This is a genomic window from Leisingera sp. McT4-56 (genome assembly GCF_020514995.1).
GTDB lineage: Bacteria > Pseudomonadota > Alphaproteobacteria > Rhodobacterales > Rhodobacteraceae > Leisingera > Leisingera aquaemixtae_A.
This window is the reverse complement of sequence record NZ_JAJALF010000015.1, coordinates 1-57,081: the sequence shown is the minus strand read 5'-3', so window position 1 is coordinate 57,081 and position 57,081 is coordinate 1. Positions and strand designations below refer to the sequence as shown.

The 57,081-nt window shown below is 66.6% G+C and carries 48 protein-coding genes; 25 read left to right on the top strand and 23 right to left on the bottom strand.

The genetic code is table 11. The annotated features are described in order from the left end of the window. Positions 1-43 precede the first annotated feature (43 nt). Complete coding sequence (locus LHL23_RS15940; RefSeq protein WP_226430625.1) at positions 44-934, bottom strand: CPBP family intramembrane glutamic endopeptidase; 891 nt, start codon at positions 932-934, stop codon at positions 44-46. Positions 935-1,234: 300 nt separating this feature from the next. Between LHL23_RS15940 and LHL23_RS15935 the strand changes: the two genes are divergently transcribed. The 3 genes from LHL23_RS15935 (at position 1,235) to LHL23_RS15925 (ending at position 3,170) form a co-directional block, all read left to right on the top strand. Beyond that, the gene (locus LHL23_RS15935) at positions 1,235-1,930 is read left to right on the top strand and encodes a hypothetical protein (RefSeq protein ID WP_226430624.1); all 696 of its coding nucleotides are present in this window, start codon (positions 1,235-1,237) and stop codon (positions 1,928-1,930) included. An 89-nt stretch (positions 1,931-2,019) separates the two neighbouring features. Further along, positions 2,020-2,781: a DUF6478 family protein gene (locus LHL23_RS15930; protein ID WP_226430623.1), complete on the top strand. Its 762-nt coding sequence runs from the start codon at positions 2,020-2,022 to the stop codon at positions 2,779-2,781. 11 nt (positions 2,782-2,792) lie between these two features. Then, on the top strand, positions 2,793-3,170 hold the full coding sequence (locus tag LHL23_RS15925) for a hypothetical protein (RefSeq protein WP_222476408.1): 378 nt from the start codon (positions 2,793-2,795) through the stop codon (positions 3,168-3,170). Between the two features lie 7 nt (positions 3,171-3,177). Here the strand turns inward: LHL23_RS15925 and LHL23_RS15920 are convergent, their stop codons facing one another. The 9 genes from LHL23_RS15920 to LHL23_RS15880 form a co-directional block, all read right to left on the bottom strand. After that, on the bottom strand, positions 3,178-3,921 hold the full coding sequence (locus LHL23_RS15920) for an isocitrate lyase/PEP mutase family protein (protein ID WP_226430622.1): 744 nt from the start codon (positions 3,919-3,921) through the stop codon (positions 3,178-3,180). Next, positions 3,918-4,982 (bottom strand): bifunctional transcriptional activator/DNA repair enzyme AdaA, encoded by a 1,065-nt coding sequence (locus LHL23_RS15915; protein ID WP_226430621.1) that lies wholly within the window; start codon positions 4,980-4,982, stop codon positions 3,918-3,920. The genes LHL23_RS15920 and LHL23_RS15915 overlap by 4 nt, the downstream gene beginning before the upstream one ends. A gap of 82 nt (positions 4,983-5,064) precedes the next feature. Then, a complete protein-coding gene (locus tag LHL23_RS15910) occupies positions 5,065-5,706 on the bottom strand; it encodes a LysE family translocator (RefSeq protein ID WP_226430620.1) in 642 nt (213 codons plus the stop codon). 473 nt (positions 5,707-6,179) lie between these two features. Continuing rightward, the gene (locus tag LHL23_RS15905; protein ID WP_222476416.1) at positions 6,180-7,514 is read right to left on the bottom strand and encodes a S41 family peptidase; all 1,335 of its coding nucleotides are present in this window, start codon (positions 7,512-7,514) and stop codon (positions 6,180-6,182) included. Between the two features lie 7 nt (positions 7,515-7,521). Then, the gene (locus LHL23_RS15900; protein ID WP_222476418.1) at positions 7,522-8,652 is read right to left on the bottom strand and encodes a murein hydrolase activator EnvC family protein; all 1,131 of its coding nucleotides are present in this window, start codon (positions 8,650-8,652) and stop codon (positions 7,522-7,524) included. After that, positions 8,649-10,166, bottom strand: coding sequence for a 2,3-bisphosphoglycerate-independent phosphoglycerate mutase (gene gpmI / locus LHL23_RS15895; protein ID WP_222476420.1), 1,518 nt, complete (start codon positions 10,164-10,166; stop codon positions 8,649-8,651). Before gpmI ends, LHL23_RS15900 begins: the two co-directional genes overlap by 4 nt. Before the next feature lie 146 nt (positions 10,167-10,312). Further along, complete coding sequence (locus LHL23_RS15890) at positions 10,313-10,738, bottom strand: hypothetical protein (RefSeq protein ID WP_222476423.1); 426 nt, start codon at positions 10,736-10,738, stop codon at positions 10,313-10,315. Further along, the gene (locus LHL23_RS15885) at positions 10,735-10,983 is read right to left on the bottom strand and encodes a hypothetical protein (RefSeq protein ID WP_222476426.1); all 249 of its coding nucleotides are present in this window, start codon (positions 10,981-10,983) and stop codon (positions 10,735-10,737) included. The genes LHL23_RS15890 and LHL23_RS15885 overlap by 4 nt, the downstream gene beginning before the upstream one ends. A gap of 97 nt (positions 10,984-11,080) precedes the next feature. Next, on the bottom strand, positions 11,081-14,008 hold the full coding sequence (locus tag LHL23_RS15880) for an error-prone DNA polymerase (protein WP_226430665.1): 2,928 nt from the start codon (positions 14,006-14,008) through the stop codon (positions 11,081-11,083). 197 nt (positions 14,009-14,205) lie between these two features. Here LHL23_RS15880 and LHL23_RS15875 point away from each other — a divergent pair, with 197 nt between their 5' ends. Next, on the top strand, positions 14,206-14,670 hold the full coding sequence (locus LHL23_RS15875) for a DUF1203 domain-containing protein (protein WP_226430619.1): 465 nt from the start codon (positions 14,206-14,208) through the stop codon (positions 14,668-14,670). Between the two features lie 266 nt (positions 14,671-14,936). Here the strand turns inward: LHL23_RS15875 and LHL23_RS15870 are convergent, their stop codons facing one another. Then, a complete protein-coding gene (locus LHL23_RS15870) occupies positions 14,937-15,593 on the bottom strand; it encodes a TetR/AcrR family transcriptional regulator (protein ID WP_226430618.1) in 657 nt (218 codons plus the stop codon). A gap of 214 nt (positions 15,594-15,807) precedes the next feature. On the opposite strand from LHL23_RS15870, the gene LHL23_RS15865 reads away from it, so the two are divergent. Continuing rightward, the gene (locus tag LHL23_RS15865) at positions 15,808-16,623 is read left to right on the top strand and encodes an enoyl-CoA hydratase/isomerase family protein (protein ID WP_226430617.1); all 816 of its coding nucleotides are present in this window, start codon (positions 15,808-15,810) and stop codon (positions 16,621-16,623) included. A 109-nt stretch (positions 16,624-16,732) separates the two neighbouring features. On the opposite strand, the gene LHL23_RS15860 is transcribed toward LHL23_RS15865, so the two are convergent. Beyond that, entirely contained in the window at positions 16,733-17,662 is a 930-nt protein-coding gene (locus LHL23_RS15860) for an ABC transporter ATP-binding protein (RefSeq protein WP_226430616.1), read from the bottom strand. Positions 17,663-17,733: 71 nt separating this feature from the next. On the opposite strand from LHL23_RS15860, the gene LHL23_RS15855 reads away from it, so the two are divergent. The 4 genes from LHL23_RS15855 to polA all read left to right on the top strand — a co-directional run bounded on the left by LHL23_RS15855 (position 17,734) and on the right by polA (position 22,317). Continuing rightward, positions 17,734-17,916, top strand: a complete 183-nt coding sequence (locus tag LHL23_RS15855) for a zinc-finger domain-containing protein (protein WP_222476438.1) — start codon at positions 17,734-17,736, stop codon at positions 17,914-17,916. A 43-nt stretch (positions 17,917-17,959) separates the two neighbouring features. After that, positions 17,960-18,445, top strand: coding sequence for a flavodoxin family protein (locus tag LHL23_RS15850; RefSeq protein ID WP_226430615.1), 486 nt, complete (start codon positions 17,960-17,962; stop codon positions 18,443-18,445). 208 nt (positions 18,446-18,653) lie between these two features. Continuing rightward, complete coding sequence (locus tag LHL23_RS15845) at positions 18,654-19,316, top strand: YrbL family protein (RefSeq protein WP_226430614.1); 663 nt, start codon at positions 18,654-18,656, stop codon at positions 19,314-19,316. 193 nt (positions 19,317-19,509) lie between these two features. After that, positions 19,510-22,317 carry a DNA polymerase I gene (gene polA / locus LHL23_RS15840; RefSeq protein ID WP_226430613.1) on the top strand — a complete coding sequence of 936 codons (2,808 nt, stop codon included), beginning with the start codon at positions 19,510-19,512 and terminating at the stop codon, positions 22,315-22,317. Positions 22,318-22,657: 340 nt separating this feature from the next. Here polA and LHL23_RS15835 read toward each other — a convergent pair whose 3' ends face one another. The 4 genes from LHL23_RS15835 to LHL23_RS15820 all read right to left on the bottom strand — a co-directional run bounded on the left by LHL23_RS15835 (position 22,658) and on the right by LHL23_RS15820 (position 24,838). Then, entirely contained in the window at positions 22,658-22,894 is a 237-nt protein-coding gene (locus tag LHL23_RS15835) for a DUF2798 domain-containing protein (RefSeq protein ID WP_226430612.1), read from the bottom strand. A gap of 90 nt (positions 22,895-22,984) precedes the next feature. Then, a complete protein-coding gene (locus tag LHL23_RS15830; RefSeq protein ID WP_222476446.1) occupies positions 22,985-23,221 on the bottom strand; it encodes a DUF2798 domain-containing protein in 237 nt (78 codons plus the stop codon). 102 nt (positions 23,222-23,323) lie between these two features. After that, on the bottom strand, positions 23,324-24,076 hold the full coding sequence (locus LHL23_RS15825; RefSeq protein ID WP_226430611.1) for a hydroxypyruvate isomerase family protein: 753 nt from the start codon (positions 24,074-24,076) through the stop codon (positions 23,324-23,326). Positions 24,077-24,253: 177 nt separating this feature from the next. Next, on the bottom strand, positions 24,254-24,838 hold the full coding sequence (locus LHL23_RS15820; protein ID WP_222476450.1) for a DUF1285 domain-containing protein: 585 nt from the start codon (positions 24,836-24,838) through the stop codon (positions 24,254-24,256). 64 nt (positions 24,839-24,902) lie between these two features. Between LHL23_RS15820 and LHL23_RS15815 the strand changes: the two genes are divergently transcribed. The 4 genes from LHL23_RS15815 to LHL23_RS15800 are packed head-to-tail and all read left to right on the top strand — an operon-like array spanning position 24,903 to position 31,644. Next, on the top strand, positions 24,903-25,910 hold the full coding sequence (locus LHL23_RS15815) for an AAA family ATPase (protein ID WP_226430610.1): 1,008 nt from the start codon (positions 24,903-24,905) through the stop codon (positions 25,908-25,910). Beyond that, on the top strand, positions 25,907-26,800 hold the full coding sequence (locus LHL23_RS15810; protein WP_226430609.1) for a DUF58 domain-containing protein: 894 nt from the start codon (positions 25,907-25,909) through the stop codon (positions 26,798-26,800). The genes LHL23_RS15815 and LHL23_RS15810 overlap by 4 nt, the downstream gene beginning before the upstream one ends. Further along, positions 26,797-29,592, top strand: coding sequence for a DUF4159 domain-containing protein (locus LHL23_RS15805; protein WP_226430608.1), 2,796 nt, complete (start codon positions 26,797-26,799; stop codon positions 29,590-29,592). Before LHL23_RS15810 ends, LHL23_RS15805 begins: the two co-directional genes overlap by 4 nt. Before the next feature lie 9 nt (positions 29,593-29,601). After that, complete coding sequence (locus LHL23_RS15800; RefSeq protein ID WP_226430607.1) at positions 29,602-31,644, top strand: hypothetical protein; 2,043 nt, start codon at positions 29,602-29,604, stop codon at positions 31,642-31,644. Positions 31,645-31,790: 146 nt separating this feature from the next. Here the strand turns inward: LHL23_RS15800 and LHL23_RS15795 are convergent, their stop codons facing one another. The 3 genes from LHL23_RS15795 to LHL23_RS15785 form a co-directional block, all read right to left on the bottom strand. Continuing rightward, a complete protein-coding gene (locus tag LHL23_RS15795; RefSeq protein WP_226430606.1) occupies positions 31,791-32,639 on the bottom strand; it encodes a 2-keto-4-pentenoate hydratase in 849 nt (282 codons plus the stop codon). Positions 32,640-32,666: 27 nt separating this feature from the next. Next, a complete protein-coding gene (pbpC, locus tag LHL23_RS15790; protein WP_226430605.1) occupies positions 32,667-34,685 on the bottom strand; it encodes a penicillin-binding protein 1C in 2,019 nt (672 codons plus the stop codon). Between the two features lie 122 nt (positions 34,686-34,807). Then, the gene (locus tag LHL23_RS15785; RefSeq protein ID WP_226430604.1) at positions 34,808-40,255 is read right to left on the bottom strand and encodes an alpha-2-macroglobulin family protein; all 5,448 of its coding nucleotides are present in this window, start codon (positions 40,253-40,255) and stop codon (positions 34,808-34,810) included. Between the two features lie 150 nt (positions 40,256-40,405). Between LHL23_RS15785 and LHL23_RS15780 the strand changes: the two genes are divergently transcribed. After that, positions 40,406-42,700 (top strand): response regulator, encoded by a 2,295-nt coding sequence (locus tag LHL23_RS15780; RefSeq protein ID WP_226430603.1) that lies wholly within the window; start codon positions 40,406-40,408, stop codon positions 42,698-42,700. A 236-nt stretch (positions 42,701-42,936) separates the two neighbouring features. Here LHL23_RS15780 and yaaA read toward each other — a convergent pair whose 3' ends face one another. The 3 genes from yaaA to LHL23_RS15765 form a co-directional block, all read right to left on the bottom strand. After that, positions 42,937-43,701, bottom strand: coding sequence for a peroxide stress protein YaaA (yaaA, locus tag LHL23_RS15775; protein ID WP_226430602.1), 765 nt, complete (start codon positions 43,699-43,701; stop codon positions 42,937-42,939). Positions 43,702-43,743: 42 nt separating this feature from the next. Next, a complete protein-coding gene (gene recQ / locus LHL23_RS15770; RefSeq protein ID WP_226430601.1) occupies positions 43,744-45,810 on the bottom strand; it encodes a DNA helicase RecQ in 2,067 nt (688 codons plus the stop codon). A 186-nt stretch (positions 45,811-45,996) separates the two neighbouring features. Continuing rightward, entirely contained in the window at positions 45,997-46,284 is a 288-nt protein-coding gene (locus LHL23_RS15765; protein WP_222476462.1) for a YggT family protein, read from the bottom strand. A 133-nt stretch (positions 46,285-46,417) separates the two neighbouring features. Between LHL23_RS15765 and LHL23_RS15760 the strand changes: the two genes are divergently transcribed. The 11 genes from LHL23_RS15760 to LHL23_RS15710 all read left to right on the top strand — a co-directional run bounded on the left by LHL23_RS15760 (position 46,418) and on the right by LHL23_RS15710 (position 56,177). Further along, positions 46,418-46,966 carry an acyl-CoA thioesterase gene (locus tag LHL23_RS15760; protein ID WP_226430664.1) on the top strand — a complete coding sequence of 183 codons (549 nt, stop codon included), beginning with the start codon at positions 46,418-46,420 and terminating at the stop codon, positions 46,964-46,966. Positions 46,967-47,016: 50 nt separating this feature from the next. Further along, positions 47,017-48,381 carry an MFS transporter gene (locus LHL23_RS15755; RefSeq protein ID WP_226430600.1) on the top strand — a complete coding sequence of 455 codons (1,365 nt, stop codon included), beginning with the start codon at positions 47,017-47,019 and terminating at the stop codon, positions 48,379-48,381. Beyond that, entirely contained in the window at positions 48,378-49,247 is an 870-nt protein-coding gene (gene mepA / locus LHL23_RS15750; protein ID WP_413229481.1) for a penicillin-insensitive murein endopeptidase, read from the top strand. Before LHL23_RS15755 ends, mepA begins: the two co-directional genes overlap by 4 nt. After that, complete coding sequence (locus tag LHL23_RS15745) at positions 49,220-50,131, top strand: esterase-like activity of phytase family protein (protein ID WP_226430599.1); 912 nt, start codon at positions 49,220-49,222, stop codon at positions 50,129-50,131. Before mepA ends, LHL23_RS15745 begins: the two co-directional genes overlap by 28 nt. A gap of 185 nt (positions 50,132-50,316) precedes the next feature. After that, positions 50,317-50,952 carry a queuosine precursor transporter gene (locus tag LHL23_RS15740; protein WP_226430598.1) on the top strand — a complete coding sequence of 212 codons (636 nt, stop codon included), beginning with the start codon at positions 50,317-50,319 and terminating at the stop codon, positions 50,950-50,952. A gap of 275 nt (positions 50,953-51,227) precedes the next feature. Continuing rightward, positions 51,228-51,647, top strand: coding sequence for an alternative ribosome rescue aminoacyl-tRNA hydrolase ArfB (gene arfB, locus LHL23_RS15735; RefSeq protein WP_222476475.1), 420 nt, complete (start codon positions 51,228-51,230; stop codon positions 51,645-51,647). A 76-nt stretch (positions 51,648-51,723) separates the two neighbouring features. Then, positions 51,724-52,470 carry an SDR family oxidoreductase gene (locus tag LHL23_RS15730; protein WP_226430597.1) on the top strand — a complete coding sequence of 249 codons (747 nt, stop codon included), beginning with the start codon at positions 51,724-51,726 and terminating at the stop codon, positions 52,468-52,470. An 84-nt stretch (positions 52,471-52,554) separates the two neighbouring features. Further along, entirely contained in the window at positions 52,555-53,577 is a 1,023-nt protein-coding gene (locus LHL23_RS15725) for a P1 family peptidase (protein ID WP_226430596.1), read from the top strand. A gap of 108 nt (positions 53,578-53,685) precedes the next feature. Continuing rightward, on the top strand, positions 53,686-54,147 hold the full coding sequence (locus tag LHL23_RS15720; protein ID WP_226430595.1) for a c-type cytochrome: 462 nt from the start codon (positions 53,686-53,688) through the stop codon (positions 54,145-54,147). Positions 54,148-54,298: 151 nt separating this feature from the next. Further along, complete coding sequence (gene idi / locus LHL23_RS15715) at positions 54,299-54,841, top strand: isopentenyl-diphosphate Delta-isomerase (RefSeq protein ID WP_222476480.1); 543 nt, start codon at positions 54,299-54,301, stop codon at positions 54,839-54,841. Positions 54,842-54,920: 79 nt separating this feature from the next. Next, positions 54,921-56,177, top strand: a complete 1,257-nt coding sequence (locus tag LHL23_RS15710) for a flavin-dependent oxidoreductase (protein ID WP_226430594.1) — start codon at positions 54,921-54,923, stop codon at positions 56,175-56,177. 138 nt (positions 56,178-56,315) lie between these two features. On the opposite strand, the gene LHL23_RS15705 is transcribed toward LHL23_RS15710, so the two are convergent. After that, on the bottom strand, positions 56,316-57,081 hold a 766-nt coding region (locus tag LHL23_RS15705), incomplete at its 5' end, for an FGGY family carbohydrate kinase (RefSeq protein WP_264181257.1).

The following is a 57,081-nucleotide window of genomic DNA, read 5'->3' as shown; positions in this document are numbered from 1 at the left end:
CGCGGTTTGTCCCCCAGATAAGGCGCATTTGCCGCAATTGCAATCAGCGGCGTATGGCAAGCCGCGCGCAAAGCCAGCTGACCAGCATCAGGGCAAAGTCGACAGCCACCCAGGGCCGCAGCGCCTGCACGTCGGCCAGGTCGAAGGGGATCAGGAACAGCGCCAGCCCGTTGAGGCTGGTGGGGGAGCCGAACAGCAGCAGCGCGGTGACGTTGTTGAAGAAATGCACCGCCATCGCCGGGCCGAGGGTTCCGGCCCTCGCAGTCAGATCCGCCATCAGAACCCCGAACACCCCGGCCCAGGCGGTGATCAGCAGCGCGTTGCCGCCGGCTTCGGCGGGCAGGTAGTGGCCCAGTGCGAACAGCCCCGAGGGCGCCAACAGCCAGACCGCGGGGTGGCGGAACCGCGCCGCCAGCGCCTGCTGGATGTAGCCGCGGAACAGGATCTCCTCCGACCCGGTCTGCACCAGCACCGCGGCTATCGACAGCGGCAGGATGCCCAGCCAGGTCCAGAACGGCAGGTTCTGGGTCATCGGCGGCCCCATGTCATAGGGCGGCAAGGCCATCAGCAGCAGGCTGAGGCCCAGCAAATACAGGCTGACCCGCCCGAACTGATGCGCCAAGGGGCGCAGGTGCCCGGTCACGGTGGCAAAGCCGCGCTGGTGGAGCAGCCGCGCCGCCATCGCCACCCCCAGCGGCAGAAAGGCAAAGCTGCCCAACAGCACCAGCATCGCGCCGGGGGTGCTGCCGTCGGCCAGCCCCTGCAGCCAGTCGCCCGGGAACAGCCCGGCCAATGTCACCTGCAGCGCCGCGGTCAGGGAAAAGCTGACAGCCGCCACCAGCACCAGCCCCAGCATCAGCCGCCACAGCGCCGGCTGGATACGGGCAAACCGCACCAATGCCTCATGCGCCCTGTAGCTGTGCCTGTCGTGCATATGTCCTCTCCGGCCCGCGGCGGGCGGCAATCCGGCCTACGTTAGGCATTGCTGCAACGCCAAGGCAAGGGATGCACCGCCGGACGCGGTTCAGGCTTGCCGCAACATGGCCCTCTGCCTAATGAATTTATCAAAAAAACAGAACCGGCAGGACCAGCAGTGACCAGAAAAAGCAGCGGCAGACCCGCACCTTGCCCGCCTGCAGGCGGAAACGCGCTCAGACCGCGCGCGGCGGCGGCGGCCTTGCTGGCCGGCCTGGCCGGACTGGCACTGGCGGGATGCAGCCCGGCGCCCCGGGAAATGGCTTTTGCCGCCAGCAGCGGCGGCAAGGCCCCGCGCGCAGGCGCCCAGGTGATGTCCTTCGCCGGCGGCGACGTGCTGCTGGCGGCGCCGGAGGCTTACTGCTTTGACCGCCGCAGCAGCCAGCCGGACAAGGACGGCGGCTTTGCCCTCCTGGCCCATTGCAGCCGGCTGGGCCGCCAGAACTGGTTCGGCGCCCGCAAATCGGCGGTGCTCACCGCCTCGATCGGCCCCGCCCGGCAGGATGCGGCAGCGCCGCAGGCCGCGGATATCGCCGCCATGTTCCCGGCCGCCAAGGTGCTGGAAACCAGCGAGGACCAGCTGCTGCCGCTGGTCAAGCTCGAGTTCCCCGGCGCCGTGGCCGAAAGCGCCAGCCCGGTGCACTGGCGCGGCGCCTTTGTGCTCGACCGCCACCTGGTGGCGCTGGCGCTCTACGCCCCCGAAGGCAGCCGGGCGCTTGGCAGACACGGTGCTGCGCTCCTGAACGAGCTGACCCACCGCACGCTGGAGGCCTCCACCCTGCCGCCGCTGGAGGCCGCGCCCAGCCCGCGCGCTGCAGCCCCGGCGCTGGCTGCGGCTCCGGGCCTGCGGCCGCAAGCCCGCCCGGTGCAGCTGGCGGCGCAGAAAGCCCCCGCCGACGCAGAGACCGGCAAAAAACGCGGGCTGCGGCAGCGGATTGCCGGTTTATTTCAATAGCCGCGCGCGGTTACACTGCCGGCAGCGCCCGCGCCAGACGCGCCGGGCCAGGGCAAGCGATAAGGCCCGACAGGGCGGAAGAGAGCACGATGGGCAGGATCATGGACCGGTTGCTTCACCTGCGCAGCCTGCGCCGCTGGCGCGCGGCGGCCGAGGACTCCGCCCGCGCGCCGCTGTCCGAACTGCGCCGCCAGCGCAACCAGGCCCGCCAGCTGCGCACCCATCTGGACCGGCTGATCCACACCGCCGACGGCCGCCTGGCACTGCCGCAGATCGGCTCCTCCTTCTTTCCGCGGCCGCATGGCACCGACTGGTCCTGGCGCCCGGAATTGTGGCGCGGCCCGCTGCCGGAACGCGGGCTGTCCTCGGTTCCCACCAAGGCGCGGCTGGGAAATGAGGTGCAGCTGTTCCACGACTGCGCCTTCTCCGAACTGACCCTGCGCCAGCTCAGGAACACCCGGGAGGAGGACCTGGCCCCCTTCGGCCTGCGCATGGACGTGTTCAAATTCGACGGCTCTTTCCTGTCGCTGGTGATCGACCTGCCGCCCGAGGCCGCCGCCGGCATGACCCGTCAGCACCTGCTGCGGATCGACTGCATCATCGAATCCGAAAAGCCGATCGAGATCTTCGCCCGGCTCAACATCCAGCACGGCCCCAACACCGAACAGCTGGTGCGCGAACTGCCGCAGGAGGAAAAGAACATCGTGGTGGAATTCGACCTGGCCTATTCCCGCCTCAACGAAAAGCGGATCGAGAAGATCTGGCTCGACCTGATCTTCGAGGCGCCCGATATGAACCAGGTTGTCCTGCGCGACCTGACCTTCTCGCGCCACCGCCGCGCGGCGATCTGAGGAGCCCGAGCATGAGCAGCCTGACCCTGACCAAAATCCGCTTCCGCAACGGCATCTGGGAGGGCAAGATCAGCAATGCCCCGGCCAGCGGCGCCAAGCCGGACATCACCGTGATGTTCCAGGATCAGCCGGTCGGATCGGTGATCCTGACCGAGGGCCAGACAGAGGGCGACTGGCTGGTCGCCATCCCGGTCCCGGCAGAGGCGCTGGCCGACGGGGTGCAGACCTTCGTGATCTTCGACGCCGCCGACAGCACCCGGCTGGGCGATTTCACCCTGATCGCAGGCGAGGCGGTGTCGGACGACCTGCGCGCCGAGGTGGAGCTGCTGCGCGCCGAGCTGGACATGCTGAAACGCGCCTTCCGCCGCCACTGCCTGGAAACGATGTAACCGCCAGTTATTCCAGCGCCTGGAAATGCTCTGCCAGCACCTGCATCAGTTTCGCGTGCGGGATCGGGCCATAGCTGCAGCGCGCCACGCCTGCCTGCCGCGCCGTTTCCAGCGTGATGCCGCGCATCATCGTGTTGACCGGCAGCGCACAGCCCTCGCAGACCTGTGCAATCAGATCCGGATCCGTCAGCCCCGGCACAAAGAACCCGTTGCCGCCGGCCTCGGCATAGGCCGCCGCGCGCTCCAGCGCTTCCGCCACCAGCCCGGCGTGTTTGGCGGCATCTTTTTCCTTCAGAAACAAATCGGTGCGCGCATTCACAAAGATGTCCGCATGGGCCGCCCGCACCGCGGCCACCCGCCGCGCCTGCTCTTCGATGCCGTACAACCCGTCACCGCCGACCACCTGATCCTCAAAGTTCAGGCCCACCGCGCCGGTCTCTACCAGCCGTTTCACATTGGCGGTCAGCTGCTCCTGCTCGCGCGCATAGCCGCCCTCGAAATCAATCGTCACCGGCAGCTCCGTGGCGGCCACGATGCGCTCCGCATTGCCCAGCACAAACTCCAGCGGCACCTGTTCCCCGTCCGGAAACCCCTGCGCCGCCGCCACCGGGAAACTGCCGGTCGCCAAGGCCGACGCCCCTGCCCCGGCAATCGCCTTGGCGCTGCCCGCGTCCCAGATGTTATACAAAACCACCGGGCTGCCCGGCTGGTGCAGCGCCGCAAAAGCCGCTGCGCGGTCGGAATATGTCATGCTGAAATCCTTTGCCTGTAGCCTGTTTCAATCTCAATGAGCCGCTGCTTGCGCCACAGACCGCCGCCATAGCCGGTCAGCGATCCGTCCGCCGACAGCACCCGGTGGCAGGGCACCACCAGCGCCAGCTGGTTGGAGCCGTTGGCCCGCGCCACCGCCCGCGTCGCCGAGGCCCGCCCCAGCTCCCGCGCGATCTGCGAATAGCTGCGGGTCTCGCCTGCCGGGATGGTCAGCAGGTAGCGCCAGACCTCGCGCTCGAACGCGGTGCCATGCAGCGCCAGCGGGGTTTGAAAATCCGCCCCCTCTCCTGCAAAGAACCGGCGCAGCTCCTCCGCGATCTGCTCGGTCGGCGCCGGGCGGCCAAAGCCCAGGCCGCCGGGCTGCGCCTTCTGCAGCTTTGCCACCTCCCGCGGCAGCGCCTTGCGGTCGGCAAATTCCAGCAGATGCAGCTGATGGGCGCAGCTGATCGCGATCATCGCCCCCAGCGGCGTGTCGATCCAGTCCGCCAGCAACAACGCATCCTTGCGGAACGCGCCCGGCGCAATCCCCACCAGTTTCGCGAATGCCGCGCGGAAGGCGCTGGCGCTTTCGAAGCCGGCGTCGATCTGCGCCGCAATCACCGGCTCGCCGGCCTTCAGCGCAGTAAACCCCTCGCGCAGGCGGCGCTGGCGCGCCATCTCCAGGAAGGTCATGCCGAAATGCCGCTTGAAGGCGCGCCGCACTGTCGAGGCATCCAGCCCCAGCCGCAGCAGATCGCCCTCGCCCCAGCGGTAGGCAGGCCGTTCCTCCAGCCGCGCCAGCAGGTCCTGCACCACCGGGTCGTCACCGGCCGCGGCAGCCAAGGGCTTGCAGCGCTTACAGGCGCGGAACCCCGCCTCGATGCACTCGCCGGGAGTGGCATGGAACCGGCAGTTCTCGAACTTGGGTTTGCGTGCCGGGCAGGTCAAGCGGCAGAAGATGCCGGTGGAGGTCACACCGACATAGGCGCGCCCTTCATAGGCAGCGTCGCGGTCTAGCAGAGCTTGGTAGAGCGTGCGGGAATCAGGCAGGTCAAACATCATGGACGGAGCATAGACCAGCCTGCCCCGTCAGTACGCCGGATATCGGGCGTTGATTTTCAAAACCCGTTGACCTGCCCGGACGTCACGCCCGGCGGGCAAAGGCCGTAGCTGCCTGGCCAAGGATGAAAACCCCGGCACCGCCGATGATGGCACCGGCAAGCCGGTTCAGCTTTTGCAGGGCATCAGCCCGCGTCATCATCGTTCGCGCGCCCGAGGCCAGCAGCGCATAGGGCAGCAGCGTCACAAACAGCACCGCAACGGTCAACACGCTCAGCGCGGCCCATTGCGACAGACCGACAGCCCCCAGGTCAATGACGGTTGGCAGCAGGGCAAGATAGAAGATGATCGTCTTGGGATTGCCCAGCGTCAGCGCAAACCCCGACAGGAACGTCTTCAACCCGCGGCGGCTGCCGGCCTTGCGCACATGGGTGAGCCCGGCCTCGTTGCGCCAGAACTTGCTGGCGAGATAGACCAGGTACAGGCCACCCAGCACCTTGATCGCCAGCAGCGCGCCAGAGAACAGCTGCGCAATTGCGGCCAGGCCCGCAATCGCGATGGTCAGGTAAACCACATCGCCCAGCGCAATGCCCGCCAGAAAGAACAGCGACACCTGCAAGCCATTGCCAAGAGACTGCCCGACCAGACCCGCCACACCCGGCCCGGGAATGACAGCCGCGATGGACAGAGCGACGGAATAGGCGATGAGCGGGGCCAATAGATCCATTGGAGCAATCCTGAATGCAATTTCCGCGCGACACTACCAAGGCCCTTGCCTCTGGCAAGCCGGAAAAAGCATGGCGGCAGAAATGGCTTTCGGCGGACTGCCCCCTGCGGGTGTTGCGCACCCGGCGTACGGTGCCTTCACGCGATCCTCATTCCCCTATGCCAGACTGCCAGACGATCGATCCCCTGCCATGGCCCCGCGCATGGGCCATGATACGAGGCGCAGGCATCTGTGCGGCTGCCTGCGCGACACAAGGAGACCGGCCCTGATAAAAAGGGGGTCGTCCAAGCGAGCTTGTCCGAGCAGGCCCCCGGCGGGGTCTGTCCACCTCCACCCGGCGGCGCCGCCCCCTTAACTGGGACACTGCGCTTAAACGGAACAGCAACCACACCCCGCCAGACCCGGCGGCACTGCAAAAATGAAAAAGGCCGCCCAACCGGACGGCCCCTTCCTGATGCGTGTTTGCCGCGGGCTTACTTCGGCCCCAGCGCCACCATCCCCTTGAGGATGTCGATGGCATAGGCCAGCTGGTAATCCTGCTCGCGCAGCTCCGCGGCTTTCTCGGCCTTTTCGCGCTCTTCCTCGATCTGGCGGATTTCATCCTCGGACAGGCTGTCGTTGTTCAGGCTGCCGCGCAGGTCGGCCTCCGAACGCGAGCGGCGGGCGGGCGAGTCATTCTCTTCCTCAGCCGCGGCGGTCCGGCGGGGCTGCGCCACCACGATGTCGGGGGACACGCCCAGCGCCTGGATCGAGCGGCCCGATGGCGTGTAATAGCGCGCAGTGGTCAGGCGCATCGCGCCCTCGCCCTTCAGCGGCATCACGGTCTGGACCGAGCCCTTGCCGAAGGATTTGGTGCCCACCACGATGGCGCGGCGGTGGTCCTGCAGCGCGCCGGCGACGATTTCCGAGGCCGAGGCCGAGCCGCCGTTGATCAGCACCACAATCGGCTTGCCCTCAGCCAGGTCGCCCGGGGTGGCGTTGAACCGCTCGCCGTCTTCCGGGTCGCGGCCGCGTGTGGAGACGATCTCACCCGACTCCAGGAAGCTGTCGGCCACCTTGATCGCCTGGGTCAGCAGGCCGCCGGGGTTGTTGCGCAGGTCCAGCACGATGCCGTTGACACTCTCCATGCCGCCGGCTTCCTCGATCTGCTTCTTCAGGTTTTCCTCGAGGTTCGGCGTGGTCTGATCGTTGAAAGTGGTGATCCGCATCACCACGGTGTTGCCCTCGGTGCGGCCGCGCACCGCGGTCAGCTTGATGGTGTCGCGGATGATCGACACGTCGAACGGCTCCGGCTCGCCCTCGCGCACCACGGTGATCACGATCTCGGAGCCGACCGGTCCGCGCATCAGCTCCACCGCCTCGTCCAGCGACAGGCCCAGCACGCTTTCGCCGTCCACATGGGTGATGAAATCGCCGGCTTCCATGCCGGCCTCATCAGCCGGGGTGCCGTCGATCGGGGAGACCACCTTGACGAAGCCCTCCTCCTGGGTGACCTCGATCCCGAGGCCGCCGAACTCGCCGCGGGTCTGCACCCGCATGTTGGCCGCGTCATCCGGCGACAGATAGCTGGAATGCGGGTCCAGGGACGCCAGCATGCCGCCGATGGCCGCCTCGATCAGCTCCTTCTCGTCAACCTCCTCGACATACTGCGCCCGGATGCGCTCGAAGATATCGCCGAACAGGTCCAGCTGCTCATAGACGTTTGCCTCGCGCGCGCCTTCCTGCGCCAGCAAGGGGCCTGCGACATAGGTTGTTGCAACGATCCCTGCCAGCGTGCCGCCAACGGCGGCCATCGCAAATTTTTTCATCAAGCCTTCATCCACCTTTTCCAGTGCGGAACCATGTTTCCGGGTCCACCGGGCTGTTGTCCATTCTCACTTCTATATAGAGCGTTTCTGTCCGGTCAGTTCCACCCCCTTCACCGCTTGTTGACAGAATTGCGTCCGGTTTCGGGTTTTCCCCGCTCATCAATCCGACCGGGGTGCCCTCGGGGATCACCTGGCCCGTCTCGCCGAACACCTCGGCCAGGCCCGACAGCACGAACAGCGTGTCCGGCTGCGGTTCCAGAATCACCACGTTGCCCAGATCCAGAAGCGGCCCGCGGTAGCGGATGGTGGCGGCAGCGGGCGCCGTGACCAGCGCCCGCGGGCGGGCGGCGATCAGCAGGCCGGGGCGGGCGATGCCCGCGGCATCGCGCTCGCCGTAGCCGCGCAGCACCAGCCCCTCGACCGGCAGCGGCAGGCTGCCGCGCAGGGCGCTGATGTCCGCCTCGCTGGCGGCGATCTCGCCGCCGGCAATCTCGGCCAGCCCGTCGGCAAAACCCGACAGCGTCTCGGTCGAGGAGATCAGGATGGCGGTGCGCACCGGGTCCTCGGTGAAGCGTTTCGGCAGGGTGGTGCGGTCGGCGATTGCGGTCGACAGCTGCACCCGCGCGCTTTGCACGCCCGACAGCCCCTCCTCCAGCGTCTTGGCCGCATTCTGCTGCAGCAGGCGCAGGCCCTGCACCTCGTCCAGATCCGCCTTCAGGGATTGCGCCTTGGCCTGCAGCGCCGGCGTCACCTCTGCCAGCATCATCGCCGAACGCGCCGCGCCCAGCGGCCCGGAGGGATGCACCATCAGGACCGGCGGCGGCGAGGTTTCAATCGTCTGGATGATGCCCAGAAGGCCCGAGACCTCCTCCTGCCGCGCCGCCAGCTGCGCGCTCAGCTGCCCTTCGCGCCGCGCCACCCGGCGCAAGCCGTCGCGCATCGCGGCCAGCCCCGCCTCATAGGCCTGCACGGTGGAGGTCAGCGCCTTCACCCGGTCGCGGGAGCTGGCGGCCTCCTGCAGCTGGACCGAGGCCAGCTCAAGCTGCTCTGCCGCATCCCGCGCGGCCCCGGCCGGGTCCGCCGCCTGCACGGGCGCAGCCAGCACGGCCAGCAGCATCAGGCCCGCGCGCCGGATCATGACAGCAGGCTCTCCCCGGTCATCTCGGCCGGTTTCTCCAGCCCCATCAGCTGCAGGATCGTGGGCGCCAAGTCGGCCAGACGGCCGTCGCGCAGTGCCGCGCCCTCCGGCCCGCCGACCAGCGCCACCGGCACCAGGTTCAGCGTATGGGCGGTATGGGCGCCGCCGGTTTCCGGATCCACCATCACCTCGCAGTTGCCGTGGTCGGCGGTGACGATCATCGCGCCGCCCGCCTTCTCCAGCGCGGCAACCACCTTGGCCAGCCCCTGGTCCACCGCCTCGCAGGCGCGGATCGCCGCCTTCAGATCGCCGGTGTGGCCGACCATGTCCGGGTTGGCGTAATTGGTCACAATGAGGTCATAGCCCGCCTCAATCGCCTCGACGAATTTCTCCGTCACCTCCGGCGCCGACATCTCCGGCTGCAAATCATAGGTCGCCACGTTGGGCGACTTCGGCATATAGCGGTCCTCGCCCTCCTCCGGCTCTTCCTTGCCGCCATTGAGGAAGAAGGTCACATGCGGGTATTTCTCGGTCTCGGCCAGGCGGAACTGGGTCTTGCCCTGCTTGGCGACCCAGGCGCCCAGCGTGTTGACGATTGCCGCCTTGGGATAGGCGGTGGTCATGTAATCGTTATGGGCATCGGAATATTCCACCATGCCCAACAGCCCTGCCAGCTTGGGCCGCTCGCCGGTGTCAAACTCGGCAAAGCCCGGTTCGCCGATGGCGCGCAGAATCTCCCGCGCGCGGTCGGCGCGGAAGTTGAGGCAGAAGAACCCGTCGCCGTCCTTCACCCCTTCATAGCCCTCTAGCACGGTGGCGCCGATGAACTCATCGGTTTCCGATTGGTTGTAGGCATGGTCCACCGCACCGTGGGCCGTCTGCCCGGGGCGCCCCTTGGCATGGATCATCGCGTCATAGGCCTCAGCCACGCGGCCCCAGCGGTTGTCGCGGTCCATCGCGAAATAGCGCCCGGTGACGGTGGCGATGCGGACGCCTTCGGGCAGCCGCTCCTCCAGCCGGCGGAAATGGCGGAAGGCCGATTTCGGCGCCACGTCGCGGCCGTCGGTGATGGCATGCAGCCAGACGGGGACCCCCGCATCCGTGATCGCCTTGGCCGCCGCCAGGATGTGGTTGATATGGCCGTGCACGCCGCCGTCGGAGACCAGCCCCATCAGATGCGCCGCGCCGCCGCTGTCCTTCAGCTTGGCAATAAACGCCTGCAGCGCTTCGTTTTCAAAGAACGACCCGTCCTCGATCGCCAGGTCGATCTGGCCCAGGTCCATCGCCACCACCCGGCCCGCGCCGATATTGGTGTGCCCCACCTCGGAGTTGCCCATCTGCCCGGTCGGCAGCCCCACATCGGGCCCGTGGGTGATCAGTTTTGCCGCCGGCCCTTTGGCCATGATCGCATCAAAGGTTGGTGTCTGCGCCAGGTAGGGCGCGTTTGCCTTGCCAGGCTCGCCGCTGCCCCAGCCGTCAAGAATGCACAGGACAACGGGTTTGGGTGCGGTCATGGATCATCTCCGGGGCAAGGAAAGCTTCGCAAGCCTTCTAACGCCTTGCCGCGCCGGGGTGAACCGGCTTTCCTGCCACAGTTGGCGTTATCAGGCCGCTTGGCGGCAGCAAGCCCCGGCAAGCGCCTTCATCTTTCCCGAAATACTCAAGCCCCGCCCGGCGCCGCAGCGCTGCCGCCGGCGTTCCGCGGCGCCAGCACCGGCACCCGCCGCGCCAGGTCGCTGGCCAGCGTCTCTGCCGGGAAGTACCGGCGCAGAACACCGGGCTGCAGCAGGTCGGCATTGCTGTCCAGGAAAGCGTCCGTGTCCGGATAATCGCCCTGCGCCATCCGCTCTGCCGTCAGGCTCAGGAACGCGAGCGTCACCGTGGCGTTGAACTTCTCCGGCACCCCGGCAGCCTCGGTCAGCCGGCGCAGGCCGCGGGCGTAGATGGCCATGCCCTCGAACACCTCGTGGCGGCAGAGGATTTCATAGGCCGTCCCCAGATGCGCCCGGTGGCTGAACCCCTGCGGCTGCAAGCTGCCTGCAGCCAGCTCTTCTGCCATCACGGCATAGTCGGTGCGTTCGTTCATTGCGGATCCTCCGTCAGGCTGTGGCTGTCGGCGGCGGTCAGGTCCAGCCCGTAGACGGCCCGCAGCGCCTCGATCTTGCCAAGGGTCTCATCAGAGAATGGCGCCTTGCCTTCAAAAGCGTGCAGCGCCATGCCCTCGACCAGCTCCGCCACCGAGATATCCAGGTATTCCGCCAGCGCCTTCATGGTTTTCAGCAGCCGCGCCTCCAGACGCAGGCCGGTTTGAACACGGGTTACAGATGTCATCGCACCCTCCTTTCAGAGGGTGATATATGAGGAGTCTTATATGTTATCAAGGTACCAAGGTATCAAATAGCATTCCCGCTTCATCTTTTCCAAATACTCACTTCCCCGGCCCGCCCTCTGCGCCGCCGCCGGGGGTCTGCGGCGTCAGCAGATGCCGGATCAGCGCCACCGGATGCGCCCGCAAGGACAGGCGCATGGCGACGTAATCCTCTACCACCTCCTCGCCCAGGCCCATCTGCGGCAGGTCCGCCTCCGGCTCATAAATCCCCTCGCCCTCCAGCTCGCGGGCAAACAGCGGCAGGGGTTTGCGGGCGGTGATCGCCTTGGCGGCCCACAAGGCCTCGCGCCGGTTCAGCCCAAGGGCGGCAAAGGCATCAGCCTCGGCCAGCCGCTCGATCACCGGCGGCGAGATGCCGGCCTTGCGCCAGACATCCTCCACCTCGTGATAGCCGTTGCCGCGCGCGGCGGTCAGCCAGGCGGCGTCCTCGTCGCGCAACCCCTTCACCTGCCGGAACCCCAGCCGCAGCGCCAGCCCGCCGTGGCCGTCAGGCTCCATCACGTTGTCCCAGTAGGAGTTGTTGATGCAGACCGGGCGCACCTCCACCCCGTGTTCGCGGGCATCGCGGACGATCTGGGCGGGCGCGTAGAACCCCATCGGCTGCGAATTCAGCAGCGCGCAGGCAAAGATGCCCGGGTGGTGGCACTTGATCCAGGCCGACGCATAGACCAAGAGCGCGAAACTGGCGGCATGGCTTTCGGGGAAGCCGTAGGAGCCGAAGCCCTCGATCTGGGAAAAGCAGCGCTCGGAAAACTCCTGATCATAGCCGTTCTTGGCCATGCCGCGCAGGAACAGGCTGCGAAACTCGCTGACGTTGCCGTGTTTCTTGAAGGTCGCCAGGGACCGCCGCAGCCGGTCGGCCTGTTCCGGCGTGAAACCGGCGCCGACGATGGCGATCTGCATCGCCTGCTCCTGAAACAGCGGCACGCCGAGGGTCTTGCCCAGCACCTCGCCCAGCGCGTCGGAGGGGAAATGCATCGGCTCCTCGCCGTTCCTGCGGCGGATATAGGGGTGCACCATGTCGCCCTGGATCGGGCCGGGGCGGACGATGGCGACCTCGATCACCAGATCATAGAAGCAGCGCGGCCGCATCCGCGGCAGAAAGTTCATCTGCGCCCGGCTTTCGACCTGGAACACCCCGATGCTGTCGGCGCGGCACAGCATGTTGTAGACCGCCGGGTCCTCCGGCGGCAGGGTGGCGAGGCTGTAGTCCAGCTGGTGGTGCTGCTGCATCAGGCCGAACGCCTTGCGGATGCAGGTGAGCATGCCCAGAGACAGCACATCGACCTTGAGGATGCCCAGCGTGTCGATGTCGTCCTTGTCCCAGCAGATCACCGTGCGCCCCTCCATGGTGGCATTTTCAATGGGCACCAGTTCGTCCAGCCGCCCTTGCGTGATGATGAAGCCGCCCACATGCTGGCTCAGGTGGCGCGGGAAGCCGATGATCTGCTCCACCAGCTCCATCGTCAGCTGCAGGCGGCGGCTCGCGGGGTCCAGCCCGATCTCGCGCATCCGCTCCGCCTCGACGCCCTTGGCGCTGAAGAAGCCCCAAAGCTGCGAGGACATGGCGGAGATGGTGTCCTCCGTGAGGCCCATGGCGCGGCCCACCTCGCGGATCGCGCGCTTGCCGCGGTAGTGGATCACCGTGGCGCAGAGCCCTGCGCGGTGGCGGCCGTAGCGCTCATAGATCCACTGGATCACCTCCTCGCGCCGCTCATGCTCGAAATCCACGTCGATGTCGGGCGGCTCGTCGCGGGCCTCGGAGACGAAGCGCTCGAACACCATGGTGCCCAGTTCCGGGCTGACGGAGGTGACGCCCAGGCAGTAGCAGACCACCGAGTTTGCCGCCGAGCCGCGGCCCTGGCAGAGGATGCCGCGGGAGCGGGCAAAGGCGACGATGTCGCGCACGGTGAGGAAATAGGGGTCGTATTTCAGCTTGGCGATCAGGGCGAGTTCATGCTCCAGCAGGGCGCGCACCCGCTGTGGCGCGCCGCCGGGATAGCGCCAGCTGAGGCCCTCCTCCGCCAGCCGCCGCAGCCGCTGGGGCGGGGTTTCCTGTTCGCTGCCCTCGTCCGGGTAATCATAGCGCAGCTCATCCAGCGAGAAGCTGAGCTGCTCCGCCAGCCGGGCGGCATTGTCCACCGCGTGTTCATAGCCACGGAACAGGCGGCGCATTTCTGCCTCGGACCGCAGGCGCTGCTCGCCATTGGCCATGGCAGCGCGGCCCAGATCCTCCACCTTGCAGCGCAGCCGGATGGCACTCAGCACATCGCCCAGGCGGCGGCGGCTGCCGTGGTGCATCCGCGGCGCGGCGCTGGCCAAGGGGGGCAGGTTCAGACGGGCGGCGAGGTCTGCCATTTGGGCAAAGCGCGCGCGGTCGCCGCCGTCATAGGCGGGCGCCATCATCAGGTGCATGCGGCTGCCAAAGCGGCGCGTCAGCGCGTCCCTATGCGGCGCCCACCCATCCGCGCCGCCGGGCAGATGCTGCGCCTGAGGCAGCAGGAGCAGGTGGAGACCGTCAGCAAATTCCAGGAGGTCCGAGAGATGCAGGGTGCAACTGCCCTTCTGAGCCCTGAGCCGCCCGGTGGACAAAAGCCGGGTCAGGCTGCCCCAGCCCGCGCGGGTCTGCGGCAGGGCAATGACGTCCGGCGCGTCGGTGAACATGAGCCGCGCCGCCGGGATCAGCCGCACGGTTTCATAGACCGGGAAGGAGCGCGGCTGCGGAATACCTTTGGGGCGCGGCGGGCCGATGGGGGAGTTCTGCCGGTCCCAGGCCTGCCGCTCCCGCACCCGGCGGGCAATGTCGCGGCATTCCGCATGGGCGCGCACGATGCCCGCCACCGAGTTCTCGTCCGCAACGGCAAAAGCGCCGAGCCCCAGCTCCAGCGCGCGGGCGGCATATTCCTCCGGGTGGGAGGCCCCGGTGAGGAAGGTGAAGTTCGAAAGGCAGGCGAATTCGGCAAACATGCCCCGCATGATATTCCCCTTTTGTTCTCATGTGGAGTCCTGCTGGACTGCGGCGCCACGCCCAACCGCCGCAGGGCATTTCAATGCCTGCACGGCGGGCGGGAGAGATTTGCTCCGGCTCTCTGCAGGATGCGCAAGATCCGGGTCGATTGCGGCGGGGCGGATCGGGCAGGGTGCTGGCAGCAAAGGAGAAACACATGACCAAGATCACCGCCCTGCCCACCGAGATTGTCCGCGCCCTGCAGGAGGGCGGCCCTGACGCCCATGGCCAGATGCCGGAGCGCACGGTGTCGGACGGCGGTGGCAACCCCTGCCGCCACTGCCTGCAATACATCCCCGAAGGCCAGGAGATGCTGATCCTGGCGCACCGCCCCTTCCCCGAGGCCCAGCCCTATGCCGAGACCGGGCCCATTTTCCTGTGCGCCGATCATTGCGCGCGGCATGAGGGCGAGGCGGTGCCGGAGGTTCTGAAAGGCTCCCCCGATTACCTGATCAAGGGCTACAGCGCCGATCACCGGATCGTTTACGGCACCGGCATTGTCATCCCGCAGGCGGAGATGATGGGGCGGGCCGCGGCGATCTTTGCCGATGAGCGGGTAGACTACATCCACATCCGGTCGTCGCGCAACAACTGCTATCAGGCGCGGATCGACCGGGGGTGAGGAAAGGAGCGCGGGCGGTGGCTGCGGTGTCTCACTCTGTCCGCCAACGGCAGGACTGAGCCCATAGCCGTTATTGCCTAGGTGGTTCGTATCGCTAGCGCAGCAGGTCCTCTGGCGGGCTAATCACCCTAGTCAGGAGATCCTGGTTGCGACTTCGACATGGGTTCCTGGCACAACCCGGACGTCACAAACAATTGCCAAAGAAAGACAGGTTCCACCCGTAACATTGGGTCTTTTTCTGCAGGTCAAAAGGTAGTCGCTGCGCCTTACGCGCTGGCCTCAACAATGACTGGAAGCAACTGTCTCAATTCTCTCTCCAGGTCTTCAACGCCTTTATCATCGCCGGAAAGAACGCGTGCCAGTGCTTCTTGGAAAAGACCATCAATAGCCGCGTAAGTCGCCCGCGATGAGAGGGTTGGAGAACAGTTCTTCAGAAGCGCATAGCGCTCGACAATCCGCCAGATCATGTCCTCCAAGTCACGGTCGATTTGCTGCACATCTTCCTGAAGAACGTCGTCAAACAACGCCTGCGAACGAAGATCGTACCAAAGGCGGTGCAGTTTGGTTTCTTTCAGAAGCGTTTCGGTGAGCTTTTCAATAAAGGCGTCAACAAGACCGTCCGGTGTTTCGGCCTGCTCTGTAGCCAGATCATAGCGGCGCACGCACACTGACTTGTACTGCCGGATGCACTGGATGATCAGGTCATTCTTGTCGCTGAAGTAGTAACGCAGCACCCCATGCGAGAACTCTGTGTTTTCCGCGATATCCCGCAAGGAAGTCCGGGCATATCCCAGTTCAGCAAGCGTTGTCAGCGCAGCATCGGCGAGCTCGGCTTGACGGTTGGCAAACTTGCCGACTTTCGCCTGCGCTCGCTCACTTACATCTGCCAGACGATTCCGGGGCGCCGCCATCAAGAACTCCATGCTTATTATTTTCGGGCAGTTAGCCCGGCTTTTCAGCCGTTTATGCAGATATTCCTCCTACTCTCGAATATCAATATATCACAGTCGTAAAGCAAAAGACTTTACAACTGTATAGATCTACCTATGTGTAAGCACGCCGGACCCGTCAGCCAAGGAGACGCGGCGGAAGCCGGCAACTTAACAAGTCAATAGAAGAACACTCAGGAGCCTCAAAATGAGCAAGCTGCATATCAAGACGCAAGGCGGTGTGGCATCGGTGGTCATCGACAACCCGCCAGCCAATATCTGGTCGGTTGACGTCATCAATGAGATGAATGCATTCATCTTGTCGCTGAAGGATGATCGGGAAACGAAGGCGGTAGTCTTCAAGTCAGCAAACCCGCATTTCTTCGTTGCTCATCTCGACCTGAACACGATCAACGGCACCCCCGGCGGCCAGGCAGGGATCATCGAATTCAGCCATATGATCAACAACATCAAGGCCATGAAGCAGGTGTCCATTGCCGTTGTGGACGGGATCGCACGCGGAGGCGGCAACGAGTTCATCATGGCCTGCGATTTCGCCTACGGCACTGAAAACGCAGCCTTCGCCCAGCCGGAAATTGGCGTCAACATTCCGACTGGCGGGCAAGGGGCCGTGCAGTTCGCCCGTCGTATGGGGAAAAACAAAGCGCTCCAGGCTCTGCTGACAGGTGCAGATCTCACTTCCGAAGAAGCAGAAGCGTTGAATGTCATCACCAAATTTGTGCCCAAGGCAGAGATGGAGACATTCCTCGAAGGAGTACTTGGTGCGGTCCGGAATTTGGAACTGCGAGACATCGTGATGTACAAGGAGATTGTTGCAGTATCCGTCAGGGATGAAGCCGCAGGCGCAGAGCTCGAGCTTCGCCACTTCCTGGAGCGGGCCAGAGAGGACAAAACCCAAGCAATCATCGCGGCGTTTCTCAAGCACGGCGGCCAAACTGAGCGTGAAGCGACCGACTTTGAGGGGGTTTTTGCTGATACTGCCGCTGAGCTGGCCGGTTCTTAAATCTACAATCGGCTGCTTTTTAGGTGCAGACAGGTCATGGGTGGCACAGACATCCATGACCTGCCCTGCGTTATTCCCGCAACTTGTTCACCAGGCAGAGGCCGCCCCCTCACCCCGCCTTGGTCAGCGACAGGAACACATCTTCCAGATCGGCTTCCTCGGTCTTCACGTCGCGGATCGAAATTCCGGCGGCGTGGACCGCGGCCAGCACGTCTTCGGCGCTGGTGGCCTGGCTGCGGTAGCGCAAGCAGACGGCGCCGTCTTCGCGCAGCTCGGCCTCGATGCCGTCGCCCTGCGGCAGCGCCGTCACCGGCACCGCGGGCTGCACCACCATGGTCTTGGCATCAAGCCGGCCCAGCAGGCGCGCCTTGGTATCCCGCGCCACCACCTCGCCCTGGTTGATGATGGCGATCTCGTCGCACATCTCCTCGGCTTCCTCCAGGTAGTGGGTGGTGAGGATGATGGTCATGCCCTGCGCGTTCAGTTTGCGGATGTTCTCCCACAGCATCTGGCGCAGCTCGATGTCGACGCCCGCGGTGGGTTCGTCCAGCACCAGCACCGAGGGGTGATGCACCAGCGCCTTGCCCAGAAGCAGGCGCCGCCGCATGCCGCCTGACAGGGTGCGGGCATAGGCCTCTGCCTTGTCCGTGAGCCCGATCATCCGCAGGATCTCGTCGCTGTGGCGCTCGTGTTTGGGCACGCCGTAGAGGCCGGCCTGCACCTCCAGCGCGCCGCGCGGGGTGAAGAAGGGATCCAGGTTCAGCTCCTGCGGCATCACCCCGATGGCGGCGCGGCTCTGGCGCGGGTTTGCGTCCTGGTCGAAACCCCAGATCGAGACGCTGCCGGAGGTCTTGCGCACCAGCCCCGCCAGGATGTTGATCAGGGTGGATTTGCCCGCGCCGTTCGGACCCAGAAGGCCGAAGACGGAGCCGCGCGGCACCGTCAGGTCAACGCCCTTGAGCGCGTGTTTCTCCGGCTGGCCTTTGCCGCCCCTGTAGATTTTGCGCAAAGCTTTGATCTGGATTGCATCAGCACTCATCGCCGCTCTTGCCCCCGGTTTTTCCTTGGCTCATAAAAGCGCCTAGCCGAAAACCGAAAGGACCGCCAGCCATGAGCACCGAAGCGCCGGAAACCAAGATTGTGAACAGCCGCAAGGTTGCGTGCGACGGCAGCGAAGGCGCGCTGGGGCATCCGCGGGTCTATCTGCAGATCCCCGAGGCCGAAGGCTTTGTGGAATGCCCCTATTGCGACTGCAAATACATCTACGAGGACGCGGCCAAGGCGGCGGAGTGATCCGGGCTTTCCGCCATTGCGCCGGCTGCGTAAGCTGCCGCTGATGGCACAGCTTCTGATCGTCTACCACAGCCGCACCGGCGGCAGCCGCCAGATGGCGGAGGCCGCGCAGGCAGCGGCGCGCAGCGAAATTGAAACCGTCCTGAAACGGGCCGAAGAAGCCGGGCCGGAGGATCTGCTGGCCGCAAGCGGCTATCTGTTCTGCGCCCCGGAAAACCTGGCGGCGCTGTCCGGCCAGATGAAAGACTTCTTTGACCGCTGTTATTACCCGGTGCTGGGAAAGATCGAGGGGCGGCCCTATGCCCAGATGGTCTGCGCCGGGTCGGACGGGGAGAACGCGGCGCGGCAATGCGCCCGGATCGCCACCGGCTGGCGCCTGAAAGAGGTGCAGGCGCCGCTGATCATCTGCACCCATGCGCAGACGCCCGAGGCCATTCTGGCGCAGAAGGTGATCCCCCAGGATCAGCTGGAGGCCTGCCGCGAGCTGGGTCTGGCCCTGGGGGCAGGTCTGGCGATGGGGGTGTTCTGAGCGGCATCATCCGCGGCCTGCCTGGCGCTTCCGGCGCCGGAGCGCGGATCACATGACTTCAAAACACCAGTGCGCTGCTTTGCCGGTGCGGTTCACGCCTTTACAAAACCGTTACAAACGGGTTTGAACAACCCCGGCCCACCGCACCCGGAGGCCTGCTCTATGCGGAGTTGTTCTTGGCCCGCCCGTGTCCACAGGAGAGTTAAAGTTGTTTGCAGCGGAAGTTGTCTCGCTATCAGGTCTGGAGCCGCTGGCCACGGGGCGGGTCCGCAGCGTTTATGCGTTTCCCGGGCAGCCGGACCTGCTGATCAAGGTCGCCACGCTGCAGAATCCCCAGCATGACTATTCGCTGGGCAAGCGGCTTGTCCGGCATCTGTTTCCGGACACCATACACCGCAACACCCTGAAAGAGATCGAATGCGAGCTGATGGCGGCCCTCAAGCTCGGCGAGGATATCCCGGGCTCTCCGCTTGCCAGGTGCCTGGGAGTGGTGCAGACGGACCGCGGCCCGGGTGTTGCCGTCGAGCGCATTTCCGGTCCGGACGGCAATCTCGCCCCGCATCTGCAGCAACTCAGAAAATCTGGCGGGATGAACGATGCGGTGCTGGAGGATCTGAATGTCTTTGCCAGGAAGCTGTTCGATTTGCAGATTGTCGCCCGCGACATCCACAACAAGAACATCGTCTATGGCCACCGCGGCGGGGTTAAGGCGTTTTTCCTGATCGACGGCTACGGTGAAAGGAACGTGGTGCCGCTGCGCTCGCTGTCCCGCTCCCTGAACGACCGGTCCCTGCACAAGCGCCTGGACCTCATCGCCCAGAAGACCCGGCTGGCCTGGCACAGCGACCGGTGCGCATTCAGCCTGCGCTGAACCGGTGCGGCGCACGGCGGCCGCGGTGAAAAAGCCTGGTGCGCAACGGGCCGCCGTGCCCCCTGACTGCTGAGGGAGGCGGCGCGTTGCGCGGTCCTGCCAGCCGTTCGAAACTCCAATTGCCCTTCCTGCCCGGATCACCGATAACCGGGAAACAGAACACGAACGGATTTCCAACGGGAGCGCGGCGCACATGAGCGGGACACAATTCGGCAAGGGCTGCCATCTGCATCTGATCGACGGCTCGGCCTTCATCTTCCGCGCCTATCACGCGCTGCCGCCCCTGACCCGCAAGTCCGACGGGCTGCCGATCGGCGCTGTCGCCGGCTTCTGCAACATGCTGTTCAAGCAGGTGGAGGACAACAAGGGCCCGGATGCGCCGACCCATGTGGCTGTGATTTTCGACTATTCCGGCAAGTCGTTCCGCAACGAGATGTATGATCAGTACAAGGCCAACCGCCCGCCTGCGCCGGAGGATCTGGTGCCGCAGTTCCCGCTGACCCGCGAGGCGACCCGCGCGTTCAACATCGCCTGCAAGGAAATCGAAGGCTTTGAGGCCGACGACATCATCGCAACGTTGGCGCATCAGGCGCGGGATGCCGGCGGCCGGGTGACCATCATCTCCTCGGACAAGGACCTGATGCAGCTGGTCGGCGGCGGTGTCGAGATGCTGGACGCAATGAAGAACAAGCGGATCGACAGCGACGGCGTGGTGGAGAAGTTCGGCGTTGGTCCTGACCGGGTGGTGGATGTGCAGGCTTTGGCCGGCGACAGCGTCGACAACGTGCCGGGCGCGCCGGGCATCGGCATCAAGACCGCGGCGCTGCTGATCAATGAATTCGGTTCGCTGGAGGAACTGCTGGACCGGGCTGAGGAGATCAAGCAGCCCAAGCGCCGCCAGACGCTGATCGAGAAGCGAGACCAGATCGAGCTGTCGAAAAGGCTGGTGCAGCTCGATTGCAACATGGAGCTGGACTTCACCCTGGACGATCTGGAGGTGAAGGAGCCGGACGCGGAAACGCTGCTGACGTTCCTCAGCGAAATGGAGTTCCGCACGCTCTCCAAGCGCATGGCCGATCAGCTGGGCATGGAGGCGCCGGCCATTCCGGAAGCCCCCGCCGCAGCGGCAGCGTCCAGTGCGGCGGCGCCGGCAGTGGTGCCGTTTGACAAGGAAAAATACGAATGCGTCCGCGATGCCGCGGCGCTTCAGGTCTGGGTCGACCGCATCCGCGAGCGCGGCTGGGTGGCGGTAGATACCGAGACCACCGGCCTGGATGAGATGGTGGTGGACCTGGTCGGCATCTCGCTGTGTGTGGAGGCGGGCGAGGCCTGCTATATCCCGCTGGCGCACAAGGCCGGGGGCGATGATCTGTTTGGCGGCGAGGGCCTGTCCGAGGGGCAAATGCCGCTGGAGGACGCGGTCGCGATGCTGAAGCCGGTTCTGGAAGATCCGGCGATCATGAAAATCGGCCAGAACATGAAATACGACGCCAAGATCCTGCACCGCTACGGGGTGGATGTGGCGCCGGTCGACGACACCATGCTGATGTCCTATGCGCTGCACGCAGGCATGCACGGGCATGGCATGGACACGCTGTCGGAACGCTACCTGGATCACACGCCGATCCCGATCAAGCCGCTCCTGGGCTCCGGTAAATCGGCGATCACCTTTGACCGGGTGCCGATTGACGACGCGGTGCCTTATGCCGCCGAGGATGCCGACATCACCCTGCGCCTGTGGCAGCTGTTCAAACCGCAGCTGCATCAGGAACGGGTCACCACGGTCTATGAGACGCTGGAGCGGCCGCTGGTGCCGGTGCTGGCGGATATGGAGCGCAACGGCATCAAGGTGGACCGCGATACGCTCTCGCGCATGTCGAATGCGTTTGCGCAAAAAATGGCGGGGCTGGAAGCCGAGATCCATGAGCTGGCGGGGGAAACGTTCAACGTCGGCTCACCAGCGCAGCTGGGCGAGATCTTGTTCGACAAGATGGGATTGGAAGGCGGCAAGCGCGGCAAAAACGGGAAGTACTCCACCGGCGCCGATATCCTGGAGGATCTGGCGACCGAGCATGACCTGCCGAAGCGGGTGCTGGACTGGCGGCAGCTGTCCAAGCTGAAGTCGACCTATACCGATGCGCTGCAGGACCATATCAATCCCGACACCGGCCGGGTGCACACGTCTTATGCCCAGACCGGGGCCAGCACCGGGCGCATGGCCTCCACCGATCCGAACCTCCAGAACATTCCGGTGCGCACCGAGGAAGGCCGCCGCATCCGCGAGGCCTTTGTGGCGGAAGAGGGCAATGTGCTCTTGTCGCTCGACTACAGCCAGATCGAGCTGCGCATTCTGGCCCACATGGCCGGGATCGACACGCTGAAACAGGCTTTTGCCGAAGGGCAGGACATCCACGCGATGACCGCGTCGGAGATGTTCGAGGTGCCGCTGGAGGAGATGACACCGGAGATCCGCCGCCAGGCCAAGGCAATCAACTTCGGTGTGATCTACGGCATTTCCGGCTTTGGCCTTGCGCGCAACCTGCGCATTCCGCGCAAGGACGCGCAGGGATTCATCGACCGCTATTTCGAGCGCTTCCCGGGAATCCGCAAATACATGGACCGCACCGTGGACTTCGCCAAGGAGCACGGATATGTGCAGACCCTGTTCGGGCGCAAGATCCACACCGCGGAGATCAACGCCAAGGGGCCGAAGGCGGGCTTTGCCAAACGCGCGGCGATCAACGCGCCGATCCAGGGCACCGCTGCCGACGTGATCCGCCGCGCGATGATCCGGATGCCGGAGGCGATTGCCCATCTGCCCGCGCGGATGCTGCTGCAGGTGCACGACGAACTGCTGTTCGAAGTGCCGAAAGCGGCAGTGGAGGAGACCATCGCCGCCGCCCGCCAGGTGATGGAAAACGCCGCCGATCCGGCGGTGCATCTGGACGTGAAGCTGGTGGTGGACGCAGGCCGCGGTTTGAACTGGGCCGAAGCGCACTAAGAGCCGCCCCGCGGAGCCGGCGGGGCGCTCCCGCCCGGCTTCGATCTTGCGATCTCATCCGGTTGGGCTGGGCGCCGCTACCGCGGCGCGGATCTTGCCGCGCCCTCCCCTCACCGGGTCAAGGGAGGCGCAGCCTCCGCGCGTCCCGCGCGGCTTGCCCTTGAAGCGGCCCGACCTGAAAACAATCGGCAGCGCCCCTCAAGGGCAGTCCTGCCCTTAGGGGCTTCTCAGCAAAATCTCTTTGCGCCGCGCCAGCGGCGCCGTGCCCAACGGGCGCTGCTGCATCTTTGATGCAGATTGCGGCGGGCGGGAGAGCCCCCGTGCGCCGGTGCGCCCGGCCTCAGCCTCCGGCGGGCTGCTTGACCAGTTTCGCCACCAGCCTGCGTACCAGCGGTGCTGCGGTGAAGGCGACGGCAAAGGCGATCGGCCAGCTCAAGCTCCAGGCCTGCATCCAGGCACCGCCGAAGCCCGTGCCGAAGCCCAGCGCCTTCCAGGTCGCAACACCGGTCACGATGAAGGACATCAGCCCCGACAGGATCAGGCTGAACAGAACAGGGGCAAATCGGGCGGGCAGCATCGGCGGCATCCTTTCACTGGTCCTGCGCCTTATGCCCCGCCAAGTGTCACATTTCAATTACTGAATGTGTTTGTCTTGCTCCCGCGGGCATCATGCCGCATCCGGTGTGCGGATGGCGGCGGCCACGATGCGGCGCACCAGCGGCGCCACCACCAGGACAACCGGGAAGGCCACCGGCCAGCTGTAGGCCCAGGCGGTCAGCCAGGCGGCGGCAAGGCCATCCTCCGCGCCAACTGCCCGCAGGGTGGAGATGCCCGACACGATCGAGGACATCATCAGCGACATCAGGAAACCGGACAGAAGCGGGGCAAAACGGGCGGGTATCATGGCGGTCTCCTTGGCGGCGGGGTGCTGCAGGAGATATGCGGTGCGCCGAATATGAAACAATCTGCACCGCTGCACAGGTGTCTGCGCAGCCTGGCCGCGCGGTCAGCCCATCCAGCCCAGGCTGTCCTCGGTGCGCCGGGTCGAGGGGGTGTATTCGGCACTGACCCAGCCGTCATAGCCGCTGGCGTCGATGGCGTCGAACAGTCTTTGGAAATCCACCGGCCCGGTGCCCGGCTCGCAGCGGCCCGGCGCGGCGCCGATCTGCACATGCACGGCGCGGGGGCCGAAGGTCTCCCAGACCTTGAGCGCGTCGCCGTGGATCATCTGCGCGTGGTAGGCGTCGTACTGCAGGCCCACATTGGGCCGGTCCACCGCATCCAGCACCTCGATCGCGAGATTGTAGTCGTCGAGGAAATAGCCGGGCTGGTCGCCGCTGTTCAGCGGTTCGATGGTGAACTGCTGCTCCGGCGCGCGGTCGGCGGCCCATTGCAGGTTCTCGACAAAGGTCTGCTGCGCCGCATCGCCCTTGGCGTAGCCCGCCATCACATGGATCTTGCCGGCCTTCAGCGCCTCGGCGTAGCGCAGCACCCGGCGGATGTCGCGCTGGAAGCGGTCGCCCCCTTCCGGAACCGCCGCATAGCCGGGCATGCCGCCGGTGTAATTCGGCGGCGGCGCGTTGATCAGCAGCAGCTGCAGCCCGTTCGCCAGCAGCGCGCGCTGGGTTTCCTTGGCCGCCAGTTCGTAAGGGTAAAGGATCTCCACAGCTTCGAACCCGGCAGCGGCAGCAGCCTGAAACCGGTCGAGATAGGGCAGCTCAGCAAACAGCAGCGAGATATTGGCCGCGAAGCGGGGCATCGGATTCTCCTTCTTGACTGATGATCTACCGCCGCGCAGCGGTGCAGCCAAGGCGTCAAAAGTGCAGCATTTTCCTATTAAACTTTCGTTAACTGCAAGCCGGCCGGTTTCTGCCGGCTGTGGCTGGCGAGTCAGCGGCTGCCCGGCCTGTCGGCCGGGTGGCGCAGGTTCGAAAGCCTACTCCCCGTCCAGCTCAGCAGACGGAATCAGCGGGAAGAACTTGCCGCCGGACCAGACGCCGAACCAGCCGTCATAGTGTTCGCCCAGATCCGCCAGCCGGTAGAAGCTCTTGCGGTCGATCAGCGCCTCCAGCCCGGCGCGGATCATGACATAAGGCGCAGGCTCGCCGCTTTCGGGGTCGCGCTCTGCCCGGATCACGTGGTCCGGGCCGGCTGCGGCGGTGTCGCCGATATTGGTGGTGAAGGTGATGACCTGATCGCGCCCCTGCCCTGCCACGTCGAAATCAACTGCCACAAAGGGCGCGTCCTCGACCGTGATGCCGACCTTTTCGACCGGGGTCACCAGATAGTATTTGCCGTCCTCCAGCTTGAGGATGGAGGCAAACAGCTTGACCAGCTCAAACCGGGTGAAGGGCGTGCCGAGATAATGCCAGGAGCCGTCGCGGGCGATGCGGATGTCCAGGTCGCCGCAAAACGGCGGGTTCCACAGGTGGACAGGCGGCAAACCCCTGCCCTTGCCGGCCGCTTTTGCCGCCGCCGCAATGCCTTCGGCATCGGGGGTCACGGGTTTTTGTCCGCTCATTGCTTTTGCCATTTCCTGTCAGCACGATAGAGTAACAGCATATATCCGGGAAACGAGGAATGTCATGCCTGAAACGGACGATCTGCTGGCCGGTATCGAAGCGCTGGAAACCAAGCTGCAAGAGGCGCGCGCGTCGATCACCAAGCGATTTATCGGGCAGGAGCGGGTGGTGGACCTCACCCTCTCGGTTCTGCTGTGCGGCGGCCACGGGCTGCTGATCGGCCTGCCCGGCCTGGGCAAGACCCGGCTGGTGGAGACGCTGAGCACGGTGATGGGGCTGCACGGCAACCGCATCCAGTTCACCCCGGACCTCATGCCTGCCGACATTCTGGGCTCCGAGGTGCTGGACACCGCCGCCGACGGGCACCGGTCGTTCCGGTTTGTTCCGGGGCCGGTGTTCTGCCAGCTGTTGATGGCGGACGAGATCAACCGCGCAAGCCCCAGGACCCAGTCGGCGCTGCTGCAGGCGATGCAGGAGCGGATGGTGACAGTGGCCGGTGAGGACCGTTCATTGGGCGCGCCGTTCCATGTGCTGGCGACCCAGAACCCGATCGAGCAGGAGGGCACCTATCCGCTGCCGGAGGCGCAGCTGGACCGGTTCCTGCTGCAGATCGACGTGAATTACCCCGACCGCGAAACCGAGCGGGACATCCTGCTGGCCACCACCGGGGTGGAGGAGACGCAGGCCTATCAGGTGTTTACCGCCTCTGAGCTGATCGAAGCGCAGACCCTGCTGCGGCGGATGCCGGTGGGCGAGTCGGTGGTGGAGATGATCCTGGATCTGGTGCGCGCCTTCCGCCCCGAAGAGCCCGGCGTGTCCGACCATGTGGCGCAGACCGTGGCCTGGGGGCCGGGTCCGCGGGCGGCGCAGGCCCTGATGCTGGCGGTGCGGGCGCGGGCGCTTTTGCAGGGGCGGCTGGCGCCCAATGCGGAGGACGTGCTGGACATGGCGAAACCGGTGCTGAGCCACCGGATGCAGCTGAACTTTGCCGCCCGGGCGCGCGGTGAGAGCCTGGCGGCGCTGATCGAGGAAACCGCGAGCGAACTGGCCCGGACCGGGGCCGCCGCGTGACCAGGCCTGCCGCCTCTCAGGCTGCAAGCGGATTGCGGCACCGGGCGGAGGCCGAGGCCAGCGCCCTGCCCCCCTTGCTGGTGCAGGCGCGGCATCTGGCCGGGTCTGTCCTGATGGGCGAGCATGGCCGCCGCCGGGCCGGAACCGGCGATGATTTCTGGCAGTACCGGCCGGCGCAGGCCGGCGACAGCCGCCGGATGATCGACCACCGGCGCTCTGCCATGGGCGACGTGCAGTACGTGCGCGAACGGGAGTGGCAGATCGCCCAGACGGTGCATCTGTGGGTCGATACCGGCGCCTCAATGCGCTTTGCCTCCACGCCCAAGCTGCCGCAGAAGGCAGACCGGGCGCGGCTTTTGGGGCTGGCTGCCGCGGTGCTGATGGTGCAGGGCGGCGAGCGGGTGGGCCTCACCGGCGGCACCCTGCCGCCGCGGCGCGGCAACGTGCAGATCCTGCGGCTGGCAGAGGCGCTATCGGATGACGATGCGGAGGATTACGCCCCGCCCGGCCACCGCGCGCTGATCCCGCATGCGCGCGCCTTGTTCATTTCGGACTTCCTGGGGCCGTTCGAGCCGGTGGAGCAGGCGCTGTCCAAAGCCGCCGCGCGCGGCGTCCGGGGCGTGCTCTTGCAGGTGCTGGACCCGGCGGAGGAGGCCTTTCCCTTTTCCGGGCGCACGCTGTTTGAAAGCATCGCAGGCGGTGTCACACATGAAACACTGAAGGCCTCTGCCCTGCAGGAGCGCTATCTGGACCGGCTGGCGGAACGGCGGGACGCGCTGGAGCGGCTGTGCCGCGAGGCCGGCTGGCGGTTCGGGCAGCATCACACGGGCGACGCAGCGCAGGCGGCGCTGATGTGGCTTTACCACGCTTTGGAGCGGACCGCGCCATGACCATGATTGCAGGCATCGGCTTTACCGCGCCCTGGCTTTTGCTGGGGCTGCTGGCCCTGCCGGTGCTGTGGCTGCTGTTGCGGGCGATCCCGCCAGCGCCGCGGCGCCAGCCGTTTCCGGCGGTGACGCTGCTGTTGGGGCTGAAGGATGACGAGAGCCTGTCGGACCGCACGCCGTGGTGGCTGCTCTTGCTGCGGCTTCTGGCAGTGGCGGCGGCGATCATCGGGCTGGCTGGGCCGGTGCTGAACCCCTCGACCGAGGACGCGGGCGGCAGCGGGCCGCTCTTGATCGTGATGGACGCCAGCTGGGGCGGCGCGGCGGGCTGGAAACAGACCAGCGCCCAGGCCGAAGTGCAGCTGGAGGAAGCCGGGCGGGCAGAGCGCCGGGTGGCGGTGCTGCGCCTGAGCGCGCCGGAACCCTTGCAGTTCCGCGCCGCCAGCGACTGGCAGCGGCAGCTGGCCGGGCTGGCGCCCCTGCCCTGGCAGCCGGGGCCGGAGCAACTGGCGCAAGCTTTGCAGGCGATAGGCAGCGCCGAGGGCAGCTTTGACACCGTGTGGTTCAGCGACGGTCTGGAATACCCGGGCCGCGAAGGGCTGATCGAGGCGCTGAGCCGCCGCGGCGACATCGAGGTTTTTGAACAGCCCCTGCCGGTGCTGGGCCTGATGCCTGCGAGCTATACCGGCGGCACGATCGAACTGACTGTGCAGCGCAGCCGCGGCGGGCCGGCGCAGGAGGTCTCCGTGGTGGCGCAGGGCAAGGATCCGGGCGGCACCGAGCGCAGCCTGGCCGCGCTGCCGGTGCGGTTTGCGGACGGCGCCCGCAGTGCCTCTGCCGGGCTGTCGCTGCCGGCAGAGCTGCGCGCGCGGCTGTCGCGGTTTGAAATCAGCGGCGTGAAATCGGCGGGCGCGGTGGCGCTGACCGATGACAGCTTGCGCCGCCGCGAGGTGGCGCTGGTCTCCTCCGAAAGCGCCGATGAGGGCCTCGCACTCTTGTCGCCGCTGCACTACCTGCGCCAGGCGCTGGCGCCCTCGGCGGAGCTGCTGGAAGGCGCACTGCGGGACCTGCTGCCGGCCAATCCGGATGTGATCGTGCTGGCCGATGTGGCGCGGCTGGCGCCTACGCAGGAAGAGGCGGTTATTGAATGGGTGGAAAACGGCGGCTTGCTGCTGCGCTTTGCCGGGCCGCGGCTGGCGGCCAGCGACACCGCGCGCGCGGGCGAGGAGCCCTTGATGCCGGTGCGCCTGCGCATTGGCGGCCGCAGCATCGGCGGCGCCATGAGCTGGGGCGAGCCGAAAACGCTGGCGCCCTTTGATGAAAGCTCCCCGTTCTACGGGCTGGAGGTGCCGGGCGAGGTCTCGATCAGCTCGCAGGTGGTGGCGCAGCCGGACCCGGAGCTGGCGCAGCGGGTGATTGCGGAACTGGCCGACGGCACCCCGCTGGTGACGCGCAAGACGCTGGGCCAGGGCCAGGTGGTGCTGTTTCACGTGACCGCCAATGCGGAGTGGAGCAGCCTGCCGCTGTCGGGCCTGTTCGTGTCGATGCTGGAGCGGCTGGCAGTCTCCTCCTCTGCTGCACAGCCCAAGGCAGAGGATCTGGAAGGCACCACCTGGACACCGGTGGAGGTGCTGGACGGTTTCGGCCATCTGGAAGCGGCGGAAACGCTGCCCGGTGTGGCGGGCCCGGACCTGGTGGCGGCACCCGCGGGGCCGGAACTGCGGCCCGGGGTCTATGACGGCGGGCGGCGGATGCTGGCGCGCAACGTGCTGCGCCCCGAGGATGAACTGCTGGCGGCGCGCTGGCCAGCCTCGGTGGCGGTGAGCGGCTATGGCGCGCCGCAGGAGCTGCCGCTGGGCGGCGCGCTCCTGACGCTGGCGCTGGTGCTGCTGGCGCTGGATGTGCTGGGCACGCTTCTGGTGTCCGGCCTGCTGGGCCGTTCCCGCACCGCGGCGCTGGCAGCGTCGCTCGGGCTGGCGGCGCTGGCCGCGCCGCACGAACTGCGGGCGCAGGAGGCCCTATCGCGGGAGCAGGCACAGGCCGATCTGCGGGCTGCAGAACTGGCTTCGGAACTGGTGCTGGCACATGTGCTGACAGGGGACGCGCAGGTGGATCGCATCGCCGCCGCGGGCCTGCGCGGGCTGTCGGACACGCTGTTCTTCCGCACCTCGGTGGAGCCGGCCAACCCGGCGGGTGTCGATCTGGAACGCGATGAGCTGGCCTTTTATCCGCTGCTCTACTGGCCCATCACCCGCGATCAGCCGCTGCCCTCATCGGAAGCTTACGGCAAGCTCAACACCTATCTGCGGGCGGGCGGCATGATCCTGTTTGACACCCGCGATGCGGATCTGGCGGCCTCGGGCGCGACCAGCCCGGCGGCGCGGCGGCTGCAGCAGATTGCGCTGCCCTTGGACATTCCGCCGCTGGAGGTGGTGCCGGAGGACCATGTGCTGACCCGTGCGTTCTACCTGCTGCAGGACTTCCCCGGCCGCCACAGCCGCGGCCTGGTCTGGGTCGAGGCGGCGCCGCCGGATGCGGAACAGGCCGAGGGCATCCCCTTCCGCAATCTGAACGACGGGGTGACGCCGGTGGTGATCGGCGGCAACGACTGGGCCGCGGCCTGGGCGGTGGACGGCAACGGCCGGCCCTTGCTGCCGGTCGGGCGCGGCTATGCCGGCGAGCGGCAGCGGGAACTGGCGTTCCGCTTTGGCGTCAACCTGGTGATGCATGTGCTGACCGGCAACTACAAATCCGACCAGGTGCATGTGCCGGCCTTGCTGGACCGGCTGGGGCAGTAGGAGCGCGCGATGACACAGACGATCCTGTTCGACCCGCTGGTGCCCTGGCCCGTGATCTGGGCCGCGGGAGGTGTGACCCTGGCCGCCTTGCTGCTGGGGCTGTGGAAGGGGCTGTCCGGCTGGGCCTTGCGGGCCTTGGCGGCGCTGGTGCTGCTGGCCGCTTTGTCAGGTCCGGTGCATCAGAGCGAGGACCGCGCGGCCCTTAGTGACATCGTGATCGTGGCGGAGGACCAGACCGCCAGCCAGCAGCTGCGGGACCGCCCGGAGCAGATGGCCCGCGCCCGCACCCAATTGAAGGCCGCGCTGGCGGGCCGCCCCGGCACCGATGTGCGCTGGATCACCGTGCCGGATGGCGAGGGCGACGAAGGCACGCGGCTGATGGCGGCCGTCGCGCAGGCGCTGGCGGATGAGCCGCGGGCGCGGGTGGCAGGGATCATTGCCCTGAGTGACGGCCAGGTGCATGACGCTGATCAGCCGGTCAGCCTGCCCGCGCCGATGCATCTGCTGCTGACCGGCCGCGAGGACGACTGGGACCGCCGCCTGATCGTGAAAAACGCCCCCGGCTTTGCCATCATCGGCGAACCGGTCAGGCTGACGCTGAGGATCGAGGATCAGGGCGCGGTGCCGGTGCAGGACGGTTTTGCCGATCTGGACATCTCCGTGGGGGGCGAGGCGCCGCAGCGCTTTGCCCTGCCGGTGGGCGTCGATTTCGAGCTGCCGGTCGTGCTGCAGCACGGCGGCCGCAACGTGATCCAGTTCAGCGTGCCGGAAGAGCCGGGCGAGCTGACTGCGCGCAACAACCAGGCGCTGGTGCAGATCAACGGGGTGCGCGACCGGCTGCGGGTGCTGCTGGTGTCGGGCGAGCCGCATGCGGGCGGGCGCACCTGGCGCAACCTGTTGAAGTCCGACAGCGCGGTGGACCTGGTGCATTTCACCATTCTTCGGCCGCCGGAGAAGCAGGACGGGGTGCCAGTGGAGGAGCTGTCGCTGATCGCCTTCCCCACCCGCGAGCTGTTCCTGGAGAAGATCGAGGACTTCGACCTGATCATCTTTGACCGCTACAAGCGGCGCGGCATCCTGCCTGCGGTCTATCTGGACAACGTGGCCAATTACGCGATGGGCGGCGGTGCGGTGCTGGTGGCGGCCGGCCCTGATTTTGCAAGTGCCGACAGCATCTACCGCTCGCCTCTGTCGCTGATCCTGCCCGCAGAACCCTCGGCGCGGGTGCTGGAGGAGGCCTACCGCCCCGCGGTGACGGATCTGGGCAGGCAGCACCCGGTGACCTCGGGTCTGGAGGGGGCTGCGGACTGGGGCCGCTGGCTGCGCCAGATCGAGCTGCGCGCACCGGAGGGCCATGTGCTGATGAGCGGCGCGGGCGAACGGCCGCTGCTGGTGCTGAACCGGGTGGGCGAGGGCCGGGTGGCGCTGCTGGCCTCTGACCACGCCTGGCTGTGGAGCCGCGGGTACGAGGGCGGCGGGCCGCAGCTGGAACTGCTGCGCCGTCTTGCGCACTGGATGATGAAGGAGCCGGAGCTGGAGGAGGAGGCACTGTGGGCCGAGGCCTCGGGCCAGCGGATGCGCATCCTGCGCCGCACGCTGGCGGAACAGGCGGGGCCGGTGACGGTGACCAACCCCGACGGCTCGACAGCTGAGCTGGAGCTGCGCCAGACCGCGCCGGGGCAGTGGGAAACCCGCTATGAGGGGCCGGAGCCGGGGCTGTACCGGCTGGAGGAAGGCGAAGAGAGCACGGTGGTCGGGCTTGGCCCTGCCGCGCCGAAGGAGTTCGAGGAAACCATTGCCACCGGGTCTGTGCTGGCGCCGGTGCTGGAGCCCCTGCGCGGCGGCGTCTTGCGGCTGACGGACGGGATGCCGTCCTTGCGCAGCGTGCGGCCCGGGCGGCCCGCATCGGGGCGCGGCTGGATCGGCCTGACCCCGCGGGAGGCCTATGAGACGCTTTCGGTCAGCCAAGGCCCGCTGCTGCCCGGCTGGCTGGCGCTGGTGCTGGCGTCCTTCTTCCTCGTCGCGGGATGGCTGCGCGAGGGGCGGCGGTAGGCGGCTTCCGCAACCGGGGCGCTCCCGCCTTTCGCAGGTTTCTTGCGAAAACCCGCGAGAATTGGGCCAGGCGCCGCGCCAAGGACGCGGCGCGGGTCGCTTCGGGCTTTGTCCGAAGCGAAACACCTTATCCAGCGATCTGCGGATTACTCCTTGAACTGTACCTGCACCACCGGGTTGCCCGGCAGCCCGTCATAAGTGACGCTGACCCCGCCCTTTCCCGCGCGCGGCGGGAACAGCGGGCCGAAGGAGCCGACGGAAATCAAATCCCCTGCCTTGAACTCCACCCCTTTGGAGCGCAGCCACAGGGCGGCATTGACCGGGTTGCCCAGCACCGCCTGGCCCGGCGCCTGAACCAGAACGCCGCCCGCCGCATCGCGCATCGTGACCGACATCTCCTCCAGCATCCGGGCCATTGCTGCCGGGTCCTCCACCGCCACCGGCGCGCCGAAGACGCCCAGCCGGGTGCCGACGCCCATCGCGGTGATGGTTTCCGCAGTGAAGGGCTGATCCTTGGCCAGCGTCAGGTCCGGCAGCTCAATGAAGGGGCGGATGGCGGAGATATGGGCCAGCGCCTCCGCTGGCGTTGTGGCGCCGTTGATGCCTGCATCTGCAACCACCAGCACAAGGTCGGCCTCAACCATTGGGATGGCGCCCCAAGGCGCATCCAGGGTAGCGCCGTCCTCAAGCATCATGTTCTGGAACAGCAGGCCCCGCACCGGCTCGGTGGCGCCGAAACGGTCCTGCGCGGGTTTGCTGGTGAGGCCGGCCTTGTAGCCGATCACCGGACCCATATGCGGCTCCAGCGCGGCGGCGAGTTTGGCCTGGGAGCAGAGCGCATCCTGCATGCTGCCGCCGGGTGACAGCGCCTGCGCCGGGGTCTTGGCGAGGTAGCTCTCCACAAATGCTGCGATTTCACCGTCTGTGGCGCAGGCGGCCATGGCTGCCGGCGCTGTGAGGGCAATGGTGCAGGCGGCAAGGAAGGGTCTCAGCATGACGGGGCCTCAGGGAAATTTGCGGGATCAATCAATCCGCAGGTTAACCCGGTCCGAGCGGCCGGCGCCATCGACAATCACCAGCGAGGAGAAGCCGGGGCCGGGGCTGGGCAGGGAGATCTCGCGCCTGCGCTGGCCGGAGATCACCGGCTGGCCGTTTGCTAGCACCAGAAACGGCGCGGTGCCGCCGCGGAGTTTCAGAGTGAGGTCAGCACCCTCCAGCATCAGCCGGGCGCCTTCGGGCGGGAAGATCAGCTCCGGTGCGTCTGCTGGTTCAGAGAAGGCCGCATCGCGCGGGCGGAAGCGCTGCAAGGGCGGCGGCAGGTCTGCTGAGCTGACGATCAGCGTGGCGGGCGGCGGCGGCGGCAAGGGATCAACTGCGGGTTTCAGGCGGCCGAAGGCCTCAAACAGCACCGGCGCGGCGAGGTCGCCGCCGAAGATGCCTGGCACCGGCGTGCCGTCGGCGCGGCCCATCCAGACGCCGATCACATGGCGCCCGTCCCAGCCGATCGCCCAGGCATCGCGGTGGCCGTATGAGGTGCCGGTCTTATAGGCGATGGTGCCTGCCCGCGCGCCTGCGGGCACCGGCAGCCCGCGCAGGATGTCGGCCACCTGCCAGGCGGCCTCCGGCGAGGTCAGGCGGCCTGCGGGCTGCGGCGCCTCGCCCTGCATTACCCGCAGTTTCGGCCCCCGCCCGCCTGCCGCCAGCCCGGCATAAAGCTGCACCATGTCCTTCAGGCTGATGCCGAGCCCGCCAAGCGACAGCGCCAGGCCCGGGGCACCGCCGGGCAGTTGAGGGCCGGCGCCGCTGGCGCGCAAAGACGCCATCACGCGGGCCGGGCCAAGCTCCTGCGTGAGTTTCACCACGGGGATGTTGAGCGACAGTTGCAGCGCCTCGCGCACCGTTATGTCACCGCGGAACTCGCCGTCGAAGTTCTGCGGCGCATAGCCTGCGAAGTTGACCGGGCCGTCGTGGATCAGGGTTTCGGGATGCGCCAGCCCCTGGTCGAAGGCGAGGCCGTAGATCAGCGGTTTCAGGGTGGAGCCTGGCGAGCGGATGGCCTGTGTCATGTCGACAAAGCCGCGGCGTGTGGCGTCGGAGTAGCCGGGCGAGCCAACAAGAGCCGGCACCTCACCCGTTTGGTGGTCAGCGGCAATGAGGGCAGCGGAGAGATGCGGGCTGGTGCGGACGGCCTCTGCCAGAAGTCTCTCCATCCGCGTCTGCACCGCGCCGTCAAGGGTCAGGCGCAGCTGGCGCTGGCCGGGGTGCCGGGCTGCCACGCGGTCCGCCAGATGCGGCGCTAGGCGCGGGAAGGCGGCCATTTGGTGCGGCAGCGGGGTGCGGCGGGCGGCCTCAGCCTGTTCTGCGCTGAGGATGCCTTGGCGCTGCATCCGCGCCAGAACCCGGTCGCGGGCCTTGTTGGCGGCCTCGGGGAAACGGTCGGGGCGGCGGCGCTCGGGGCTTTGCGGCAGGGCGACCAGCAGCGCGGCTTCTGCAGGCGTCAGGCGCTTCGGCTCCTTGCCGAACCAGCTGTAGGTTGCGGCGCGGATACCCTCTGCCGCACCGCCATAGGGAGCGTGGGTCAGGTACAGGGTGAGTATTTCGTCCTTGCTGAGGCGGCGCTCCAGCGCCAGCGCCACCCGCATCTGGCGCAGTTTACCGGACCAGCGCCCGGTGGTGCCGTCCTCCAGGAGGCGCGCGACCTGCATGGTGAGGGTGGAGCCGCCGGAGACTGTTCTGCCGTGCCATAGCGCTTGGCCCGCGGCGCGCAGGAGGGCGATGGGGTCAACGCCGACATGGGCGCGGAAGCGCTTGTCCTCGTAGCGCAGGAGCATGTCGAGGTAGCGCGGGTCGACATCCGCAGGCTGCACGGCGAGGCGCCAGAGGCCGTTGCCCACGGGGTAGGCGCGCAGCAGCTTGCCGTTGCGGTCGAGGACTTCGGTGGAGACCTCAGCGAGGGTAAGCGGCAGGTTTGTGCGGTCAATCCAGGTGTCGAAGGCGCGATAGGCGGCGAACGTTACTGCAATCAGAACTGCTAGAGCCAAAGCGCTCCATTTTTGCCACTTGCCTGGCCGATAGGCCGGACAGCGCCCGTCCGCCCCCCCGGGCGGGCGATACTCGCCCCCCCGCGGACGGGCAATGCCCTTAGGTCTGTTGAACAGGCGTCTCACCTGACTTCCACACGCCCTGCCGCCGTGCGGGCGCGGTAGGCGGGGCGGTACATGTCCTCGACCGAAGCGGCCGGGTGGTGGAACACGCCCGGTGTCACCGCGCGGACCACATAGGCCAGCGTCACCGCCGAAGCGTCGCGCACATTCAACGCCGCCAGGAAGCGGTCGCTGCGGAATTCGGCGTGTTCAGCCTCTGCCGGGTTCAGCCAGTCAAGGTCGCGCAGGTCGCCGGAGCGCAGCAAGTTGGGGTTGTCGATCTCGAACCCCGCAGGCAGCGGGTCGTTGATCATCAGCCGCGCGCCGGTCTTTTCATGCGGCTTCACCTGCAGGACTGCCACGAAGCGCGCGCCTGCGCTGACAGACTGCGCATCCAGAGGCTGGCCCTCCAGCGAGTAATAGCTGCGCTCGATCGTGTAGCCGAAGCCGCCCGCGGCGGGCGGGACCTCTGGCACGCCGAGCGTGGTGAGGGTGATCTCTGCCGTCCGGCCGCTGGCGGCGGTCAGGGCCAGTTCCGGCGTATCCTGACCGTCTGCGGCTTCAACAAACGGGCCCTGCACGGGCTGGCCGTTGACCAGCAGGTCGGAATCTTCGGGATTATGCGTGAGCGCATGGGCAGCCATCAGGGTCCAGGCGGACTCCTGGGTAGAGCGATAACCGCTGGCGTTCGAAAGCCTTGCTGACAGGCTTGCGCGGTCCACGGCCTCCGATCCGGCCTCTGCCGTCAGCGCCAGAACGCCGGCGGTGTCACGCAGCCTCGTGCCGAAATCGGCGCGCCAGAGACGGGCCTCGTCTCGAGCCTCAGAGGTGATCATCTGCGCGGCGCGGGTAAACATCCGGTCGGCGCGGCGCTGATCGCCATAGGCCGCAAGGGCCGCGCCCAGCTGGGCGGCGGCGAGGGGGGTGGCAAAGGCGTCGCCCTTCACGTCCGCATAGTAGCGCAGGTCGCCCATCTGGGCCGCGCCCTCACGGGCCAGCACCAGGAGGGCATAGGCGATCTCCTCGCCGCCGCTGTCGAAGTCGGGGGCATAGTTGATGCGGTTGCGCAGATTGTCCATTGCCTGGGCAAAGGCCTGCTGCGGCACCGCGTAGCCTTGGGCACGGGCGCGGCTGAGGAAATCGCTGGCATAGGCATCCAGCCAGAACTCGCCGCTGTCGGCGCGCCAGAGACCAAAGGCGCCGGAGGGGGCCTGGCGGGTCAGCACCTGGCGGATGGCGGCGTTGATGCGTTTATCCACCGCCGGGCCATCACCCAGCCCTGCGGCCTGGGCGACAGAACTGAGGTAGAGGAGCGGCAGCGCCTTGGAGGTCACCTGCTCGGTGCAGCCGTAGGGGTACTGGTCCAGCTCCGCCAAGAGGCCCGGCACGTCGAACTTTGCGAGCGGGCCGGAGGAGATGGTGGCCCGGGCGGTGCCGGCGCGCAAGCCAGTGAAAACGTCCTTGCTGAACACGAAGGTGTCGCCGCCTGCGAGGGTGAAGCGGCGGGTCTCAGACGTCACCGGATCATTGGCGCGGACCGGCATCGGCAGGGTCTGCCGCAGGTCCTGTCCGTCCGGGGTGGTGAGGGTGAGGGTCAGTTCATGGTCACCGACGGATTCTGCCGTGACCGGCAGCTCCAGCACTGCCTTGCCCTGCTCTGCCAGGGTGACGGAGGCGGGCAGGCTGCCAAGCGTCAGGCCGCCTGCGGTGGTGGCGGTCAGTTTCATGTCACCCGCGGGGCCGTCGGCATGGACGATTTCAATCCTTGCGCCGCTTTCATCGCCCGGCGCCAGGAAGCGCGGCAGGGAGGCGGTGACCACCACCGGGTCGCGCACCAGCATATCGGCCTCTGCCTGGCCCACGGCCTTGCCCGACCACGCGACTGCCATCAGCCGAACGGTGCCGTTGAAGGCGGGGAGCGTCAGGGGGAACTCCGCCTCGCCACTGGCATCAACTTTCAGCGGGCCGGAGAACAGCGCCACAAGGTCCTGAGTCGGGGGTGGCGATTGCATCTTCATGCCGCCGTCTGCGTCGCCGCCGGAACGGATCCGGCCCATCGCGCCGTTGCCGGGGTCGATGAGGCGGCCGTAGACGTCTCGCAGCTCCATCCCAAGGCGGCGCTGGCCGTAGTAATGCGCGCTGGGATCGGGGCTGGTGAAGCCGGTGAGGTTGAGGATGCCGAGGTCGACGGCGGCCACGGTGAGCCAGACCTCCTCGCCCTCAGCCGCACCGTCCACGCGGAGTTTTGCAACTTGGGTGCCGCGCGGGCGGGTGACTTCGGGGACGTCAATCGCGACCTGCAGCAGCAGGTCAGGCTGGGTGACGCTGGCGTGGGCGAGGCCCAGGGCACGCAGCGGGGTGCGGCCACGGTCGCCAGCCACGGGCTGGATCACGGTTGCCGTCACATAGGCGCCGCTGCCCCAGTCCTGCGTCACCTCCAGCGGTATCACGGTTTCGCCTGCGGGCACTTCCACTGCCATGCGGTGGATCAGATGGTTGGAGACCACCGAGACCAGCGCCGTGCCTGCGGCCTGCGGCACGATGCGCAGGCGGGCGGTGTCGCCGGGAGCGTAGCTCTCGCTATCCAGCGACAGGTCCAGCCGGGCGGGCGTCTCGGTGCTGCCTTCGGGCGCATACCAGCCGGCGTAGAAGTCAAAAGCGGCAGAGGCATATTCGCCGTCGAGGCGTTCCACCACCAGCTCATAGCGGCCCCAATCGACGGGCTGGGAGAGCGGCAGCGGGTCGCTGCCCAGCTGCGCCTCGCCGGTGGCAATCCGGGTTCGGCGGGTAATGGGCTCCCAGTTCCAGTTGCCGTAGAGCTGATACCACTGATAGCGGGTTTCGACCCGGTTCAGGGTCCATTTGACCCGCATTGGCATGGGTTGCAGGTCCGGGGTCAGGGCAATCAGTTCGAAACCCGCCTCGCTGCCTTCTGCCGCGACCTCGTCAAACAGCGGCTTGATGCCGAGGACCGGGCCAGCGGGGCGGACGGGCAGCGCCAGGCTGCGCTCCACCGGGCGGGCAGATCCATCCGCGACGCGGGTGGTGAGGGTGGCCAGCAGCGGCTTGCCCTCTGCCGGGGCGGCGGCGGGGAGGCTGACGGTGAAAGTTGCACTCCCGTCAGGGCCGGTTTCCTGGCCGCCGAAATGTTCGGTCTGGGCCGAGGATGCCTCATCGTAGCGGCCAAAGCGGAAGCCGGGCCACTCACTCAGCGTATTGGCGGCGGTGAGGCGGATGCTGCCCTCCACCTTCAGCCCGGCACCCGGTGCGCCGAACAGGTAATCGGCCTGCAGCGCGATCTGCGCCGCGCCGCCGGGCTGGAGGCTGGCGGCATTCGTAACCTCCTGCTCGAAGTCGATGCGCTCGGGCAGGAAATCCTCGACCAGGATCTGGCGGCTGGCGAGCGTCGGGGCCTTGAGGTCGCTCTTGATCTCGATCCGCCAGGTGCCGCGCGGGGCGGCTGGGCCGGTGGCAAGGGCAAAGACATGGCCGCCCTGATGGCCTGCGGCGGAGGTCTGGCGGGTGTATTCCACCCCGTCCGGGCGCAGCAGGATCGCGGTCAGCGGCAGGCCGTCGATGGCCTGCGCCTTGCTGTCACGGGCCAGGGCGGTCACATGCACGGTTTCACCGGCCCGGAAGGCGCCGCGGGTGGTCGCCAGGAACACATCCACCGGCCCCGGTGCGGGGCGGCCCGAAACGCCGCGGTCGGAGAGGTCAAAGGCGGCATCGTTCAGGGGCAGGAAGGTGAAATCGCCCTCCCCTGCCCGCGCGGTGATCAGTGCCGGGGCCGCGCCGCCGGTGCCGCGGGTAAGGCCGGGGGCAAAATGCACATGGCCGCTGGCGTCGCTGGTTGCGCTTGCCAGCACTTCGTTGGCGGCGGAGATCAGGCTGACCTCGGCGCCCTCATGCGGTTTCGCATCCGCCAGTGCCTGCACCTGCACATGGAGGCCATCGCTGCCGGACATGGTGGAAAGGCCGAGGCCGGTCAGCACGAACCACTGGGTGGCGCCGGCATCGTCATAGGGATCAGCGCCCGGCACCCGGGCGGTCAGCGCGTAAAGCCCCGGTTTTTGCCCATTTAGAGCCTGATCCAGCGGCAGTCGGCTGGTCATCACCTGGTTGATGGCGGTGTCCACTTCGGCGCTGCCGGTCCAGATTTCCTCGGCAATATTTTCAGCGAAATGCTCATCCTCCCACTGGGAGAGCGGCTTGGCAAAGTACCCCTCCTGCAGGGTGCGCAGCACGTTGCGGCTGCTGACCCGGCGCAGGCGCAGGTCCAGTTCCGTCAGGTTCACGGTTTCCACCGGCAGCGCCGCCTGGCCGCCTGCGGGCAGCACATAGGCGCGGCCCGGGAAGCGGACCTGCGGGGCGCGGTCGCGGACGTAATGGGTCAGCTCCACGTCCTTATAGAGCTGTTCGCCGCTGGCCGCGGGCAAGCCGCGGCGCAGGGTCAGGCGGTAGCGCTTGCCGTGTTCCACTCCGTCAAGGCACAGTTGGCGGCCCTGGGCAGTGACGGCGAGGCTCGCCTCGGGCAGGCGGACGTAATTTTCGTAATCGGTGCCGGCCTGTTCCAGGTCTTCCGAGAACTCGGCGCAGATGCGCGGCGCGGCGCTGTCGCTTTCAACCGTGCTGGTGAGAACGCGGAAGCCGTATTTGGCAATGGCATCCTCCAGCTGCGCGGCGCGGGCGGCATCCGGCGCGATGTCCTGCGCCAGCCGCAACAGCGGCAGCATGGCACGGCCGCGTGCCTGCAGTTCCTGCACCCTGGCGGCGGCTGCCAGCGCCTCGGCCTGCGCGGCTGGGTCCGCGGCCCGCAGATAGCCGTTCAGCGCCGCGGCATAGGCCTGCGACCGGTAGCGACGCTGCTGGCTGCGGCTGCTGCTGTCCTTGGCGGCGCGCAGCAGGTAGCCGGAAAATGAAGTCCAGTCCGCGGCCGCGTCGCTCAGCACCACCGCCTGCGCCATCCAGCGCAGGGCGCCGTGGGAATCACCCTCCCGCAGCCGGGCGCGGGCGGCGGCGCGGGCCTCTGCCGCGTCCGCCGCGGCCAGCGGGTAATCCAGCCCGAGGCTGCGGGCAAAGCCCGAGGCACGCTGCAGATCCTGTTCTGGCAGGAAATCCAGCCGCGCGGCGCGAGAGGCCGCCGCCGCTGCCAGCCCGCCCGCAGCGGGCTGTTTCACCGCCGAGACGGCGCCCGCGTAGGGGCTGGATTGCGCCAGCGCCGATTTCGGGAAGCAGGCGTTTGCCTTTTGGTTGAAGACGAAGCCTGCGCAGTCTGCCTGGGCTGAACAGGCGCGGGCGCAGGAGGCCACGTCGGTATCAAACAGCGGCTGCAGGTCGGAGCCGAAGAAATCGGTATCCGCATAAGACTGGTAGCGGAATCCGGGAACCGCCGGACCTGCCCAGGCTGCAGGGAAAACCGCAAAAAATGCAAAAATATAGAGAAAAGCAGAAGCAAACAGACGCGGCATGGCACCCTCCAATACTGGAGGCAGGCTGGCACGGGCTTAACGTCATAGCAAGATTCCTCAGCGTAACAATAAGGCAGAGCAGCCCTGCTGCCTTTGCGTGCGGAATTAGCCGCGCGCCGTACTTGTTTATGTATTGCGGAGTGCGCAGGGATGAGCCTTGCCGACAAATTAGCGGAAGAAAGGCGCGCCCGCCTGGCCGCCGAACGGCTGCTTGAGCTGAAGCAGGCCGAACTGTCCGCTGCCAACCGCAAACTGGGCCGCCACGCGCTGGCCCTGACCAAGCAGATCGGCCAGACCCAGGCGGAAGTCGCCACGGTCCGCGACGAGAACGCCAAGGTAAAATCCGACCTCAACACCGCCAACGAGAAAATCGAGACGGCCGAACGGCGGCTGTGGCATTCGATCCAGGCCTTTCAGGACGGCTTTGCCTTTTTTGACGCGGCCGGCATCCTGATCGGCGCAAACACCGCGTACCTCAATATCTTTGACGGGCTGGAAGAGGTCACCCCCGGGGTCTCCTATAACCGGATCCTGCAGCTGCTGGCCGAGGAAGGGCTGATCAATACCGGCGAACTGGACCCGGAAGCCTGGTGCTGCATGATGAACAGCCGCTGGCAATCGGACGCGCCGGAACCGGTGGTGGTGCAGTTATGGGATGAACGCTATCTGCGGCTGATCGACCAGCGCGGCCACGGCGGCGACATGGTCACGCTGGCGCTCGATATCACCTCCACCGTGCGCTACGAGATCGAACTGCAGGAGGCCCGCGCCCGCGCCGAGGCGGCGAACCGCGCCAAATCCGCCTTCCTCGCCAATATGAGCCATGAGATCCGCACCCCGATGAACGGCGTGGTCGGCATGGCGGAGCTGCTGAACGATACCGAACTGGACGACGAGCAGCGGCTTTATGCCAATACCATCAAGAATTCGGGTGAGGCGCTGCTGGTCATCATCAATGACGTGCTCGACTATTCCAAGATCGAGGCCGACAAGCTGGAACTGCATCCGGAAGTCTTCGACCTGGAGCGCAGCCTGCACGAGGTGGTGATGCTGCTGCAGCCGAGCGCCCGGGACAAGGGGCTGGCGCTGCTGGTCGATTACGATCTGTTCCTGCCGACCCGTTTCACCGGCGATCCGGGCCGCATCCGCCAGGTGCTGACCAACCTGGCGGGCAATGCGGTGAAGTTCACCCGCGAGGGCCATGTCACCCTGCGGGTGACCGGCATCTCCTCACCCGACGACAGGCATTACGCGGTGCATGTCACCATTGAGGACACCGGCATCGGCATCCCGGCCGACAAGGTTGACCACGTGTTCGGCGAGTTCAACCAGGTTGAGGACGACCGCAACCGCAAGTTCGAGGGCACCGGCCTTGGGCTGGCGATTTCCAAGCGGCTGATCGAGATGATGGGCGGCGAGATCTGGGTTGACAGCGAAGAGGGCAAGGGCTCCTGCTTCGGCTTTCGCCTGCCGCTGCCGGCCGAAAGCGCGGCGGAACAGGCGCTGCCGAAACTGCCCGGCGCGCTGCGCCATGTGCTGATTGTGGACGATGTGCCGCTCAACTGCGAAATCCTGCAGAAGCATCTGCTGATGCTGGGGATCCAGGTCACCACCGCCGGCACCGCCGCCGCCGCGCTGGCGGCTATGCAGGACGGCATCAACCTGGTGATCAGCGGCCACAACCTGCCGGGGCTGGACGGGCTGCAGCTGGCCCGGGACCTCAAGTCTGGCGGCTGGGACGGGGTGCCGGTGCTGCTGCTGAACTCCAGCCCGCAGGCCGCCATCGACACGGAGGCCCGCCAGCTGGTGAGCGGCGTGCTGCAAAGCCCGGCGCCGCGCGACGATCTGTTCAGCCAGCTGGCCCGGCTGGGCAGCCTGGCAGAGGCGCCGGCGCAAGCGCTGGCGCCGCCGTGGGCGGCCCCGGCAGTGCAGGAGCCCGCCCCCGGGCCGGCAACGCCGCTGGCGCCCGCGCCGCTGCCGCCAGCCGCCGCGGCAGAGCCCGGAATCCGCAGAATGCGGGTGCTGGCAGCCGAAGACAACAAGACCAACCAGCTGGTGTTCCGCAAGATCGTGAAGGAGCTGAACATCGATCTCAGGTTTGCCGGCAACGGGCTGGAGGCGGTGGAAGCGTTCAAGAACTTCCATCCGGACCTGATTTTCATGGACATCTCGATGCCGATGATGGACGGCAAGGAAGCCACCGCAGAGATCCGCAAGATCGAGGCCGGGGCCGGGGCGGGCGGGCATGTCCCGATCGTGGCCCTGACTGCCCATGCAATGGCCGGCGATTCAGAAGGCATCCTGGCTGCCGGACTGGACCATTACCTGACCAAACCGCTGCGCAAGGCCCTGATCCACGACAAGATCCGCACTTATGCGCCCGCCGGCACCCAGCCGCTGGACGACGACGAGGACCCGGCTCCCGCGGCGGCAGGCGCTTTCTGAGCAGCGGGCTTCCGGCCGGGCTGCCGGCAGGTCCGGACCGGAGGCTCAACCGGAAACGTGCATCCGATGCGGATTGCGCCGCTGGCGGTGAAAGCGGCCTCTGGCAGCAGGGGCCGCGAGAGTTCCGGATTGTTCCGGCGCTGCTGCCATTACCCCTGCGGATAGGACCGGCCCAACCGGGACGGTGCATTCCTTGAATGTGCCGGAGCGGGCGGGAGCTGCTCCCTTGCCGCGGCTCAGGCCTTGCGCAGGAAGACAGGCTTGTCCGGCTCCGACATCTGCGGCTGGTAGGCATAGCCGCCGGCATCGAAGTCCTTGAGGCTTTCGCTATCCGTCAGCCGGTGCTGGATGATGTACCGGGCCATCGCGCCGCGGGCGCGTTTGGCATAGAAGCTCACCACCTTGGGGGTGCCGTTCTTGTCTTCCATGAACACCGGGGTGACCACCCGCAGCTTCAGCGCCGCCAGATCCACGGCGCCGAAATATTCCTGGCTGGCGCAGTTCACCAGCACCTCCGCACCCACGGCCTCTCCTTGCGCATTCAGCGCGTCCGAGATCTTGCTCCCCCAGAACTCATAGAGGTTCTTGCCGCGCAGGTTTTTCAGGCGCGAACCCATTTCCAGCCGGTAGGGCTGCATCGCGTCCAGCGGCCGCAGCACGCCGTAAAGCCCTGACAGGATGCGGTAATGCTCCTGCGCCCAGGCCATTTCCTCGGGGTCCAGCGAGGCCGCTTCCAGCCCCTGGTAGGTGTCGCCGGCAAAGGCCAGCGCCGCCGGGCGGGTGGCGTCAGCTTTCGGGTCGGCGGCAAAGTCCTGGAAGCGGGCGTGGTTCAGTTTGGCCAGATCCTCGCTGATGTGCATCAGCTTCATCAGATCCGCCACCGATTGTTCGCGGGCCACCTCAGCCAGCGCCACCGCATCGTTATGCAGCGCGGGCCAAGTCATTTCCTGATCCCGTTCCGCCCAGTCCAGCTTCTTGGCCGGAGAGGTTACTACCAGCATGTCTGCCCCCAAATTTTACTAGCCCGGTTTCTTGGTGCGACCCTAGCCCGCGCCGCGCAGGACGTCCAGAAACGCCGCCGCGAAACGTTCAGCGCGGCGCTCCCCCAGCAGCCTTGTGATGCCGGCCTCGTCGCCTTCGCGCAGCTGCGCCACCTTTGCCAGCAGCGAGGCCGAGCAGGTCAAGGGCTTCAGGGTGCCGCATTCGCCGCGCGCCAGCTGCGCCTGCACTTCCAAAAGCCCGTCATAAACGGAGCCGGAATTGCGCCCCGCCAGCTTGCGTCTTGCGGGATGCAGCTGTTCCGCCGCACCGGTGATCACGCTCAGGAAATCATCGCCGTAGCGTTCCAGCTTCTTGGCGCCGACGCCGCTGATGCGCGCCATCTGGTCCAGGGTTTCCGGGCGCTGCTCGGCCATCTCGATCAGGGTGCGGTCCGGAAAGATTACATAGGCCGGCACTTTCTGCGCCTCAGCCAGCGCCCGGCGCTTGGCCTTGAGCGCGGAGAGGAGCGGCGCGTCCTCCTCGGAGACCAGCGCCTTGACCGCCGGGCGGCGGTCGGCGGACTTGATGGTGTCGCGGCGCAGGTCGATGGACTGCTCGCCGCGCAGGATCGGCAGCGCCGCCTCGGTAAAGCGCAGGGCGCCGTGGCGTTCCGGGTCGGGGCGCAACAGGTCGTGGCCCATCATCTGCCGGAACACCGCCTGCCACTGGCGCTTGCCGAATTCCTTGCCGCAGCCATAGACCGACAGCTCGTCATGGCGCTTGGCACGGATGCGGTCGTTGTCGGCGCCCAAAAGGATGTCGATCAGATGACCGGAGCCGAACCATTCCTCTGTCCGCAGAACTGCCGACAGCGCCTTTCGCACCACGGTGGTGCCGTCGAACACATCGGCGGGCGTGTCGCAGAGGTCGCAATTGCCGCACGGCTCGGCCTCTTCGCCAAAGTAGCCCAGCAGTTTCTGGCGGCGGCAGTGCAGCGCCTCGGCGAGGCCTAACAGCGCATTCAGGCGGGCGTGGTCGGCGGCGCGGCGTTCAGGCGGGGCGAGGCCCTCGTCGATCTGGGCGCGGCGCAGGCGGATGTCGTCGGGGCCGAACAGGGTAAGGGTTTCGGCTGGCGCGCCGTCGCGGCCGGCGCGGCCGATTTCCTGGTAATAGGCTTCGATTGATTTCGGCAGGTCGGCATGGGCGACCCAGCGGATGTCGGGCTTGTCGATGCCCATACCGAACGCAACTGTGGCGACCACGATCAGGCCGTCCTCGCGCGCGAAACGGGTTTCGACGATGCGGCGGTCCTCGGCCTCCATGCCGCCGTGGTAGAAACAGGCGGAATGGCCCGCTTCGCGCAGCGCGGCAGACAGCGCCTCTGTCTTGGCGCGGGTGCCGCAGTAGACGATGCCGGACTGGCCCTTGCGCGCGGCGGCGAAGTCCAGGATCTGGCGGCGCGGGCTGTACTTGGCGCCGAAGGCCAAATGGATATTGGGCCGGTCAAAGCCGCGCAGGAAGCTGCGGGGGGCTTCGCCGTCGAACAGTTTCTGGACGATTTCTTCCCGGGTTTCCTGGTCGGCTGTTGCGGTGAAGGCGGCCAGCGGCACGTCCAGGGCGCGGCGCAGCTCGCCGATGCGCAGGTAGTCGGGGCGGAAGTCATGGCCCCATTGGCTTACGCAATGCGCCTCGTCCACTGCAATCAGGCTTACGCCGATGCGGCGCAGCATGCCCATCGCAGCGCCGGAGGCGAGGCGTTCGGGGGCCATGTAAAGGAGCTTGAGCCGCCCGGCCTCGATCGCCTGCCAGACCTGTTCGGTCTCCTCATCCGTGTTGCCGGAGGTGAGGGCGCCTGCATTCACGCCGGCCTCCTGCAACGCGCGGACCTGGTCGCGCATCAGCGCAATGAGCGGGGAGATCACCACGGTGATGCCGTCGCGCAGCAGCGCGGGCAGCTGGTAGCACAGCGACTTGCCGCCGCCGGTGGGCATGATCGCCAGCACGTTTTCCCCTGCGGTCACGGCGTCGACGATTTCCTCCTGCCCCGGGCGGAAGGCGTCAAAGCCGAAGATCTCGCGCAGGATCGGGGACGCGCCAGTCAGTTGTGCCGGGGATGCCGGGGCTGTCATGGGGGCGGTGTGCCTTGTTGTGGTGGTCTGCTCTTGCTTGGCAGGCACAATCCCACAGGTGGCATGGGGCGGCAAGGGGGAGAGGGGTTTCAGAAACTATCAATCAACTCCGCCCGGCCGATAGGCCGGGCAGCGCCCGTCCGCCCCCATGGGCGGGCGTGCTCAGCCCTTGCATGGAAAATCAAGTCAGTAGAACGCCGAGACGTTGTTCACCAGGATGATGCGCAGCGCGTAGACCGCGATCAAAACCACCAGCGGCGCCAAGTCGATGCCGCCCATGTTGGGCATAAACCGGCGCACCGGCGCATAGAGCGGCTCCAATATCCGGTTCAGCCCGTACCAGATCTGCGCCACCAGCTGCTGGTGCAGGTTCAGGACCTGGAAGTTGATCAGCCAGCTCATGATCACATGGGCAATGATGAAGAACCAGACAATGTCCAGGATCAGCATCAAGATTTGGAACAGCGAGACCATCTGTAATTTCCTCTTTCGAACAGCCACACAGGTAAGCAGACGCAATGAAATGCGCAAGGCTTCCGCGAGGTTGCGGTTGACGCGCTGTAAACGGGTGGCATCACAGGCACATGCCATCAAGGAGCGCGCGCCGATGTACCCGATTGTCCGACTGATCAAGGATACCGTTCTGGCCAGCCGGATGGAGCGGCTGCCGATCACCGGCATGCATGTCTCGAGCCACATCTGCTGGCCCTGGGACCTGGACATGTGGATGGAGCTGAACAACGGCCGCACCATGACGCTCTATGACCTGGGCCGCACCATGCTGGCGCAGCGGGTCGGGCTGATCCGCTGCCTGCGGCAGCAGCACTGGGGGCTGACGGTGGCAGGGTCTTCGGTCCGCTACCGCCGGCGCATCCGCGGTTTCGAGAAATTCGATATGCGCAGCCGCACCGCGGGCTGGGATGAAAAATTCATCTATGTCGAGCAGTCGATGTGGAAGGCAAACGGCGACTGCGCCAGCCATGTGATGCTGCGCACAGCGGTGACGGACCGGAACGGCATCGTGCCGCCCGCGCGGGTGCTGCAGGCGCTGGGGCAGGACACGGCGCCCTCGCCGGAACTGCCCGGGTGGATCAAGGACTGGTGCGCGGCGGATGGCGGCCGGCCCTGGCCGCCGATGCAGGACGGGCTTGCCTAGGCCCCTGCCCGCCTGCCATACCTGAAGGCAACTATAAAAAGAGGCCGGGTATGCAGCAGGTATCCATGCGCAAGCGCATCTGGGGATGGTGGTTCTTCGACTGGGCCAGCCAGCCCTACCACACCCTGCTGGTCACCTTTGTTTTCAGCCCGTTCTTTGCCGCCGTGGCGGCGGAGCATTTCCTCGGACAGGGTTTGGACGGCGAGGCCGCCAAGGCGCAGGCTCAGACCGTGTGGTCGCTGTGCCTGACCGGGACCGGGCTGATCATCGGCTTCGGCGCACCCTTCATGGGGGCGCTGGCCGATATCTCCGGGCGGCGGCGGCCCTGGATCATGATGTTTTCGCTGATGTATGTGCTGGGCGCCTGGGGGCTGTGGCACATGGATCCCGCGGGCAGCAACCTGTGGTGGATGCTGATCAGTTTCGGTTTCGGCTTCATCGGCGCGGAGTTCGCGCTGATCTTCGTCAACGCGCAGCTGCCGTCGCTGGCCAGCAAGGAGGACGTCGGCAATGTCTCGGGCTCCGGCTTTGCCTTTGGCTACCTCGGCGGGGTGATTTCGCTGTTCATCATGCTGCTGTTGTTTGTCGAACAGGCCAGCGGCAGGACCCTGATCGGCCTCAGCCCGCTGTTCGGCCTGGATGCGGAGGCGCGCGAAGGCACCCGCGCCGTCGGCCCCTTCACCGCGCTGTGGTTTGCCGTCTTCATGATCCCCTATTTCCTGTGGGTGCGCGAAGGCCGCGCCACCGGCCAGCGCGGCACGCTGGGCCAGGCGGTGGCGCTGGTGGTGCAATCGGTGAAGAACCTGCGCAACCGGGTGAGCCTCGCCAGCTACCTCGGCTCCTCCATGCTGTACCGCGATGCGCTGAACGGGCTTTACGGCTTTGGCGGCGTCTATGCCAAGCTGGTGCTGGGCTGGCAGATCACCCTCATTGGCGTCTTTGGTATCGTGGCAGCGCTGGCGGCCACGATCTTCTGCTGGATCGGCGGCAAGGCAGACCGCGAATACGGGCCGAAACCGGTGATCATCACCTCCATCCTGGTGCTGAGCTGTGTCTGCCTGACCATCGTCAGCATGTCGCGCGAACAGATATTCGGCATCGCCCTGCCGGAAGGCTCCAAGCTGCCGGATGCAGTGTTCTTTGGCTGCGGCGTGCTGATCGGCGGCTTTGGCGGCATCCTGCAATCCGCCAGCCGCAGCCTGATGGTGCGCCACACCGACCCGGCCAAGGCGACCGAGAGTTTCGGCCTTTACGGCCTGTCAGGGCGCGCCACCGCGTTTCTGGCGCCGATGCTGATCGGCGTTGCAACAACTGTCACCGGCAGCGCCCGGCTGGGGATCACCCCGGTCATCGGCCTGTTTCTGATCGGATTGGTACTGTTATTCTGGGTTCAAGGAGAAGGAGATCAGGGTTGAGACTGTTACTTGCCATCTGTCTGGCGGTTGCGGGATTAAGTGTTCCGGCAAGCGCGCAGACCCCCGCGAAGGCGCTGTTCGGGGCCAAGCCCAGTGCCTCGCAGCAAAAACCCGCGCCGTTCGGCTCCTACGCCAAGGGCTGCGTCGCCGGGGCAGAGCAGCTGCCGGAAACCGGACCCACCTGGCAGGCGATGCGGCTGAGCCGCAACCGCAACTGGGGCCACCCGGCGGCGATCGATTTCGTCAAGGACCTGAGCCGCGAGGCCGCAAAACAGCGCGGCTGGAAGGGGCTTTATATCGGTGACATCAGCCAGCCGCGCGGCGGGCCGATGCTGTCGGGCCACCGCAGCCACCAAATCGGACTGGACATCGACATCTGGATGCGGCCGCCGGACCGGCTGAACCTCAGCCGCAGCGCCCGCGAGAACATCTCTTCGATCTCGATGCGCCGCGCCAATGGCGCCTATGTCAACGGCAGCTGGACGCGGGCGCATCACGAGATCCTCAAGGCGGCCGCGCAGGACAAGCGGGTGGCGCGGATCTTCGTCTTTCCCGGCGCCAAGGTGCAGATGTGCAATGACGAGAAAGGCGACCGCCGCTGGCTGCGCAAGATCCGACCCTGGTGGGGGCACCACTACCACTTCCATGTGCGGCTCAACTGCCCGCGCGGCGCCCGCGGCTGCGTCGATCAGGCGGCCCCGCCCAAGGGCGACGGCTGCGCCGATGCCCGGCAATGGGTGCACAACATTCTGAACCCGCCGCCGCCGAAACCGGTTGACCCGAACGCCCCGAAGCCTAAACCGAGACGGGACTACACCCTTTCGGACCTGCCCAATCAATGCGCTGCCGTTCTGCGATCAAACTGACCCTGGCTGTAGCCGCCGCTGCCGGAATTGCGGCGGCGGCCATCGCGGCCAACCGCCCCGTTGCGGCGGCAAGCACGGCACAGTACCTGGGCAGCTACACCTGGAAGCTGAAACAGCCCTGGTTCGGCGGCTTTTCCGCGCTGAAGATCAGCGGGGGCGGCACCGAGATGACGGTGCTGAGCGACCGCGCCACGCTTGTGACAACCGATATCGAACGCCGCCAGGGCCGGATTTCCAGCATTGCCGCGCGCGCCGCCCACGGGCTGCGCTCCTCTGCCGGCAGGATCCTGCGCGGTGCTGCCGGCGACAGCGAAGGCCTTGCCATCGGACCGGACGGCAGCCGTTACATCTCCTTTGAGGGCTCCGCGCGGGTGGCCCGCTACCGCGATGGGCAGGACCGGGCCAAGGTGCTGCCGCGGCCCAAGGCGTTCCGCAAGCTGCCGCTCAACAAGTCGCTGGAGACACTGGCGATCGATTCCCGCGGCCGCCTCTACACCCTGCCGGAACGCGCCTATGACAAGCAGGGACAGATCCCGGTCTGGCGCTGGAACGGCCGCCGCTGGAGCCGGCCCTTCAGCCTGCCGCCGCGCGGCGGTTTCCTGCCGGTGGATGCGGATTTCGGCCCCGACGGGCGGTTCTACCTGCTGGAGCGGGACCTGACCCTGCTGGGCTTCCGCAGCCGACTGCGCCGCTGGGACATCACCGCCGCAGGCCCGACCAACGAGACGCTGCTGCTGCAGACCGGCCCCGGCACCCACGACAACCTCGAAGGCCTGTCGGTCTGGGCCGGCGAAAACGGCCAACTGCACGCCACCATGATCTCGGACGACAATTTCCTGCCGGTGCAGCGCACCGAGTTGGTGGAATACGCCCTGCCCCGCTGACACCCGCGCGCGCTGCGGCAGCGGCGCCCGGCCCAACCGCAAGGGGCATCCCCCAATGCGCCGGCGCGGGCGGGAACCTTTCCCGGCCTGGAAAACTTGCAGGCAGGATCCCAGCGGGATAAAGGGGCCGGTCTTTTGCAGCCGCGGAGATCTTTTCCGCGCCCCGAAACAAACGGACCCGACCGATGACCCGCTCGCATATTCCCGGCATTCTTGCCATGGCCGCCGTGGTGGTGGCCTCCAACGTCCTGGTGCAATTCCTGTTCGGCGACTGGCTGACCTGGGGCGCCTTCACCTATCCGGTGGCTTTCCTTGTGACCGACGTGATGAACCGCGTCTATGGCGCGGCAGCGGCGCGCCAGGTGGTGATGGCCGGGTTCATCACCGGGGTGGCCTGTTCATTGATCGGCACCCAGATCACGCTGCAGGGCGATGGTTTCACCTACCCGGCGGTGACCCTGCGCATTGCGCTCGGCTCTGGCCTGGCGTTCCTGACGGCGCAGATGCTGGACGTCGCGGTGTTCTCGGCCCTGCGCGAGGGGAGCTGGTGGCGGGCGCCGCTGGCCTCCACCCTGATCGGTTCCTCGGTCGATACCGCAATCTTCTTCTCTGTCGCCTTTTCCGTCTCGCTCGCCTGGATCGACCCGTCCAATGATGTGTCCTGGGCGGGCGACATGCTGCCCCTGATCGGGCAGGGTCCCGTGGTGCCCTACTGGGTCTCGCTGGCCTTTGCCGATTGGCTGGTGAAACTGTCGCTGGCGCTGCTCGCGCTTGTGCCCTTCCGCATCATCGTGCGTTCGTTAACCAAGAAGGCCACATGATTTTGTTTTGACATTGGCCGAATCTGTGGCAGGCTGAACTTACACGAAACATCAGAAAGGAGGTGCCCATTGTCTAGAGAAGCTATGGAGAGCAGTGCCGGAACAGTTCAGAAGGAGTGCGGCCGAGGCAGCCCTTGGTACGTATAGATCACTGAATTGGTGCTGACCTAACCGGTGCACCTCCTATCATCTCGAAGGGCTGTTCCCCGCGTGTGGAACAGCCCTTTCGATTTTAAGAACCCGTTTAAGAACCCCGGCCGCAAACCAGCAGAACCATGATCCGCATCAACGAGAACATCACCCTGCAGGACTGGGAAATGACCGAGAGCTTCATCCGCGCCTCGGGTCCCGGCGGGCAGAATGTGAACAAGGTGGCAACCGCGGTGGAGCTGCGGTTCGAGGCCGCCCGCTCACCGGCGCTGGCGCCTGCGGTCAAATCGCGGCTGAAGCGGCTGGCCGGGCGGCGGTGGACCAAGGAAGGCGCGATCATCCTGCAATGCGACGAGACCCGCTCGCAGCAGCGGAACCGCGAAATCGTGCGCGAGCGGCTGGCGGAGCTGGTGCGCAAGGCGCTGGTGGCACCCAAGCGGCGGATCGCCACCAAGCCCACCCGCGGCTCGGTCAAGCGGCGGCTGGAAGCCAAGAAGCAGCGCGGCGAGCTGAAAGCGACGCGCGGTAAGATCGACCCGGATTGATCCGGCCTTGTTCCGGGGATTGCACCCGCCATCCTCTCCGCCCATGCTGACGCCAGGCAAATCGGGAGGATATACCATGCGGCTGGCAGGAAAGACCGCCATCGTGACAGGCGGCGCTTCGGGCTTTGGCGCCGGGATAACCCGCAAGTTCCTGGCGGAAGGCGCCCGGGTGATGATCGCCGACATCAACACCACCGCGGCAGAGGCGATGGCGGCGGAACTGGGCAGCAATGCCATTGCGCAGACCGTGGATGTCTCTGACCGCGCCTCGGTCACTGCGATGGCAGAGGCGGCGCTGGCAGCCTTCGGGCATCTCGACATCCTCGTCAACAATGCAGGCGTCACCCATCTGCCCGCGCCGCTGGAGGAGATCAGCGAGGAGGATTTCGACCGGGTTCTGGGCGTCAACGTCAAATCCGTCTACCTCACTGCACGCGCCCTGGTGCCGCATATGAAGGCCAGGAAGGCGGGCGCGATCCTCAATGTCGCCTCCACCGCCGGCGTGTCGCCGCGCCCCAACCTCAACTGGTACAACGCCTCCAAGGGCTGGATGATCACCGCCACCAAGACGATGGCGGTGGAGCTGGCGCCGCATGGGGTGCGGGTAAATGCGATCAACCCGGTGGCGGGGGAAACGCCGCTCTTGAAATCCTTCATGGGTGAGGACACCCCGGAGATGCGCGCCAAGTTCCTGTCCACCATCCCGATCGGCCGGTTTTCAACGCCGGAGGACATGGGCAATGCTGCCTGTTTCCTGTGTTCGGATGAGGCCAGCATGGTGACCGGCGTTGCGATGGAAGTGGACGGCGGGCGCTGCATCTAGCCTCCCTGTTTTCATCTTTCCGGAAAATACTCCCGCCGGAGGCAGCGCGCGCCAGCGCGCTTTAATTGAGAAGGACCAATCGGCATGCTCCCCGGCCCCAGAAACCTGATCACCGACGTGCCCGGCCTGCTGGTCGGCAACGCCCAGGATGCGGCGCTGAAATCCGGCACCACGGTGCTGACCGCGGACGCGCCCTTTACTGCGTCGGTGCATGTGATGGGCGGCGCACCGGGCACCCGGGAGACCGATCTGCTGGCGCCCGACAAATCCGTCGCTAGGATCGACGCGCTGGTGCTGTCGGGCGGCTCTGCCTTTGGCTTGGATGCCTGTTCGGGGGTGATGGACGCGCTGCATGCTGCAGACCGGGGCTTTCCGGTTGGTCCGGCGCGGGTGCCGCTGGTGCCGGGCGCGATCCTCTTCGATCTCTTGAACGGCGGGGACAAGGCATGGAAAGAAAATCCCTACCGCGCGTTGGGCCGGGCGGCCTTTGAGGCGGCGGCGGAGGAATTCGAACTTGGCACCGCCGGTGCCGGCACCGGCGCGCTGACCGCAATGCTGAAAGGCGGGCTGGGCTCTGCCTCGCTGGTGCTGGACAGCGGCGTCACAGTGGGGGCGCTGGTGGCCGCCAATCCGCTCGGCGCTGTCACCACGCCGGGGGAGCGGCATTTCTGGGCCGCGCCGTTTGAGATTGGCGATGAGTTCGGCGGGATTGGCCCCGATCCCGCGGCGGGACTGGGCCGCAGCATGGACAGCCGCAAGATCGAGGCCATCCAGAAACTGGCGGGCGCCCCGCTGCCGCCGGAGCGTGCCAATACCACTATTGCCATCGTTGCCACCGATGCCGCACTGACCAAGGCGCAATGCCAGCGGCTGGCCGCCGTGGCGCATGACGGCATCGGCCGTGCCATTGTCCCGGCCCACTCTCCCGGCGACGGTGATCTGGTCTTTGCCGCCAGCACCGGCGCGCGAAGGCTGGAGGCACCGGACGCGGAGCTGGGCCTGCTCTGCCATGCCGCGGCCCTGTGTCTCAGCCGCGCTATAGCCCGTGCCGTCTGTCTCGCCCGCCCGGAGCCGGGCGATCTGCTGCCCTGCTGGTCCGCGCCTTGAAACGCTGCGGCATCCTGCCGGAATTTGATGCGCGTCAAACTGCCGGTTGACACTGCGGGCTATTGGACCATGAGTCACACCTGCCAACTCAAACCTGGAGCAAGCAATATGAAACCTCTTATGACCGCCGCTATTTTCGGCCTCCTCGCCACCCCCGCCCTTGCCGAAGGTGACCCGGCAGCTGGCGAGAAGGGGTTCAACAAATGCAAATCCTGCCACACTGTGGTTTCGGATAGCGGCGACGTGATCGTAAAAGGCGGCAAGACCGGCCCGAACCTGTGGGGCCTGGCCGGCCGTCAGGCAGGCACCGTTGAAGGCTTCAAATACGGTGAAGACCTGGTCGCGGCGGGTGAAGCCGGCTTGGTCTGGGATGAAGAAAAGTTCGTCGCCTTCACCACTGATCCCAAGACCTTCCTGCAAGAGCAAACCGGCAACGCCAAAGCCAAATCGAAAATGTCCTTCCGCCTGAAGAAGGGCGGCGAGGATATCTTTGCCTTCCTGGCCAGCCACGGACCGGCACCGGCTGAAGGCGCCGCAGCTGAGGAAGGCGCAGAAGCCGCCACCGAATAAGCGCTGAAACCGGCAAAACCGGATTGGAAGCCGCGGCATTTTCGCCGCGGCTTTTCGCGTAATTGCTTTCCGTGCCGGCAATCGTTAGCGGTAGTTGCTATACCTGCCGGAATGCGGCAGGCCGCAGAACAAAAACCGTCACGGACACAGCATGAGCCACATGATCCCCGCCTGGGTGAACGGTGAACTGACCCCGGTCGACAAGCTGGCCGCGCATGAGCGCGGGCTGAAACACAAGGCGGTCTCCGTCTTTGTGGTGAAGGGCGTGGAAATCCTGATGCAGCGGCGGGCGATGGGGAAATACCATACCCCCGGCCTGTGGGCGAACACCTGCTGCACCCATCCGAAATGGGATGAACAGCCCTCGGCCTGCGCAGTGCGAAGGATGAACGAGGAACTGGGGCTGACCGGCCTCTACCCCGAATTCCGCCACCACCTGGAATACCACGCCGATGTCGGCAACGGCCTGGTCGAACATGAAGCAGTGGATGTGTTCCTGGCCCATGCCCACCGGCCGCTGCGGATTGCCGCCAACCCGGATGAGGTGATGGAGACCCGCTGGGTCGATTACCACGACCTGCTGGCCGAGGTGAGCCGCCATCCCGAGCGCTTCACCCCGTGGCTGAAGATCTACCTGCACAACTACGCCGACGTGATCTTTGGACCCGACCTGATCATCGCCGGGCGGCGCTGACCTCTTTATCTTCCCTGCCCGCTTGCCCCGCCCTGCACGCCGTGGTTATCTGCGCGCGCAAATAGGGAGTATGCTTATCATGTCCATCCTCATCGCCGGCGGCGGCATTGCCGGGCTGACCCTGGGGCTCACGCTGCATCAGATCGGGGTGCCGTTCCGCATCTTTGAAGCGGCACAGGAGCTGAAGCCGATGGGGGTTGGCATCAACCTGCAGCCAAACGCGGTTCGGGAGCTGTCCGATCTGGGGCTGGAGGCGGAACTGGACGCAATCGGCGTCAGGACCCGGCAGTTGGGGTTCTACAGCAAGCTGGGCAGAACGATCTGGGAGGAGCCACGCGGCACCGGCGCGGGCTATGCTTGGCCGCAGTATTCGGTGCACCGGGGCGAATTGCAGATGATGCTCTACCGTGCGCTGGCAGAGCGTGCCGGTGCGGACTGCATCGAGACCGGCGCGCGGGCGGCGGGGTTTGAAAACACGGGCAATGGTGCCGCGTTGCTGCTGGCGGACGGGCGGCGGATCGAAGGCAGCCTGGTTATCGCGGCGGATGGCATCCACTCTACCCTGCGCGCGCAGATGGTGCCGGATGAGGGGGCGCCCATCTGGACCGGCCGTATCCTGTGGCGGGCCACGACCCGGGCGCCCACCTTCAAAGGCGGCGCGGCGATGGCGATGATCGGGCACGACCACCTGCGGCTGGTGGCCTACCCGATCTCACACCCGGATGGTGATGACCGCGTCATGATGAACTGGATTGCGGAAAAGAGCTTTGATCCCTCTGCCCCTTGGCGGAAGGAAGACTGGAACCGGCCTGCGGACATCCAGGATTTCCTGCCGGATTTCGAGGATTGGCAGTTTGATTGGATCGATGTGCCGGCCCTGATCCGCGGCGCGGAGGCGGTCTATGAATACCCGATGGTGGACCGCGATCCGCTGGCGCGCTGGACCCATGGCATCGTGACCCTGATGGGCGACGCCGCGCATCCGACCTACCCGGTGGGGTCAAACGGCGCCAGCCAGGCCATTGTGGACTCACGGGTGATCGGCGCCAAGCTGCTGGAGCACGGGGTCACATCCGCCGCGCTCAAGGCTTACGAGACAGAAGTGCGCCCGGTCACAACAGCGGTGGGTCTGGCCAACCGAGCGGGCGGCGGGCCGGACGGGGTGCTGCAGCGGGTCGAGGATCTTTGCGGTGGAGACTTTGCAGACATCAGCGAGGTGATCCCGCAGGCGGAACTGGCCGCCCATGCTGCCAAATACAAATCGATTGCGGGCTTCTCCATCGAAGAACTGAACACCCGCCCCGCAACCATCCCGGCAGGCGCAACCGTAACCTAGGGCACGGCTGCCCTTAAATCGCTTCTCAGCAAAAAGAGAACGCCGCGCAAAGCGCGGCGCCACGCCCAACTGTGCGGCCCATTCTGTGAATGGGCAGGAGCAGGCGGGAGTGCCTTGCCCTGCCCTATTTCACAGAGGTCAGACTCCGATCACCGCCTGCACCGCGTGCTGCCAGCGCCCGTAGGCCGCCTCGCGCGCGGCGGGCTGCATCAGCGGCACGAACTGGCGGTCGAGCTTCCAGGTGTCGGCAAAGCCGGTTTGATCCGGATAGATCCCGGCCCGCATCCCCGCCAGCCAGGCAGCGCCCAGTGCGGTGGTTTCCTGCATCACCGGGCGGTCGACGGCAGCACCTAGAAGGTCCGACAGGCTCTGCATCGTCCAGTCGCTGGCGCTCATGCCGCCATCGACGCGCAGGGTCACGGTATGGTGGCTGTCGTCCTCCCAGTCGGCGCGCATCGCTTCATAGAGATCGCGGGTCTGGTAGGCGACGCTTTGCAGCGCGGCGCGGGCGAATTCCGCCGGGCCGGAATTGCGGGTGAGGCCGAACATGCCGCCGCGGCACTCCGGCTCCCAATAGGGCGCGCCGAGGCCCGTGAAGGCGGGCACCAGGATCACGTCCTGGCCCGGGTCGGCGCGCAACGCCAGCTCGCCCGATTCCGACGCCTGTTCGATGATCCCCAGCCCGTCGCGCAGCCATTGCACCGCGGCACCGGCGATGAAAATCGAGCCTTCCAGCGCATAGGTCGGCTTGCCGTCCAGCTGATAGGCGATGGTGGTCAGCATCCGGTTCTTGGACACCACCGGCTCATCCCCGGTGTTCAAGAGCGCAAAACACCCTGTCCCGTAGGTGGACTTCATCATCCCCGGCTGGAAACAGGCCTGGCCGATGGTGGCCGCCTGCTGG

Excerpts from the sequence above, each read along its gene's own strand:
- LHL23_RS15765 (WP_222476462.1), bottom strand. The coding sequence starts at position 46,284 with ATGGTCTCGCTGTTCCAAATCTTGATGCTGATCCTGGACATTGTCTGG.
- LHL23_RS15860 (WP_226430616.1), bottom strand. The coding sequence starts at position 17,662 with ATGAGTGCTGATGCAATCCAGATCAAAGCTTTGCGCAAAATCTACAGG.
- LHL23_RS15940 (WP_226430625.1), bottom strand. The coding sequence starts at position 934 with ATGCACGACAGGCACAGCTACAGGGCGCATGAGGCATTGGTGCGGTTT.
- LHL23_RS15730 (WP_226430597.1), top strand. The coding sequence starts at position 51,724 with ATGCGGCTGGCAGGAAAGACCGCCATCGTGACAGGCGGCGCTTCGGGC.
- recQ (WP_226430601.1), bottom strand. The coding sequence starts at position 45,810 with ATGACAGCCCCGGCATCCCCGGCACAACTGACTGGCGCGTCCCCGATC.
- LHL23_RS15885 (WP_222476426.1), bottom strand. The coding sequence starts at position 10,983 with ATGACATCTGTAACCCGTGTTCAAACCGGCCTGCGTCTGGAGGCGCGG.
- arfB (WP_222476475.1), top strand. The coding sequence starts at position 51,228 with ATGATCCGCATCAACGAGAACATCACCCTGCAGGACTGGGAAATGACC.
- LHL23_RS15815 (WP_226430610.1), top strand. The coding sequence starts at position 24,903 with ATGCCTGAAACGGACGATCTGCTGGCCGGTATCGAAGCGCTGGAAACC.
- idi (WP_222476480.1), top strand. The coding sequence starts at position 54,299 with ATGAGCCACATGATCCCCGCCTGGGTGAACGGTGAACTGACCCCGGTC.
- LHL23_RS15920 (WP_226430622.1), bottom strand. The coding sequence starts at position 3,921 with ATGACATATTCCGACCGCGCAGCGGCTTTTGCGGCGCTGCACCAGCCG.
- polA (WP_226430613.1), top strand. The coding sequence starts at position 19,510 with ATGAGCGGGACACAATTCGGCAAGGGCTGCCATCTGCATCTGATCGAC.
- LHL23_RS15720 (WP_226430595.1), top strand. The coding sequence starts at position 53,686 with ATGAAACCTCTTATGACCGCCGCTATTTTCGGCCTCCTCGCCACCCCC.
- LHL23_RS15900 (WP_222476418.1), bottom strand. The coding sequence starts at position 8,652 with ATGATCCGGCGCGCGGGCCTGATGCTGCTGGCCGTGCTGGCTGCGCCC.
- LHL23_RS15850 (WP_226430615.1), top strand. The coding sequence starts at position 17,960 with ATGGCACAGCTTCTGATCGTCTACCACAGCCGCACCGGCGGCAGCCGC.
- LHL23_RS15780 (WP_226430603.1), top strand. The coding sequence starts at position 40,406 with ATGAGCCTTGCCGACAAATTAGCGGAAGAAAGGCGCGCCCGCCTGGCC.
- LHL23_RS15930 (WP_226430623.1), top strand. The coding sequence starts at position 2,020 with ATGGGCAGGATCATGGACCGGTTGCTTCACCTGCGCAGCCTGCGCCGC.
- LHL23_RS15905 (WP_222476416.1), bottom strand. The coding sequence starts at position 7,514 with ATGAAAAAATTTGCGATGGCCGCCGTTGGCGGCACGCTGGCAGGGATC.
- LHL23_RS15915 (WP_226430621.1), bottom strand. The coding sequence starts at position 4,982 with ATGATGTTTGACCTGCCTGATTCCCGCACGCTCTACCAAGCTCTGCTA.
- LHL23_RS15855 (WP_222476438.1), top strand. The coding sequence starts at position 17,734 with ATGAGCACCGAAGCGCCGGAAACCAAGATTGTGAACAGCCGCAAGGTT.
- LHL23_RS15925 (WP_222476408.1), top strand. The coding sequence starts at position 2,793 with ATGAGCAGCCTGACCCTGACCAAAATCCGCTTCCGCAACGGCATCTGG.
- LHL23_RS15890 (WP_222476423.1), bottom strand. The coding sequence starts at position 10,738 with ATGAACGAACGCACCGACTATGCCGTGATGGCAGAAGAGCTGGCTGCA.
- LHL23_RS15805 (WP_226430608.1), top strand. The coding sequence starts at position 26,797 with ATGACCATGATTGCAGGCATCGGCTTTACCGCGCCCTGGCTTTTGCTG.
- gpmI (WP_222476420.1), bottom strand. The coding sequence starts at position 10,166 with ATGACCGCACCCAAACCCGTTGTCCTGTGCATTCTTGACGGCTGGGGC.
- LHL23_RS15745 (WP_226430599.1), top strand. The coding sequence starts at position 49,220 with ATGCGCTGCCGTTCTGCGATCAAACTGACCCTGGCTGTAGCCGCCGCT.
- LHL23_RS15875 (WP_226430619.1), top strand. The coding sequence starts at position 14,206 with ATGACCAAGATCACCGCCCTGCCCACCGAGATTGTCCGCGCCCTGCAG.
- LHL23_RS15785 (WP_226430604.1), bottom strand. The coding sequence starts at position 40,255 with ATGCCGCGTCTGTTTGCTTCTGCTTTTCTCTATATTTTTGCATTTTTT.
- yaaA (WP_226430602.1), bottom strand. The coding sequence starts at position 43,701 with ATGCTGGTAGTAACCTCTCCGGCCAAGAAGCTGGACTGGGCGGAACGG.
- LHL23_RS15755 (WP_226430600.1), top strand. The coding sequence starts at position 47,017 with ATGCAGCAGGTATCCATGCGCAAGCGCATCTGGGGATGGTGGTTCTTC.
- LHL23_RS15795 (WP_226430606.1), bottom strand. The coding sequence starts at position 32,639 with ATGCTGAGACCCTTCCTTGCCGCCTGCACCATTGCCCTCACAGCGCCG.
- LHL23_RS15800 (WP_226430607.1), top strand. The coding sequence starts at position 29,602 with ATGACACAGACGATCCTGTTCGACCCGCTGGTGCCCTGGCCCGTGATC.
- LHL23_RS15740 (WP_226430598.1), top strand. The coding sequence starts at position 50,317 with ATGACCCGCTCGCATATTCCCGGCATTCTTGCCATGGCCGCCGTGGTG.
- LHL23_RS15725 (WP_226430596.1), top strand. The coding sequence starts at position 52,555 with ATGCTCCCCGGCCCCAGAAACCTGATCACCGACGTGCCCGGCCTGCTG.
- LHL23_RS15835 (WP_226430612.1), bottom strand. The coding sequence starts at position 22,894 with ATGCTGCCCGCCCGATTTGCCCCTGTTCTGTTCAGCCTGATCCTGTCG.
- LHL23_RS15935 (WP_226430624.1), top strand. The coding sequence starts at position 1,235 with ATGGCTTTTGCCGCCAGCAGCGGCGGCAAGGCCCCGCGCGCAGGCGCC.
- LHL23_RS15760 (WP_226430664.1), top strand. The coding sequence starts at position 46,418 with ATGTACCCGATTGTCCGACTGATCAAGGATACCGTTCTGGCCAGCCGG.
- LHL23_RS15910 (WP_226430620.1), bottom strand. The coding sequence starts at position 5,706 with ATGGATCTATTGGCCCCGCTCATCGCCTATTCCGTCGCTCTGTCCATC.
- LHL23_RS15870 (WP_226430618.1), bottom strand. The coding sequence starts at position 15,593 with ATGGAGTTCTTGATGGCGGCGCCCCGGAATCGTCTGGCAGATGTAAGT.
- LHL23_RS15830 (WP_222476446.1), bottom strand. The coding sequence starts at position 23,221 with ATGATACCCGCCCGTTTTGCCCCGCTTCTGTCCGGTTTCCTGATGTCG.
- LHL23_RS15710 (WP_226430594.1), top strand. The coding sequence starts at position 54,921 with ATGTCCATCCTCATCGCCGGCGGCGGCATTGCCGGGCTGACCCTGGGG.
- LHL23_RS15865 (WP_226430617.1), top strand. The coding sequence starts at position 15,808 with ATGAGCAAGCTGCATATCAAGACGCAAGGCGGTGTGGCATCGGTGGTC.
- LHL23_RS15820 (WP_222476450.1), bottom strand. The coding sequence starts at position 24,838 with ATGAGCGGACAAAAACCCGTGACCCCCGATGCCGAAGGCATTGCGGCG.
- LHL23_RS15825 (WP_226430611.1), bottom strand. The coding sequence starts at position 24,076 with ATGCCCCGCTTCGCGGCCAATATCTCGCTGCTGTTTGCTGAGCTGCCC.
- LHL23_RS15880 (WP_226430665.1), bottom strand. The coding sequence starts at position 14,008 with ATGTTTGCCGAATTCGCCTGCCTTTCGAACTTCACCTTCCTCACCGGG.